Source organism: Geobacillus sp. CAMR5420 (assembly GCF_000691465.1).
Taxonomy (GTDB): domain Bacteria; phylum Bacillota; class Bacilli; order Bacillales; family Anoxybacillaceae; genus Geobacillus; species Geobacillus thermoleovorans.
Genome location: NZ_JHUS01000003.1, coordinates 1 through 54680, shown reverse-complemented (window position 1 = coordinate 54680; position 54680 = coordinate 1). Strand labels below are relative to the sequence as shown.

At 52.2% G+C, this 54680-nt stretch carries 70 protein-coding genes and 2 other annotated features (1 of these 72 running past the window's edge); of the genes, 1 reads left to right on the top strand and 69 read right to left on the bottom strand.

Features of this window, described 5'->3' with window-relative positions:
- Positions 1-2: a 2-nt sliver of a spore germination lipoprotein GerD gene (gerD, locus tag DI44_RS15305; protein ID WP_014194611.1), read on the top strand. Its footprint begins 625 nt before the window's first position; just 2 of its 627 coding nucleotides fall inside the window; its start codon lies off the left edge, out of view; its stop codon straddles the left edge of the window (only 2 of its three bases are visible, at positions 1-2).
- Between the two features lie 86 nt (positions 3-88).
- Here gerD and DI44_RS15310 read toward each other — a convergent pair whose 3' ends face one another.
- The 69 genes from DI44_RS15310 to ctsR all read right to left on the bottom strand — a co-directional run bounded on the left by DI44_RS15310 (position 89) and on the right by ctsR (position 54399).
- Positions 89-1105 (bottom strand): Mrp/NBP35 family ATP-binding protein, encoded by a 1017-nt coding sequence (locus DI44_RS15310; RefSeq protein WP_011229655.1) that lies wholly within the window; start codon positions 1103-1105, stop codon positions 89-91.
- A gap of 194 nt (positions 1106-1299) precedes the next feature.
- The gene (cwlD, locus tag DI44_RS15315; protein ID WP_011229654.1) at positions 1300-2016 is read right to left on the bottom strand and encodes an N-acetylmuramoyl-L-alanine amidase CwlD; all 717 of its coding nucleotides are present in this window, start codon (positions 2014-2016) and stop codon (positions 1300-1302) included.
- A 66-nt stretch (positions 2017-2082) separates the two neighbouring features.
- Positions 2083-2523 (bottom strand): YbaK family protein, encoded by a 441-nt coding sequence (locus tag DI44_RS15320; RefSeq protein WP_011229653.1) that lies wholly within the window; start codon positions 2521-2523, stop codon positions 2083-2085.
- A gap of 119 nt (positions 2524-2642) precedes the next feature.
- The gene (gene rpsI, locus DI44_RS15325) at positions 2643-3035 is read right to left on the bottom strand and encodes a 30S ribosomal protein S9 (protein WP_011229652.1); all 393 of its coding nucleotides are present in this window, start codon (positions 3033-3035) and stop codon (positions 2643-2645) included.
- A 20-nt stretch (positions 3036-3055) separates the two neighbouring features.
- Positions 3056-3493, bottom strand: a complete 438-nt coding sequence (rplM, locus tag DI44_RS15330; RefSeq protein ID WP_011229651.1) for a 50S ribosomal protein L13 — start codon at positions 3491-3493, stop codon at positions 3056-3058.
- A gap of 179 nt (positions 3494-3672) precedes the next feature.
- Complete coding sequence (gene truA / locus DI44_RS15335; RefSeq protein ID WP_011229650.1) at positions 3673-4449, bottom strand: tRNA pseudouridine(38-40) synthase TruA; 777 nt, start codon at positions 4447-4449, stop codon at positions 3673-3675.
- A 12-nt stretch (positions 4450-4461) separates the two neighbouring features.
- The gene (locus DI44_RS15340; RefSeq protein ID WP_011229649.1) at positions 4462-5259 is read right to left on the bottom strand and encodes an energy-coupling factor transporter transmembrane protein EcfT; all 798 of its coding nucleotides are present in this window, start codon (positions 5257-5259) and stop codon (positions 4462-4464) included.
- Positions 5252-6124, bottom strand: coding sequence for an energy-coupling factor ABC transporter ATP-binding protein (locus tag DI44_RS15345; protein WP_011229648.1), 873 nt, complete (start codon positions 6122-6124; stop codon positions 5252-5254). The genes DI44_RS15340 and DI44_RS15345 overlap by 8 nt, the downstream gene beginning before the upstream one ends.
- Positions 6100-6939, bottom strand: a complete 840-nt coding sequence (locus DI44_RS15350; RefSeq protein WP_011229647.1) for an energy-coupling factor ABC transporter ATP-binding protein — start codon at positions 6937-6939, stop codon at positions 6100-6102. The genes DI44_RS15345 and DI44_RS15350 overlap by 25 nt, the downstream gene beginning before the upstream one ends.
- A 117-nt stretch (positions 6940-7056) precedes the next feature.
- Positions 7057-7419, bottom strand: coding sequence for a 50S ribosomal protein L17 (gene rplQ / locus DI44_RS15355; protein WP_011229646.1), 363 nt, complete (start codon positions 7417-7419; stop codon positions 7057-7059).
- A 100-nt stretch (positions 7420-7519) separates the two neighbouring features.
- Positions 7520-8464 (bottom strand): DNA-directed RNA polymerase subunit alpha, encoded by a 945-nt coding sequence (locus DI44_RS15360; RefSeq protein WP_011229645.1) that lies wholly within the window; start codon positions 8462-8464, stop codon positions 7520-7522.
- 150 nt (positions 8465-8614) lie between these two features.
- On the bottom strand, positions 8615-9004 hold the full coding sequence (gene rpsK / locus DI44_RS15365) for a 30S ribosomal protein S11 (protein WP_011229644.1): 390 nt from the start codon (positions 9002-9004) through the stop codon (positions 8615-8617).
- Between the two features lie 25 nt (positions 9005-9029).
- Entirely contained in the window at positions 9030-9395 is a 366-nt protein-coding gene (rpsM, locus tag DI44_RS15370; RefSeq protein WP_008881920.1) for a 30S ribosomal protein S13, read from the bottom strand.
- Between the two features lie 20 nt (positions 9396-9415).
- Positions 9416-9529, bottom strand: a complete 114-nt coding sequence (gene rpmJ / locus DI44_RS15375; protein WP_011229643.1) for a 50S ribosomal protein L36 — start codon at positions 9527-9529, stop codon at positions 9416-9418.
- 36 nt (positions 9530-9565) lie between these two features.
- The gene (gene infA, locus DI44_RS15380; protein WP_011229642.1) at positions 9566-9784 is read right to left on the bottom strand and encodes a translation initiation factor IF-1; all 219 of its coding nucleotides are present in this window, start codon (positions 9782-9784) and stop codon (positions 9566-9568) included.
- Between the two features lie 95 nt (positions 9785-9879).
- Complete coding sequence (gene map, locus DI44_RS15385; protein WP_011229641.1) at positions 9880-10647, bottom strand: type I methionyl aminopeptidase; 768 nt, start codon at positions 10645-10647, stop codon at positions 9880-9882.
- A complete protein-coding gene (locus tag DI44_RS15390; RefSeq protein WP_014194603.1) occupies positions 10644-11297 on the bottom strand; it encodes an adenylate kinase in 654 nt (217 codons plus the stop codon). The genes map and DI44_RS15390 overlap by 4 nt, the downstream gene beginning before the upstream one ends.
- A 43-nt stretch (positions 11298-11340) precedes the next feature.
- Positions 11341-12633, bottom strand: a complete 1293-nt coding sequence (secY, locus tag DI44_RS15395) for a preprotein translocase subunit SecY (RefSeq protein WP_011229639.1) — start codon at positions 12631-12633, stop codon at positions 11341-11343.
- Positions 12633-13073 (bottom strand): 50S ribosomal protein L15, encoded by a 441-nt coding sequence (gene rplO / locus DI44_RS15400; RefSeq protein ID WP_013143982.1) that lies wholly within the window; start codon positions 13071-13073, stop codon positions 12633-12635. The genes secY and rplO overlap by 1 nt, the downstream gene beginning before the upstream one ends.
- 24 nt (positions 13074-13097) lie before the next feature.
- Positions 13098-13286: a 50S ribosomal protein L30 gene (gene rpmD, locus DI44_RS15405; protein WP_014194602.1), complete on the bottom strand. Its 189-nt coding sequence runs from the start codon at positions 13284-13286 to the stop codon at positions 13098-13100.
- 13 nt (positions 13287-13299) lie between these two features.
- Positions 13300-13800, bottom strand: coding sequence for a 30S ribosomal protein S5 (gene rpsE / locus DI44_RS15410; RefSeq protein ID WP_011229636.1), 501 nt, complete (start codon positions 13798-13800; stop codon positions 13300-13302).
- Positions 13801-13819: 19 nt separating this feature from the next.
- Entirely contained in the window at positions 13820-14182 is a 363-nt protein-coding gene (rplR, locus tag DI44_RS15415) for a 50S ribosomal protein L18 (RefSeq protein WP_011229635.1), read from the bottom strand.
- 33 nt (positions 14183-14215) lie between these two features.
- Positions 14216-14752: a 50S ribosomal protein L6 gene (gene rplF, locus DI44_RS15420; RefSeq protein ID WP_011229634.1), complete on the bottom strand. Its 537-nt coding sequence runs from the start codon at positions 14750-14752 to the stop codon at positions 14216-14218.
- Between the two features lie 32 nt (positions 14753-14784).
- Positions 14785-15183: a 30S ribosomal protein S8 gene (gene rpsH / locus DI44_RS15425; RefSeq protein ID WP_012820490.1), complete on the bottom strand. Its 399-nt coding sequence runs from the start codon at positions 15181-15183 to the stop codon at positions 14785-14787.
- Positions 15184-15216: 33 nt separating this feature from the next.
- Positions 15217-15402, bottom strand: coding sequence for a type Z 30S ribosomal protein S14 (locus tag DI44_RS15430; RefSeq protein WP_003247599.1), 186 nt, complete (start codon positions 15400-15402; stop codon positions 15217-15219).
- A 29-nt stretch (positions 15403-15431) separates the two neighbouring features.
- A complete protein-coding gene (rplE, locus tag DI44_RS15435; RefSeq protein WP_014194601.1) occupies positions 15432-15971 on the bottom strand; it encodes a 50S ribosomal protein L5 in 540 nt (179 codons plus the stop codon).
- A gap of 27 nt (positions 15972-15998) precedes the next feature.
- The gene (gene rplX, locus DI44_RS15440; RefSeq protein WP_011229631.1) at positions 15999-16310 is read right to left on the bottom strand and encodes a 50S ribosomal protein L24; all 312 of its coding nucleotides are present in this window, start codon (positions 16308-16310) and stop codon (positions 15999-16001) included.
- Between the two features lie 36 nt (positions 16311-16346).
- Positions 16347-16715, bottom strand: coding sequence for a 50S ribosomal protein L14 (rplN, locus tag DI44_RS15445; RefSeq protein WP_011229630.1), 369 nt, complete (start codon positions 16713-16715; stop codon positions 16347-16349).
- Positions 16716-16764: 49 nt separating this feature from the next.
- Positions 16765-17028, bottom strand: a complete 264-nt coding sequence (gene rpsQ / locus DI44_RS15450) for a 30S ribosomal protein S17 (RefSeq protein ID WP_011229629.1) — start codon at positions 17026-17028, stop codon at positions 16765-16767.
- Between the two features lie 24 nt (positions 17029-17052).
- Positions 17053-17253 carry a 50S ribosomal protein L29 gene (rpmC, locus tag DI44_RS15455; protein ID WP_011229628.1) on the bottom strand — a complete coding sequence of 67 codons (201 nt, stop codon included), beginning with the start codon at positions 17251-17253 and terminating at the stop codon, positions 17053-17055.
- Positions 17253-17678, bottom strand: a complete 426-nt coding sequence (gene rplP / locus DI44_RS15460) for a 50S ribosomal protein L16 (RefSeq protein WP_011229627.1) — start codon at positions 17676-17678, stop codon at positions 17253-17255. Before rplP ends, rpmC begins: the two co-directional genes overlap by 1 nt.
- Before the next feature lie 2 nt (positions 17679-17680).
- Complete coding sequence (rpsC, locus tag DI44_RS15465) at positions 17681-18337, bottom strand: 30S ribosomal protein S3 (RefSeq protein ID WP_011229626.1); 657 nt, start codon at positions 18335-18337, stop codon at positions 17681-17683.
- 3 nt (positions 18338-18340) lie between these two features.
- The gene (gene rplV, locus DI44_RS15470; protein ID WP_011229625.1) at positions 18341-18682 is read right to left on the bottom strand and encodes a 50S ribosomal protein L22; all 342 of its coding nucleotides are present in this window, start codon (positions 18680-18682) and stop codon (positions 18341-18343) included.
- 18 nt (positions 18683-18700) lie between these two features.
- A complete protein-coding gene (rpsS, locus tag DI44_RS15475) occupies positions 18701-18979 on the bottom strand; it encodes a 30S ribosomal protein S19 (protein ID WP_011229624.1) in 279 nt (92 codons plus the stop codon).
- A gap of 33 nt (positions 18980-19012) precedes the next feature.
- Positions 19013-19843: a 50S ribosomal protein L2 gene (gene rplB / locus DI44_RS15480; RefSeq protein ID WP_011229623.1), complete on the bottom strand. Its 831-nt coding sequence runs from the start codon at positions 19841-19843 to the stop codon at positions 19013-19015.
- Positions 19844-19870: 27 nt separating this feature from the next.
- Positions 19871-20158, bottom strand: a complete 288-nt coding sequence (gene rplW, locus DI44_RS15485) for a 50S ribosomal protein L23 (protein ID WP_011229622.1) — start codon at positions 20156-20158, stop codon at positions 19871-19873.
- Positions 20158-20781, bottom strand: coding sequence for a 50S ribosomal protein L4 (gene rplD / locus DI44_RS15490; RefSeq protein ID WP_011229621.1), 624 nt, complete (start codon positions 20779-20781; stop codon positions 20158-20160). Before rplD ends, rplW begins: the two co-directional genes overlap by 1 nt.
- Before the next feature lie 29 nt (positions 20782-20810).
- The gene (gene rplC / locus DI44_RS15495; protein ID WP_011229620.1) at positions 20811-21452 is read right to left on the bottom strand and encodes a 50S ribosomal protein L3; all 642 of its coding nucleotides are present in this window, start codon (positions 21450-21452) and stop codon (positions 20811-20813) included.
- A gap of 20 nt (positions 21453-21472) precedes the next feature.
- A complete protein-coding gene (gene rpsJ / locus DI44_RS15500; RefSeq protein ID WP_008881945.1) occupies positions 21473-21781 on the bottom strand; it encodes a 30S ribosomal protein S10 in 309 nt (102 codons plus the stop codon).
- Positions 21782-22077: 296 nt separating this feature from the next.
- Positions 22078-23265 carry an elongation factor Tu gene (gene tuf, locus DI44_RS15505; protein WP_011229619.1) on the bottom strand — a complete coding sequence of 396 codons (1188 nt, stop codon included), beginning with the start codon at positions 23263-23265 and terminating at the stop codon, positions 22078-22080.
- 128 nt (positions 23266-23393) lie between these two features.
- Positions 23394-25472 (bottom strand): elongation factor G, encoded by a 2079-nt coding sequence (fusA, locus tag DI44_RS15510; RefSeq protein WP_014194600.1) that lies wholly within the window; start codon positions 25470-25472, stop codon positions 23394-23396.
- Positions 25473-25652: 180 nt separating this feature from the next.
- On the bottom strand, positions 25653-26123 hold the full coding sequence (gene rpsG / locus DI44_RS15515; protein WP_011229617.1) for a 30S ribosomal protein S7: 471 nt from the start codon (positions 26121-26123) through the stop codon (positions 25653-25655).
- A 39-nt stretch (positions 26124-26162) separates the two neighbouring features.
- Positions 26163-26585, bottom strand: a complete 423-nt coding sequence (rpsL, locus tag DI44_RS15520) for a 30S ribosomal protein S12 (RefSeq protein ID WP_011229616.1) — start codon at positions 26583-26585, stop codon at positions 26163-26165.
- A 96-nt stretch (positions 26586-26681) separates the two neighbouring features.
- Entirely contained in the window at positions 26682-26930 is a 249-nt protein-coding gene (locus tag DI44_RS15525) for a 50S ribosomal protein L7ae-like protein (protein WP_011229615.1), read from the bottom strand.
- A 134-nt stretch (positions 26931-27064) separates the two neighbouring features.
- Positions 27065-30664 (bottom strand): DNA-directed RNA polymerase subunit beta', encoded by a 3600-nt coding sequence (gene rpoC, locus DI44_RS15530; RefSeq protein ID WP_011229614.1) that lies wholly within the window; start codon positions 30662-30664, stop codon positions 27065-27067.
- A 92-nt stretch (positions 30665-30756) separates the two neighbouring features.
- Positions 30757-34329: a DNA-directed RNA polymerase subunit beta gene (rpoB, locus tag DI44_RS15535; protein ID WP_011229613.1), complete on the bottom strand. Its 3573-nt coding sequence runs from the start codon at positions 34327-34329 to the stop codon at positions 30757-30759.
- Positions 34330-34742: 413 nt separating this feature from the next.
- Positions 34743-35345, bottom strand: coding sequence for a class I SAM-dependent methyltransferase (locus tag DI44_RS15540; protein WP_015373723.1), 603 nt, complete (start codon positions 35343-35345; stop codon positions 34743-34745).
- 112 nt (positions 35346-35457) lie between these two features.
- Positions 35458-35826 (bottom strand): 50S ribosomal protein L7/L12, encoded by a 369-nt coding sequence (rplL, locus tag DI44_RS15545; RefSeq protein WP_012820484.1) that lies wholly within the window; start codon positions 35824-35826, stop codon positions 35458-35460.
- A gap of 54 nt (positions 35827-35880) precedes the next feature.
- Positions 35881-36381 carry a 50S ribosomal protein L10 gene (gene rplJ / locus DI44_RS15550; RefSeq protein ID WP_011229610.1) on the bottom strand — a complete coding sequence of 167 codons (501 nt, stop codon included), beginning with the start codon at positions 36379-36381 and terminating at the stop codon, positions 35881-35883.
- Positions 36382-36428: 47 nt separating this feature from the next.
- Positions 36429-36592 (bottom strand) — a sequence feature (ribosomal protein L10 leader region).
- A 47-nt stretch (positions 36593-36639) separates the two neighbouring features.
- On the bottom strand, positions 36640-37341 hold the full coding sequence (rplA, locus tag DI44_RS15555; protein WP_012820483.1) for a 50S ribosomal protein L1: 702 nt from the start codon (positions 37339-37341) through the stop codon (positions 36640-36642).
- Between the two features lie 181 nt (positions 37342-37522).
- Entirely contained in the window at positions 37523-37948 is a 426-nt protein-coding gene (gene rplK, locus DI44_RS15560; protein ID WP_011229608.1) for a 50S ribosomal protein L11, read from the bottom strand.
- Between the two features lie 234 nt (positions 37949-38182).
- The gene (nusG, locus tag DI44_RS15565) at positions 38183-38716 is read right to left on the bottom strand and encodes a transcription termination/antitermination protein NusG (protein ID WP_012820482.1); all 534 of its coding nucleotides are present in this window, start codon (positions 38714-38716) and stop codon (positions 38183-38185) included.
- Positions 38717-38828: 112 nt separating this feature from the next.
- Positions 38829-39011, bottom strand: coding sequence for a preprotein translocase subunit SecE (secE, locus tag DI44_RS15570; RefSeq protein ID WP_012820481.1), 183 nt, complete (start codon positions 39009-39011; stop codon positions 38829-38831).
- Between the two features lie 40 nt (positions 39012-39051).
- Entirely contained in the window at positions 39052-39201 is a 150-nt protein-coding gene (rpmG, locus tag DI44_RS17655; protein ID WP_075261442.1) for a 50S ribosomal protein L33, read from the bottom strand.
- A 92-nt stretch (positions 39202-39293) separates the two neighbouring features.
- Positions 39294-39944 carry an RNA polymerase sporulation sigma factor SigH gene (gene sigH, locus DI44_RS15575; RefSeq protein WP_011229604.1) on the bottom strand — a complete coding sequence of 217 codons (651 nt, stop codon included), beginning with the start codon at positions 39942-39944 and terminating at the stop codon, positions 39294-39296.
- 69 nt (positions 39945-40013) lie between these two features.
- Positions 40014-40526, bottom strand: coding sequence for an NYN domain-containing protein (locus tag DI44_RS15580; RefSeq protein ID WP_012820478.1), 513 nt, complete (start codon positions 40524-40526; stop codon positions 40014-40016).
- Between the two features lie 3 nt (positions 40527-40529).
- Positions 40530-41267 carry a 23S rRNA (guanosine(2251)-2'-O)-methyltransferase RlmB gene (gene rlmB / locus DI44_RS15585; RefSeq protein WP_011229602.1) on the bottom strand — a complete coding sequence of 246 codons (738 nt, stop codon included), beginning with the start codon at positions 41265-41267 and terminating at the stop codon, positions 40530-40532.
- A complete protein-coding gene (locus tag DI44_RS15590) occupies positions 41267-41692 on the bottom strand; it encodes a Mini-ribonuclease 3 (protein ID WP_014194591.1) in 426 nt (141 codons plus the stop codon). Before DI44_RS15590 ends, rlmB begins: the two co-directional genes overlap by 1 nt.
- A gap of 6 nt (positions 41693-41698) precedes the next feature.
- A complete protein-coding gene (cysS, locus tag DI44_RS15595) occupies positions 41699-43099 on the bottom strand; it encodes a cysteine--tRNA ligase (protein WP_014194590.1) in 1401 nt (466 codons plus the stop codon).
- The gene (gene cysE, locus DI44_RS15600) at positions 43077-43751 is read right to left on the bottom strand and encodes a serine O-acetyltransferase (protein WP_012820475.1); all 675 of its coding nucleotides are present in this window, start codon (positions 43749-43751) and stop codon (positions 43077-43079) included. Before cysE ends, cysS begins: the two co-directional genes overlap by 23 nt.
- Before the next feature lie 59 nt (positions 43752-43810).
- Positions 43811-44046, bottom strand: a binding site (T-box leader).
- Positions 44047-44118: 72 nt separating this feature from the next.
- Positions 44119-45591 (bottom strand): glutamate--tRNA ligase, encoded by a 1473-nt coding sequence (gene gltX, locus DI44_RS15605; RefSeq protein ID WP_011229598.1) that lies wholly within the window; start codon positions 45589-45591, stop codon positions 44119-44121.
- A gap of 202 nt (positions 45592-45793) precedes the next feature.
- Positions 45794-46270, bottom strand: a complete 477-nt coding sequence (ispF, locus tag DI44_RS15610; protein ID WP_011229597.1) for a 2-C-methyl-D-erythritol 2,4-cyclodiphosphate synthase — start codon at positions 46268-46270, stop codon at positions 45794-45796.
- A gap of 14 nt (positions 46271-46284) precedes the next feature.
- Positions 46285-46971 carry a 2-C-methyl-D-erythritol 4-phosphate cytidylyltransferase gene (gene ispD, locus DI44_RS15615; protein WP_011229596.1) on the bottom strand — a complete coding sequence of 229 codons (687 nt, stop codon included), beginning with the start codon at positions 46969-46971 and terminating at the stop codon, positions 46285-46287.
- Positions 46972-46992: 21 nt separating this feature from the next.
- Positions 46993-48087, bottom strand: a complete 1095-nt coding sequence (locus DI44_RS15620; protein WP_011229595.1) for a PIN/TRAM domain-containing protein — start codon at positions 48085-48087, stop codon at positions 46993-46995.
- A 309-nt stretch (positions 48088-48396) separates the two neighbouring features.
- Complete coding sequence (gene radA, locus DI44_RS15625; RefSeq protein WP_011229594.1) at positions 48397-49770, bottom strand: DNA repair protein RadA; 1374 nt, start codon at positions 49768-49770, stop codon at positions 48397-48399.
- Positions 49771-49847: 77 nt separating this feature from the next.
- Positions 49848-52280: an ATP-dependent protease ATP-binding subunit ClpC gene (gene clpC / locus DI44_RS15630; protein ID WP_011229593.1), complete on the bottom strand. Its 2433-nt coding sequence runs from the start codon at positions 52278-52280 to the stop codon at positions 49848-49850.
- Positions 52277-53368, bottom strand: a complete 1092-nt coding sequence (locus DI44_RS15635; protein ID WP_011229592.1) for a protein arginine kinase — start codon at positions 53366-53368, stop codon at positions 52277-52279. The genes clpC and DI44_RS15635 overlap by 4 nt, the downstream gene beginning before the upstream one ends.
- A gap of 5 nt (positions 53369-53373) precedes the next feature.
- Positions 53374-53922 carry a UvrB/UvrC motif-containing protein gene (locus DI44_RS15640; protein ID WP_011229591.1) on the bottom strand — a complete coding sequence of 183 codons (549 nt, stop codon included), beginning with the start codon at positions 53920-53922 and terminating at the stop codon, positions 53374-53376.
- A 15-nt stretch (positions 53923-53937) separates the two neighbouring features.
- Complete coding sequence (ctsR, locus tag DI44_RS15645) at positions 53938-54399, bottom strand: transcriptional regulator CtsR (protein WP_011229590.1); 462 nt, start codon at positions 54397-54399, stop codon at positions 53938-53940.
- Positions 54400-54680 lie beyond the last annotated feature (281 nt).

The window sequence follows — 54680 nt, the reverse complement described above, 5'->3', positions numbered from 1 at the left end:
AATCAAGCAAAAAAAGCGTCCGTGCGCTGAAAACCGCCAACGCTCTAATCGGCGGTTTCTCGCCATCGGACGCTTTTTGTGAAACCGATTAATATTTTGCAACGATTTTGCGGGCGATATCCATATAAATTTTCCCGATCGGATGATCTTCTGCGTAAACGGACGGAGCGAAGTCGTCGTCGTTCCAATCCGGCTGCTGAAGCGGCAGCTGCCCTAACAGCTCGGTTTGCAGCTCTTTAGCCAGCTTTTCTCCGCCACCCTTGCCGAAGACATACTCCCGCTCCCCTGTTTTCCGGCTCTCGTAGTACGACATATTTTCGATCACGCCGATAATTTCATGTTCGGTGCGCAACGCCATTGCCCCAGCGCGGGCAGCGACAAACGCAGCGGTCGGATGCGGAGTCGTGACGATAATTTCTTTGCACGACGGCAAGAGCGTATGGACGTCCAAGGCGACGTCGCCCGTACCAGGCGGCAAGTCAAGCAGCAAGTAATCCAAGTCTCCCCATTCGACCTCTTTGAAAAAGTTGTTCAACATTTTCCCAAGCATCGGGCCGCGCCAAATGACCGGGGCGTTGTCCTCGACGAAAAAGGCCATCGAAATGACTTTTACGCCAAACCGTTCGACCGGGATGATTTTGTCGCCCCTCACCGTCGGGCGCTCGGTGATTCCCATCATGTCCGGAACGCTGAACCCATAAATGTCCGCGTCAATCAACCCGACTTTTTTGCCGAGCCGGGCGAGCGCGACCGCCAAATTGACGGAAACGGTCGACTTGCCGACTCCACCTTTGCCGCTGGCAATGGCGATATACGTCGTTTTTTGCTTGTTTTCGCTATATTTCTCCACCACGTCGCGCGGCAGTTCGGCGAACCGCAGCCCGACCGTCGCAGCGCCCGCGTCTTTCAGCTGCTCGACGATCGCCGTTTGCACGCGAAGCTGCTCGGGCGTTCCGGTTTTGGCGAGCGCGATTTTCACGCTGACATGGTTTTTCTCTTCCTTAATTTTGATTTCTTGGATGGCATTCGTCTCTTTAAACGTTTTGTTTAAAAAGGGATCTTTCATCTTTTCAAGAATGGCGCGCACTTCAGTTTCCGTCAACATCGTATTCACCAACCCTTTTGCAAATCAATGGTCATTTCTACGTGTTATCATACCATAAATCGGCAGACGGCCGCCATGTTTGACTTGCTCCCGCACGTCCCCGCGGTTGAAAAGGGGGGAATTTCTAATTCCTTTTGGCGAAACAAGGCCGGTCGGCTGTCTGTCTCCTCTGTTCCGACCTTAAAAAATCCCCGCTACTCGCGAGGCGTATGTTCATTGGAAAAATAGCGGAGCACTCCTTTATAAATCGAGGCGGCCAGCTTCGTTTGGTAGCCATCAGACACAAGCAACTCTCGCTCATCGGGATTCGACAAAAACCCAACCTCGACAAGCGCGCCGGGGATTTTTGCATGCTTGAGCAAATAGACGGTATCAATCATTTTTGCCAGTCGATGGGTGTTCTCCAAATTGCGCCGCAATTCCGCTTGGATAAATCTCGCCAGCCGCTCGTTTTCGATGAACGACCCGTAATAAAACGTCTGCGCTCCTCGCCAACGCGGCGACGGGATGGCGTTGAGATGGATGCTGATGAAAAGATCGGCATTCGATCGATTGACGAAAGCCGTTCGTTCGAGCAAATCCTCCGTTTTCCGTCGGCTGTAGCCGCGTGTGGACGGGCTGGCCAAGTCCCGATCCGTCTCGCGCGTCATCAGGACGAGCGCCCCTTGCTGCTGCAGATAATCGCGCAGCTTTTTCGCCACGTTGAGCGCGATGTCCTTTTCCACCGCCTCGCCACCGACGGCGCCGCCGTCCGGCCCACCATGGCCGGGGTCCAATACGATGATTCTCCCCGATAATGGGAGATTCCATGGTTTTGTTGATGTCAAATCGGAAAATAAAGACGGAAATAGCAAAGTGCTCATAAGGGCGACGGCAGCAAAAGCGACCAGCCACTTCCATTTTTCTCTCATTGTTTCTCCTCCCGCACGTTTCCCTTCTCTATCTTATATGGGACAAGGCGCGGGAATAGAACTCATTCAGCGAAGTTTTAGACGACGCCGTTTTTTGCCCCGCTCAAATCCTTCCGTCCACCAGTTGCCGATATATTGTTCACACGCGTCATACAGCGACTGGCTGAGGAAATCGTTGTCGATATTGCCCCAAAAGCAAAGAAAATCAAACAGCGTATCGATCAAATATTTTTCTTCTTGAGCACATCGACAACGTACGCTGGCCGCCGGCTCCCCATAATAGCCGAATCGGCTGTAGCGAGCGCCGAGCAAATACGCTTCAATGGCCAGATCAATACAGCCTTCCTCAACAACGGATGGGAACATCCGATACGCCGTATAAAACGGAACAAAGTGCTCAAGCGCTTTGGTCCGTAATTTCTCAAGCGACAGTTCGCGCAACATGTTCCGTTCATAGCGAAGCTGCTTTTCCTGCCTTTTTTCCGCCAATGAAGTGATGACTGTCATCGTCTTTCACGCTCCTTTACGATGTAGTGTCTAACGATCGCTCACAATCATACGCGCGGGCGAAAGGCAGAAATAAGCAAAAAACCCAGCCAAATCGGCTGGGTTGGAACATCACGCGATTAACGTTTCGAGAATTGCGGAGCGCGGCGGGCGCCTTTGAGCCCGTATTTTTTGCGTTCTTTAACGCGAGCATCGCGCGTCAGCAAACCGGCCCGTTTCAGCACCGTGCGGAATTCCGGATCGACTTCAAGCAACGCACGGGCGATGCCATGGCGAATCGCACCGGCTTGGCCGGCAAATCCACCGCCTTGGACATTCACCAAAACGTCGTAGCTGCCAAGCGTTTCCGTCAATACGAGCGGCTGTTTTACCATTTCGATGAGCGCTTCCGTCGGGATGTACTCGCGAATGTCACGCTTATTGACAATGATGCGGCCATCGCCCGGGACAAGGCGGACACGGGCGACCGAGCTTTTGCGACGACCTGTGCCGTAATATTGTACTTGTGCCAAAATCATACCCTCCCTTATGATTATCCGCGAAGTTCATACACTTCTGGTTTTTGTGCTTGATGCGGATGTTCGCTTCCACGGTAAACGTGCAACTTTTTGAACATTTGCCGGCCAAGGCTGCCTTTTGGAAGCATGCCGCGCACCGCACGTTCGATCATTTGTTCCGGGTAGTTCGTACGCATTTCCAGCGCTGTTCTTACTTTTAAGCCACCCGGATATAAGCTGTGGCGATAGTACAGTTTTTTCGTCAACTTTTTCCCAGTCAGTTCGACTTTGTCCGCATTGATGACGATGACGTGATCTCCGCAATCAACGTGCGGAGTGAACGTCGGTTTATGTTTGCCGCGCAACAGCGCCGCTACTTCGCTGGCTAAGCGGCCTAACGTTTTGCCAGCTGCGTCGACAACGTACCATTTACGCTCTACTTCATTCGGTTTCGCCATATAAGTCGTACGCAATGCAGTTCCCTCCTAAAATAAAAAAATGAACAAACAAAATGGTCGTTTATTTCAACACGATTATGGTCCGGGGCTAATCGTGGAAAATACATGCCATATGATATAATAGCTTGCCGGCGCGCCAATGTCAAGAAGATGTTACACAAGGACTCGTTGTCTTAAAAAGCCGGAGAAAACCATCAGCCATCCACCAATGAGTGAACCAAACATTCATCCTCATAGTATACGCGCCATAAATACAGCCCTTCGGCCGGCGCGGTTGGACCAGCGAGGCGCCGATCTTTCGCCGCAAGCAGTGTCGAAATGTCGGCGGGAGAACGCTTCCCTTGGCCGATCTCCAACACCGTGCCAACGATAATGCGCACCATGTTGTACAAAAAGCCGCTGCCGACAAACCGAAACTCGAGCATCGGGCCGTCGGCCTTCACTTCAGCCCGATACATGGTGCGCACCCGGTCTTCGATCGACGTTTTTGCGGAACAAAAGCTTGTAAAATCGTGCGTTCCATGAAGCAAACGAAGCGCCTCGTTCATCGCGCTGATATGAAGCGAATATGGATGCCATGCGCAATAATGGCGGCGAAACACGTCGCGCTCGGCAGCCGTCCATACTTTATAGCGGTATTCTTTCGCTTTCGCCGAAAAACGGGCGTGGAAGTCTGCATCGGCCTCCTGTACAAAGCGAACGACGATATCATCCGGCAGCTGGGCGTTCAACGCCTTTTTCCACTGCTCCGAGGAAAGGGAAAGCGGCGTATCAAAGTGGATCACTTGCCCATAGGCATGAACGCCGGCATCCGTCCTTCCGGAAGCCGCCACACGCACTTTTGTCCCTTTATGCATCCGCCGAAGCACTTCCTCAAACTCGCCTTGCACCGTCCGCTTTCCCGGCTGGATTTGGTAGCCGGAAAAGTGGGTGCCATCATAGGCAATGATGCATTTGATCCGTTGTGTCATGGCCTTCCTCCGCTATGAGCGTAATAAACAAAGCAATACGGCCAGCAGCGCCACAGCCGCTAAAAACGCGATGTCCACCGGCTTCCAAGCGAGCTGGCGGAATTTCGTCCGCCCTTCCCCGCCGCGGTAGCCGCGCGCCTCCATGGCTGTCGCCAGCTCATCGGCTCGTTTGAACGAGCTGATAAACAGGGGCACAAGCAGTGAGACAATGGCTTTCATCCGTTCGGAAAAACGGCCGCCAGAAAAATCAACACCACGAGCCGCCTGTGCTTTCATAATTTTTTCCGTCTCTTCCATCAATGTTGGAATGAATCGAAGCGAAATGGCCATCATCAAGGCGAGCTCATGGACAGGAACGCGCATCTTTTTGAGCGGCCCGAGCAAACTTTCGACGCCGTCGGTCACTTCAATCGGCGTCGTCGTCAACGTCAACATCGTCGTCATCAATACAAGGAGCAAAAACCTTAGGGAAATAAAGACCCCTTGCTTGATGCCGCCTTCATATACAGAGAGCGCACCGATTTGGTAGATGACGTCTCCTTCTTTCGTCATGAATAGATGCAACAGCAATGTAAACAAAACGACCCATAAAATCGGTTTCAAGCCGCGGGCAATGAACGAAAACGGGATGCGAGACAGAGCTGCAAAGGCAAACGCAAACAGCGACAGCAGTGCATACGTCGCCGCATTGTTCGCCAAAAAGACGATCAGGACGTAAGCAAACACGATCAATAGTTTGGCGCGCGGGTCTAAGCGATGAATGACGGAATGACCAGGCACATATTGCCCGATAATCAAATGATTAGTCATGGACGCTCACCTTGGAGAACAATTGCTGGATGGCTTCCGCTGTCTGTTCCAACGTCAAGCATGGCGACGGAATGACAACGCCGAACCGCTTTTCGAGCTGCTGTTTCAATTTGACCGTTTCCGGCACACTCAAACCGATGGCAGCCAGTTTGTCAGCGTCGCGAAACATCTCTTCCGGCGTTCCGTGGCCCCATACCGTTCCTTCATGCATGACGATGATTTCATCAGCGTACCGAGCTGCATCTTCCATGCTGTGGGTGACGAGAACGGTTGTCAACTGCTTCTCACGATGGAGGCGATAAAACATCTCCATCATCTCTTTGCGCCCGCGCGGATCAAGGCCCGCGGTCGGTTCATCGAGCACGAGCACTTCTGGTTCAAGCGCGAGCACGCCGGCGATGGCGACGCGCCGCATTTGCCCTCCGCTCAAATCAAACGGCGATTTCGCCAATACGTCTTCACTCAATCCGACGAGCTTAATGAGCTCCCGCGCCTTCCGCTTCGCCTCGTCTTCCGGCACGCCAAAATTGAGCGGGCCAAAACAAATATCTTTCTCCACCGTTTCTTCAAACAACTGGTGCTCCGGGAACTGGAAGACGACCCCGACCTTTTTGCGCAGCGGTTTCAGCTGCTTTGGCCGCTTATGGCTCGTGATCGTCTCTTCGCCGATCTTCACCGCGCCGCTTGTCGGCTGCAGCAACCCGTTTAAATGCTGAAGGAGGGTCGATTTTCCTGAGCCCGTATGCCCAACCACGGCAACGTACGCCCCGCTTCGGATTGCGACATTGACATCATAGAGCGCCCGACGGGCAAGCGGTGAACGGGCGTTGTACACATGCTCTACTTTTTCGAATACAATGTCCATAGCTCCTCGACCAACTCCTCTGTCGTGAAATATCCAGCCCGAAGCGGAATGCCTTGTTCCCGCAAGCGACTGCCCATTTTCACGGCAAACGGCAAATCAAGACCGATGCGCTCGAGCTTGCTTCCGAGCCGAAAGATTTGCTCCGGCGTCCCTTCTGCCATCACTTCGCCTTTGTTCATCACAATGAGACGGTCCGCCTTCGCTGCCTCTTCCAAATCATGGGTAATTGACAAGACGGTAATGCGCTGCTGGCGGTTCAGGCGGCGCACCGTCTCAAGCACTTCTTCCCTTCCACGCGGGTCAAGCATCGATGTCGCTTCGTCCAAAATGATCATATCGGGGCGGAGCGCCAAAATGCCAGCGATGGCGACGCGCTGTTTTTGCCCCCCAGACAACCGGTGCGGCTCATAATGGAGAAACGGCTCCATATGGACTTGGCGAATGGCCTCGCGAATGCGCTCGACCATTTCCAAGCGCGGAATGCCGTTGTTTTCAAGGGCAAAAGCGATGTCGTCTTCCACGGTCGCACCGACAAACTGGTTGTCCGGGTTCTGGAACACAAGGCCGACGCGGCGGCGCACCTCCCAAACGGTTGCGTCGTTCAAAAGGCGTCCAAACAAGCGAATGGCGCCCCGCTCCGGCCGAAGCAAGCCGATCAGCATCCGAGCGATGGTCGATTTGCCGGATCCGTTATGGCCGACGATCGCTAACCACTCCCCGCGCTCGGCCGTGAAGCTGACGTTTTGCACCGCATAGTCGGATTGATTTGGATAGCGAAAGGACACTCCCTCGATCGACAAGATTGGTTCGGCCATGATCGTTTCCCCTTGCTTCGCCGCGTTGCAAACGCAGCCTGCTAAATGATGGTAAACAAAAAAAGGGCATAGATCCAGTTCAAACGAAACTGTCTCGCCCTTGTTGAAATGAAACCGTTACACGAGTTCAATAATGACCATCGGCGCCCCGTCACCGCGGCGAGGACCAAGTTTCATAATGCGCGTATAGCCGCCTTGGCGATCTTGGTAGCGCGGCGCAATGTCGCTGAACAGCTTTTGCAACGCATCCTGGCCGGTTTCGCTGTTGGCGACCTCCTTGCGGATGAATGCCGCTGCTTGGCGGCGGGCATGCAAATCGCCGCGTTTGCCGAGCGTAATCATTTTTTCCATGACCGAGCGCAGTTCTTTCGCCCGCGCTTCCGTCGTTTCAATGCGTTCGTTGATGATTAAGTCTGTTGCCAAGTCGCGAAGCAGTGCTTTTCGTTGCGAAGTCGTGCGTCCTAATTTTCTGTACGACATCAAATGTCCCTCCCTTTTAAAGTGATGTGTTCCTCATGGTGGCCATCATCAAAGCAATATGGTGAAAGTGTGTTTCCGGCTTGCCGGCGGAGGCCGGCACTTAGTCGTCTTTGCGCAGGCTGAGGCCAAGCTCAGCCAGTTTCGCTTTTACTTCCTCAAGCGACTTGCGGCCGAGGTTGCGCACTTTCATCATATCTTCTTCCGTTTTTTGCGTCAGTTCTTGAACAGTGTTGATGCCGGCCCGCTTCAAGCAATTGTAGGAACGAACCGAAAGATCGAGTTCCTCGATCGTCATTTCGAGCACTTTTTCTTTTTGATCGTCCTCTTTCTCGACCATGATCTCCGCATTTTGCGCCTCATCCGTCAAGCCGACAAAAATGTTCAAGTGCTCCGTTAAAATTTTCGCTCCAAGGGAAATGGCCTCTTTCGGCCCAATGCTTCCATCCGTCCACACATCAATGGTCAGCTTGTCATAGTCCGTCACTTGGCCGACCCTTGTATTCTCGACTTGATAGGAAACTCGGGAGACCGGCGTATAAATGGAATCGATCGGAATGACGCCGATGGGCTGGTCTTCGCGCTTATTCGCCTCAGCAGGAACATATCCGCGCCCCCGCTTGGCAGTCATGCGCATGCGCAGGCGGCCGCCTTCCGCCAGCGTCGCGATATGAAGGTCCGGGTTTAAAATTTCTACATCGCTGTCGTGAGTGATATCGGCAGCCGTGACAACTCCTTCACCCTGCACATCAATCTCCAACGTTTTCTCTTCGTCTGAATAAATTTTCAACGCTAGTTTTTTGATATTCAAAATGATGGCTGTCACATCTTCAACGACGCCGTCAATCGTTGAAAACTCATGCAAGACGCCGTCGATTTGCACCGATGTTACAGCTGCACCAGGGAGTGAAGACAATAGGATACGACGCAAGGAGTTCCCTAAGGTTGTACCATATCCACGCTCAAGCGGTTCGACGACGAATTTGCCATATTTGGCATCTTCGCTCAGTTCGACCGTTTCAATTTTCGGCTTTTCAATTTCAATCATCGATTATTATACCCTCCTTCAAAACGTCGAGACCCCGATCAAACGGTACACGCCTAACAACATTCCCCCATGAATCTCTCTTTATGCTTGCCTGCCATGGTCTTTATCATATCCCATTATTGACAATGGTGCAAATTCTATACAGGGGCGTTACACACGGCGACGTTTTGGCGGACGGCATCCATTGTGCGGGATTGGAGTGACGTCTTTGATCGCCGTAATTTCCAACCCGGCTGCTTGCAATGCACGGATCGCTGCCTCGCGGCCAGCCCCCGGACCTTTGACGTTCACTTCGACCGTTTTCATGCCATGCTCCATCGACGCTTTCGCTGCTGCTTCAGCCGCCATTTGCGCCGCAAACGGCGTTGATTTGCGCGAACCTTTGAACCCCAGCGAACCAGCGCTCGCCCAAGCAATGGCGTTGCCATGAACATCCGTAATCGTCACGATCGTGTTGTTGAACGTTGAACGGATATGGGCGATGCCTGTATCAATATTTTTTCTTACCCGGCGTTTACGAGTGTTTGTTCTGCGTGCCATTCGTCAAATGACCTCCTTTGCGTGATTATTTTTTCTTGTTCGCTACCGTGCGGCGCGGACCTTTGCGCGTGCGGGCATTGTTTTTCGTGTTTTGGCCGCGAACCGGCAATCCGCGGCGATGGCGAAGACCACGATAGCAGCCGATCTCCATCAACCGTTTAATATTTAACGATACTTCACGCCGCAAATCGCCTTCCACTTTTAAGCGGCCGACGATTTCACGAATGCGGCCAAGCTCTTCTTCCGTTAAGTCGCGAACGCGTGTGTCTTCCGATACGCCGGCTTCTTTTAAGATTTTTTGTGCTGTCGGTTTGCCGATCCCATAAATGTATGTTAACGAAATGACTACCCGTTTATCACGCGGAATATCGACACCTGCAATGCGTGCCATATGATACACCTCCTTGAAAATTACCCTTGGCGTTGTTTATGCTTCGGATTTTCACAAATGATCATAACTTTGCCGCGTCTGCGAATAACTTTGCACTTTTCGCAAATCGGTTTGACAGATGGTCTTACTTTCATGTTGTTTACCTCCCTAATTGAACGGAGTGCATTCCTTTATTTATATCGATACGTGATCCGTCCACGCGTCAAATCATACGGCGACAGCTCCACCGTCACCCGGTCGCCAGGCAAAATGCGAATGAAATGCATGCGGATCTTGCCGGATACATGAGCCAACACCGTGTGCCCATTTTCTAATTCTACACGAAACATCGCATTTGGCAATGTTTCGATGACGGTGCCTTCCACTTCAATTACATCATCTTTCGCCATCGAGCGGCTCTCCCTCCTTCGAATGAGTAACATTGTGTTACGCAAAACCGAACGTGATATCCATGATGATCGAGAAGACGTTTACCCCTTCCCACTTATGAAGTGGGAGACTCATTTCCACAATGTGTTAAAATTTCGCAGCCATCTTCTGTAATGACAATCGTATGTTCGAAATGGGCGCACCGTTTTCCATCGGCCGTGACGACGGTCCAATCGTCGGCCAACGTTTTCACGTAACGGCTGCCGGCATTGACCATCGGTTCGATGCACAGCGCCATCCCTGGCCGCAAAATCGGGCCTTTGTTCGGCGGCCCATAATGTGGGATTTGTGGGTCTTCATGTAAGTGTTGACCAATTCCATGCCCGACATACTCGCGAACAACGGAAAAGTGATGCGCTTCGACATACGTTTGAATCGCATGGGAGATGTTCGTTAAACGAGCGCCCGGTTTTGCCTCGGCGAGCCCGACGTACAGCGATTGCTCTGTCACGTCAAGCAACCGTTTCGTCTCGGCGTCGATCTCCCCGACCGGATACGTCCAGGCCGAGTCGGCGTGATAGCCTTCATACTGCGCGCCGACATCGATCGTAATAATATCGCCTTCCCGCAATGCGCGGCTGCTGGGAATCCCGTGCACAAGCTCTTCATTCACCGAGGCGCAAATGCTCCCTGGAAACCCTTGATACCCTTTAAACGACGGAATGGCGCCATGGGAACGAATCACTTCCTCCGCGATGGCGTCCAGTTCCTTTGTTGTGATCCCGGGACGAATGTGCTTTTGCAATTCTTTCAATGTAAGGGAAACGATTTTTCCCGCCTCGCGCATCAAAGCAATTTCCTGCGCGGTTTTGCAACGAATCATCGAGCAAGTCCCCCGAGCACTTCACAAATATCAGCAAACACCTTTTCCATTTCCTGTTCGCCGTTAATGTGGCGCAAATAGCCTTTTTGCTCGTAAAAATCGAGGAGCGGCTTCATTTGTTTCATATTCACCTCAAGCCGATTGGCCACCGTTGCTTCATTATCATCGGGGCGCTGGTACAGATCGCCACCGCATTTATCGCATACGCCCGGTTTCGCCGGCGGATGAAAAACGAGATGGTACGTTGCTCCGCAGTTGCGGCAAATACGTCTGCCGGTCAGGCGCTCCATTAAGACCTCTTGGCGAACGTCGATATGGATGACATAATCAAGCTTGCGCCCGATTTCCGAAAGCAACCTCTCAAGCGCTTCTGCTTGGGCGACCGTGCGCGGGAATCCATCGAGCAAAAAACCATTTTGGCAATCCTCTTTGCTCAGCCGTTCGCGGACGATGCCGATCGTCACCTCATCCGGCACAAGATCACCGCGGTCCATATACTGCTTTGCCTGCAACCCTAACGGCGTCCCTTCTTTGATCGCCGCTCGAAACATATCTCCCGTTGAAATATGCGGAATTCCGTAAGCCTCGACAATTTTCCCGGCCTGCGTGCCTTTGCCGGCACCCGGCAGCCCCATCAGCACTAAATTCATCCTAACTCCCCCTATCGGCAAGGGACGTCCGTTCTTGCCTTCTTTATTTGATGAATCCACGGTAATGGCGTTTCACCAGCTGGCTCTCAAGCTGCTTCATCGTCTCAAGCGCCACGCCGACGACAATAAGCAAGCTCGTACCGCCGATTCGTGCGGAAGACGGCAAGTTGGCAAAGTTCACAAAGAACACCGGCAGCACAGCGACAACCGCCAAAAAGATTGATCCGACCAGCGTCAGCCGGTATAAAATTCTCGTCACGTACTCTTGTGTGTTTTTCCCAGGGCGAATACCTGGGATGTAGCCGCCTTGTTTTTTCAAGTTGTCCGCCATCTGCTCCGGATTGACTTGAACAAACGCATAAAAGTACGTAAACGCGATGATGAGCACGACGTAAATGATCATCCCAACCGGGTGCGTATAATCAAACGTTCGGCGAATCCACAATGTTACATCATTCGTGCCAAAAAACGATGCAATCGTCGGTGGTGCAATCAAAAACGATACAGCGAAAATGACCGGAATGACTCCCGCTGGGTTCACTTTGAGCGGCAAATGAGTCGAGTGGCCGCCCACCGGGCTTCGGCCCTCAAGCCGCTTTGCGTATTGAATCGGAATTTTCCGGAACGCCTGCTGGATGTAAATGACACCAACGATGACGGCAACGACCGCCAACGCCACAAGCAGGAGCCGGACGATGCGCAAAAACACATCTTCCCCGACATTTTCAAACTGTTGGGCGTAAATTTGGTTCAAGACCGTCGGAATGCCTGAGACAATCCCGGCGAAAATAATGATCGAAATGCCATTGCCCACGCCTTTCGCGGTGATCTGTTCGCCGAGCCACATTAAAAATGCGGTGCCGGCGGTCAAGACGACCGCGATCAACAAATACGTGCCGATGCCCGGATTTCGAATGAGCATCCCGCCAGCCAAGTTGTTAAAGCCGTACGACATGCCGATGGCTTGGATAAACCCGAGCACGACCGTGAAATAGCGGGTAAACTGAGCTAATTTACGCCGGCCTACCTCGCCTTGCTTCGACCACTCCGTAAATTTGGGAACAACGTCCATTTGCAGCAGCTGGACGATAATCGATGCCGTAATATAGGGCATAACCCCCATGGCAAAAATCGAAAAGTTTTGCAGCGCCCCGCCGCCGAAAATGTTCAGGACGCCGAATGCATTCAATTCATCTTGCAGTTTTAACACATCCGCGTTCACGCCCGGAACAGGGATGAACGTTCCAATGCGGAACACGATCAACATAAGAAGAGTGAAAATAATTTTGTTTCGAATATCACTGACGCGCATAAAATTGGAGATTGTCCGAAACATTAAATCACCTCAGTTTTACCGCCAGCCGCCTCAATGGCCTCTTTCGCCGATGCCGAGAACTTATGCGCTTTGACCGTCAGCTTTTTCTCGATTTGGCCTTTGCCCAAAATTTTCACACCCGATTTCAACTTGCTGATGACGCCCGTCTCAAGAAGCAATTCCGGCGTCACTTCCGTTCCGTCTTCAAAACGATTCAGTTTTTCCAGATTCACAACCGCATACTCTTTCCGATTGATGTTCGTAAATCCTCGTTTCGGCAAACGGCGGAACAGCGGAGTTTGACCGCCTTCAAACCCAAGACGAACTCCTCCACCTGAGCGGGCATTTTGACCTTTTTGACCGCGGCCGGACGTTTTGCCGTTGCCCGAACCGATCCCGCGGCCGACGCGCACAGCTTTCTTTCGGGATCCCGGCGCTGGTTTTAGTTCATGAAGTTTCATGGCAAAGCACCTCCTTATGATTCATTATTCTTCAATTTCTTTGACTTTGACAAGGTGGGCCACTTTGTTGATCATCCCGCGGATTGCAGGATTGTCATTGTGGACGACCGTTTGGTGCATTTTTCGCAGGCCGAGCGTTCTGACGGTAACGCGTTGGTCTTCCGGACGGCCAATCACGCTGCGCGTGAGGGTAATCGCCAGTTTTTTTGCCATGATCGTTCCCTCCTTATCCTAACAGTTCCTCGACTGTTTTGCCGCGCAATCTCGCTACGTCTTCGGCGCGTTTTAATTGTTTCAGCCCATCAAACGTTGCGCGCACCATGTTGATTGGCGTGTTTGAACCGATCGATTTCGACAAGATGTCGCTGATGCCCGCCAGCTCTAATACAGCACGCGCCGGACCCCCAGCGATGACCCCGGTACCTTCGGAAGCGGGTTTCAAAATGATTTCCCCGGCACCGAAATGGCCGATGACTTCATGCGGAATCGTTGTGCCGACGATCGGCACTTCAATTAAGTTTTTCTTCGCATCTTCAATCGCTTTGCGGATCGCTTCTGGAACCTCTTGTGCTTTTCCGGTGCCAAATCCGACATGGCCGTTTTTATCGCCGACGACGACGAGAGCTGAAAAGCGCAGGCGACGTCCGCCTTTTACGACTTTTGCTACACGGTTGACCGCGACTACACGCTCTTCCAATTCAAGTTTGTTTGGATCGATACGACGCATCGTTGTCCCTCCTTTGTAATTAGAATTCCAAGCCGGCTTCGCGGGCGGCGTCTGCCAATGCTTTTACCCGTCCGTGATATAAATACCCGCCACGGTCGAACACGACTTTTTTAATGCCTTTTTCCAATGCACGTTTGGCGACAAGTTCGCCGACTTTTTTCGCTGCCTCAATGTTGTTCGTCGAATCTAAGCCAAACTCTTTGTCCAACGTCGAGGCGCTGACGATCGTTGACGATTTTGTATCATCGATAATTTGCGCGTAAATATGTTTATTGGAACGGAACACGCTCAACCGCGGACGTTCAGCCGTGCCGAAGATTTTTTTGCGGATGCGCGCGTGTCTTTTCTTCCGAACCGCGTTTCGGTCCACTTTCGTGATCATCGAATGTCACTCCTTTCGCTTCGCTATGCCGCGTTATTTACCAGTTTTGCCTTCTTTCAGGCGCACAAGCTCACCTTCGTAGCGGATGCCTTTGCCTTTATACGGCTCTGGCGGACGAACCGCGCGAATGTTGGCGGCCAGTTCGCCGACGCGCTGTTTGTCTGCCCCTTTGACGATGATTTTCGTTTGGGATGGCACTTCAATTTCAAGCCCTTCTTCCGGCTCAATTTCTACCGGATGAGAATAACCGACGCTCAATACAAGCTTTTTCCCTTGTTTCGACGCCCGGTACCCGACACCAACGAGTTCGAGCGCTTTTTCATAACCTTTCGAAACGCCTTCGACCATGTTGGCAAGCAAGCTGCGCGTCGTGCCATGGAGCGCGCGATGATGTTTTTCATCGCTTGGACGCGTAACCGTGATGACATTGCCCTCAACCGTGATCGTCATATCTGGATGGAACGTGCGGGTCAGCTCCCCTTTCGGCCCTTTGACCGTAACCGTGTTGCCGTTGACCGTAACGGTGACACCGGCAGGAATTTCAATTGGTTTTTTGCCGACACGTGACATGTCAAAAACACCTCCATTCTTGAGCAGATAGATTACCAAACGTAGGCGATTACTTCGCCGCCCGTGCCTTTTTGCCGTGCTTCTTTGTCTGTTAAGATGCCCTGCGATGTCGAAAGAATCGCGATCCCTAAGCCGTTCAGGACGCGCGGCACTTCATGGGCTTTGACGTAAACGCGCAACCCCGGTTTGCTGATGCGTTTCAGCCCGGTAATGACACGTTCGTTGTTCGGACCGTATTTCAAGAAGATGCGGAGAATGCCTTGTTTGTTGTCTTCGATATATTCATAATCACGAATAAACCCTTCGCGCTTTAAAATTTCCGCGATTTCCCGCTTGATTTTCGAAGCCGGGACTTCGAGCTTTTCGTGACGCACCATATTCGCATTGCGGATGCGAGTCAGCATATCAGCAATTGGATCTGTCATCACCATTATGTTTTACCTCCTTCCCAATCAATGGGTTGATTACCAGCTGGCTTTTTTGATGCCTGGAAGTTGACCTTTGTATGCGAGCTCACGGAAACAAATACGGCACAATTTGAATTTTCGATAGACCGAGTGCGGGCGGCCGCAGCGCTCGCAACGGGTGTACGCTCTCACTTTAAACTTCGGTGTCCGTTTTTGTTTCGCGATCATCGATTTTTTAGCCACGATTTCGCCTCCCTTGCGTTATGGGATCATTATTTTTGGAATGGCATGCCGAGCAACGTCAGCAGTTCACGAGCTTCTTCATCCGTGTTGGCCGTTGTGACGATCACGATGTCCATGCCGCGCACTTTGTTCACTTTATCGTAGTCAATCTCAGGGAAAATGAGCTGTTCTTTAATGCCGAGCGTATAGTTGCCGCGGCCGTCAAACGACTTTTTCGATACGCCGCGGAAGTCGCGCACGCGCGGAAGCGAGACCGAAATCAACTTATCGAGAAACTCATACATCCGTTCGCCGCGCAGCGTCACTTTCGCACCAATCGGCATCCCTTGGCGAAGACGGAAGCCGGCGATCGATTTTTTCGCACGCGTTACCACCGGACGCTGACCGGCGATCAGCGTCAGCTCTTCAACGGCGCTGTCTAATGCTTTCGGGTTTTGCACCGCATCGCCGACACCCATGTTGATGACGATTTTTTCGATTTTTGGCACTTGCATGATCGATTTATAGTTGAACTTGCTCATGAGAGCAGGTACGACTTCGTTTACATACTTCTCTTTCAGGCGGTTCATAAAAGTACCTCCCTTCCTGCGTCACGGTTATTTATCCAAAATCTCGCCGGATTTTTTCGCATAGCGCACTTTTTTGCCATCGACAATTTTATAGCCGATGCGCGTCGGTTCACCCGTTTTCGGGTCGAGCGGCATGACTTTCGAAACGTGGATCGGCGCTTCCTTCTCAATGATGCCGCCTTGCGGGTTCGCTTGCGACGGTTTCGCATGCTTTTTCACAATATTGACGCCCTCGACGATGACGCGGTTTTTCTTCGGAAACGCCGCTAGAATGACGCCTTGCTTGCCTTTGTCTTTGCCGGAGATTACTTGCACTTTATCGCCTTTTTTTACATGCATCGCATTCGCACCTCCTTGAAACGCTGTTCCGTTCCATTAAATAACTTCCGGAGCTAAAGAAATGATTTTCATGAAGTCTTTATCGCGCAATTCACGGGCAACCGGTCCGAAAATCCGCGTGCCGCGCGGGCTTTTGTCATCACGGATGATGACGCAGGCGTTTTCGTCAAAGCGGATGTACGAGCCGTCCGGACGGCGCACCCCGCGTTTCGTACGAACAACAACTGCTTTCACGACTTGACCTTTTTTAACAACGCCACCTGGTGTCGCATCTTTGACCGTCGCCACAACGACGTCGCCGATGTTCGCATAGCGGCGACCCGAGCCTCCGAGCACTTTAATGACAAGCACTTCGCGTGCACCAGAGTTATCAGCTACTTTCAAGCGAGATTCTTGTTGAATCATCGACGAAACCTCCTTTCGGAATTATCTCTCCGAACTAAGTGAAGAACGATTACAGAACAACCGCTTTTTCAATGACTTCCACTAAGCGGAAGCGTTTTGTGGCCGACAGCGGGCGAGTTTCCATAATTTTCACGATATCGCCGACTTTCGCGATGTTATGTTCATCATGCGCCTTATATTTTTTCGAATATTTCACGCGTTTGCCGTACAGCGGATGTTTTTTGTACGTTTCGACCAACACGGTGATCGTTTTGTCCATTTTGTCCGATACAACCCGCCCGACGTACACTTTGCGTTGATTGCGTTGGCTCATTCCACAAACCTCCTCTCAAACACATTATTTATTGGCAGCGAGCTCACGTTCGCGAATAATCGTTTTCATGCGGGCGATGTCTTTGCGCACTTGGCGGATGCGCGCCGTGTTTTCCAATTGACCTGTGGCCAGTTGGAAGCGAAGGTTGAACAATTCTTCCTTCAACGCTTTAATTTTTTGTTCGATCTCGGCAGTGGTCAACTCACGGATTTCTTTCGCTTTCATTACGCTTCACCACCAGTTTCTTCACGTTTTACAAATTTGCATTTGATCGGAAGTTTGTGAGAAGCGAGACGCAATGCTTCACGTGCCACTTCCTCAGAAACACCGCCCACTTCAAACATCACTTTGCCTGGTTTGACAACGGCGACCCAGCCTTCCGGCGCCCCTTTACCAGAACCCATCCGCACTTCAAGCGGTTTTGCCGTATACGGTTTGGATGGGAAAATGCGGATCCATACCTTCCCGCCCCGTCTCATGTAACGGGTCATCGCCCGACGGGCTGCTTCGATTTGCCGGTTCGTAATCCAAGCTGATTCTAATGCTTGCAACCCAAATTCACCGAAATGAACTTCCGTGCCGCCTTTCGCCCGGCCTTTCATCCGTCCGCGATGTTCACGGCGATATTTGACGCGTTTTGGCATTAACATGATTATTTTCCTCCTTCCTCAGCTTTTTTCTTGGTCGGAAGGACTTCTCCACGATAAATCCATACTTTCACGCCGATTTTTCCGTACGTCGTATCGGCTTCTGCTGTTCCATAGTCAATGTCAGCGCGCAGCGTATGGAGTGGAACCGTCCCTTCGCTGTAATGCTCCGAACGAGCGATGTCAGCCCCGCCCAAACGGCCGGATACCATCGTTTTGATCCCTTTCGCCCCAGCGCGCATCGCACGTTGGATCGCTTGTTTTTGCGCCCGGCGGAACGATACGCGGTTTTCAAGCTGACGAGCGATATTTTCAGCAACAAGACGTGCATCCAAGTCCGGTTTTTTGATTTCTACAATGTTGATATGGACGCGTTTACCGGTCAATTGCGCGAGCGCTTTACGGAGCGCTTCCACTTCCGAACCGCCTTTCCCGATGACCATGCCCGGTTTGGCGGTATGGATCGTTACGTTGACCCGGTTGGCTGCCCGTTCAATCTCCACGCGGGAGACGGCCGCGTCTTGCAGGCGTTTGCTAATGTATTCACGGATTTTCAAGTCTTCGTGCAACAGATCTGCATAGTCTTTTTCCGCATACCATCTCGATTCCCAGTCACGAATGATGCCGATGCGCAGACCGATCGGGTTGACCTTTTGACCCACGGATTATCCCTCCTTCTTTTCTGAAACGACGATCGTAATATGGCTTGTGCGTTTGTTAATGGCGCTTGCCCGTCCCATGGCGCGCGGACGGAACCGTTTCAGCGTCGGGCCTTCGTCGACATACGCTTGAGTAATGACCAAGTTGTTGACGTCCATGTCATAGTTGTGTTCAGCGTTGGCGACTGCTGATTTCAACACTTTCTCAATGATCGGGGAAGCTGCTTTTGGTGTATGGCGCAAAATAGCGAACGCTTCGCCCACTTCTTTCCCGCGAATCAAGTCAATGACTAAGCGCGCTTTACGAGGAGCGATGCGAACGGTTCTTGCAACAGCTTTGGCTTGCATATCTAGAACCTCCTCTCATTACCGTTTCGTTTTCTTGTCATCGCCAGCATGGCCGCGGAACGTGCGCGTCGGCGCAAATTCGCCGAGTTTGTGCCCGACCATGTCTTCCGTGATGTAGACCGGAACATGTTTGCGGCCATCGTACACCGCGATCGTATGCCCAACAAACTGCGGGAAGATCGTCGAACGGCGAGACCACGTTTTGATCACTTGTTTTTGCCCTGTTGCATTCAGTTTTTCGATTTTTTTCATCAAATGCTCATCGCAAAACGGACCTTTTTTCAAGCTGCGACCCATAAGTGAACCTCCCTTCTGAATTGCGCTCGTTCATTATTTCTTGCGGCGACGGATGATGAATTTATCCGATTTGTTTTTCTTTTTGCGTGTTTTGTATCCAAGCGTCGGTTTGCCCCATGGCGTCATCGGCGATTTGCGTCCGATTGGCGCTTTCCCTTCACCACCGCCGTGCGGATGGTCAACCGGGTTCATAACCGAACCGCGAACTGTCGGGCGAATTCCCAACCAGCGGGCGCGTCCTGCTTTCCCGATGTTGACAAGTTCGTGTTGCTCGTTGCCGACTTCACCAACCGTTGCACGGCATTTGCCTAAAATCATGCGCACTTCGCCGGAAGCCAAACGAACGATGACGTATTTTCCTTCTTTCCCGAGCACTTGCGCCGACGTACCAGCTGCACGCACCAATTGTCCGCCGCGGCCCGGTTTCAGCTCAATATTGTGGACGAGCGTACCGACTGGGATGTTCTCAAGCGGAAGCGCATTGCCGATTTTAATGTCCGCATCCGGACCGGACATGATTTCCATGCCGACTTTCAAGTTTTTCGGCGCGATAATGTAGCGTTTTTCACCGTCTGCATAGTTGATGAGCGCGATATTGGCAGAACGGTTCGGATCGTATTCAATCGTAGCAACGCGTCCTGGAATTCCGTCTTTGTCGCGTTTAAAGTCGATAATCCGATATTGGCGTTTATGGCCGCCGCCTTGATGGCGCACCGTAATTTTCCCTTGATTGTTGCGGCCCGCCTTTTTCTTTAACGGAGCAAGCAGCGATTTTTCCGGCTGATCTGTCGTAATTTCCGAGAAATCAAGCACCGTCATGCCGCGACGGCCGTTCGATGTCGGTTTGTACTTCTTGATCGCCATCGGAATGTCCCTCCTTCATCGTTTATGTTACACTTCAAACAGTTCGATCTCTTTGCTGTCCGGCGTCAGCGTGACGATCGCTTTGCGGCGGCGGTTCGTATAGCCGCTGTAGCGGCCGACGCGTTTAAATTTCCCTTTATAGTTCATGATGTTCACTTTGGCTACTTTAACGCCAAAAATTTTCTCGACGGCGTCTTTCACTTCCGTCTTGTTCGCTTTGACGTCGACCTCAAACGTATATTTTTTTTGCCCGATCAAATTCATTGTATTTTCCGTGATGATGGGGCGCTTAATAATGTCGCGGGGGTCTTTCATTATGCAAGCACCTCCTCTACTTTCTCCACGGCCGCCTTCGTAATGACGAGTTTGTCATGGTTGAGCACATCGAGCACATTGATGCCGTTGGCTGCCACCACTTTGACGCCTGGAATGTTGCGCGCCGACAGATATACATTCTCATTCAGCTCGTCGGTCACAATGAGTGCTTTCCGATCCACTGAGAGATTGTTTAAAATTTTGACCATTTCCTTCGTCTTCGGTGCTTCAAGCGACAATTGATCCAATACAACGATGTCGTTTTCGAGCACTTTCGAAGACAATGCCGATTTGATGGCTAAACGGCGAACTTTTTTCGGAAGTTTGTAGCTGTAGCTGCGCGGAACTGGACCAAAGACCGTACCGCCGCCGCGCCATTGCGGAGCGCGAATCGAACCTTGACGGGCGCGTCCTGTCCCTTTTTGGCGCCATGGCTTGCGGCCGCCGCCGCTCACTTCAGCGCGGTTTTTCGTTTTATGCGTTCCTTGACGCATCGAGGCGCGTTGCATAATCACTGCTTCAAACAACACATGCTTATTCGGTTCAATCCCAAAAACGGCGTCGTTCAACTCGATTTCGCCGACCGTCTGACCGTTTTGGTTGTATAATGCTACTTTTGGCATTACGTAGTTCCTCCTTTCTTGGCCGGATGTTATTTCGCCTTCTTCGCCGCTTTCACGGCGCTTTTGACGATGACTAAGCCTTTTCTCGGACCCGGCACATTGCCTTTAATGAGCAGCAAGTTGCGCTCCGGATCCACTTTCACGATTTTCAAGTTTTGGATCGTCACGCGCTCACCGCCCATGCGGCCCGGCAAGTTTTTCGTTTTGAAAACGCGGTTTGGCGCGATGGACCCCATCGAACCCGGACGGCGATGATAACGGGAACCGTGAGCCATTGGTCCACGTGATTGACCGTGGCGTTTGATCGCCCCTTGGAAACCTTTCCCTTTCGAAATGCCCGTGACATCGACAATTTCGCCTTCGCTGAAAATGTCAACTTTCACTTCTTGGCCAACTTCATATTCATCGATGTTGGCGCCGCGGATTTCACGAATGAAGCGCTTAGGTGCCGTGTTAGCTTTGGCAGCATGGCCAATTTGCGGTTTATTGGCGCGTTTTTCGCTAATATCTTCAAAACCTAATTGGATCGCTTCGTAACCGTCGTTTTCGATCGTTTTCTTTTGCAGGACGACATTCGGCGTCGCATGGATGACGGTTACCGGAATCAAATCGCCATTTTCCGCAAATATTTGCGTCATACCGATCTTTCTTCCTAAGATTCCTTTCGTCATGTGTCACACCTCCCAGTCGATCAAAGTTTAATTTCAATATCAACGCCCGACGGCAAATCGAGACGCATTAACGAATCAACCGTTTGCGGAGTCGGGTTGATGATGTCGATCAAACGTTTATGCGTCCGCATTTCGAATTGTTCACGGGAGTCTTTGTACTTATGAACGGCGCGCAAGATCGTATACACCGTTCTTTCCGTCGGCAGCGGGATCGGCCCCGACACTTTTGCCCCGGAACGTTTTGCGGTTTCCACAATTTTCTCCGCCGATTGGTCTAAAATTCGATGATCGTAAGCTTTTAAACGAATGCGAATTTTTTCTTTTGCCATTTGGTTTCCCTCCTTCTTCGCCTATTTTGAAAATAGACTTCTCCACGGAAATTTCCTGCACACCGCCGTGGCAAAGCGGCCGGGTGTGTCAGCAACCTTCCGCTTCATCGCAGTCAAAGACCAACATTTGATATTATACTGGTATGTAAGCAAGATTGCAAGTGATTTCTTTGCTTTTCCCACACTTCTTCTATTATACATAGCCGCCATCCCGTTTTCAACACAGCCGCCAATCTGACGGTCAAGATGGCATCAAAAAAAGGATGTCCATTGCTGGACACCCTTTTTTGCCGTGATTACTCGATGATTTCCGATACAGAGCCAGCGCCGACCGTACGGCCGCCTTCGCGGATTGAGAATTTCGTACCTTCTTCGATCGCGATCGGGGCGATCAGTTCCACCGTCATTTCAACGTTGTCGCCAGGCATAACCATTTCGACGCCTTCCGGAAGCGTGATAATGCCCGTTACGTCCGTCGTACGGAAGTAGAATTGCGGACGGTAGTTCGAGAAGAACGGAGTATGGCGTCCGCCTTCTTCTTTCGTCAGGACGTATACTTGCGCTTTGAATTTCGTGTGCGGCGTGATCGAACCAGGTTTCGCCAATACTTGGCCGCGCTCGACTTCATCACGAGATACGCCGCGGAGAAGCGCACCGATGTTGTCGCCAGCTTCCGCTTGATCGAGAAGTTTGCGGAACATTTCTACACCCGTAACGGTCGTCGTTTTCGGCTCATCCGACAAACCGATGATTTCAACCGGGTCGCCAACTTTCAACGTACCGCGTTCAACACGGCCTGTTGCAACCGTACCGCGGCCCGTGATCGAGAAGACGTCCTCGATTGGCATCATGAACGGTTTGTCCACTTCACGTTGCGGCGTCGGGATGTATTCGTCAACCGCATTCATCAGTTCAATGATTTTTTCTTCCCATTGCGGGTCGCCTTCAAGCGCTTTTAATGCCGAACCTTTGATGACCGGCACTTCATCGCCTGGGAAGTCGTATTCAGAGAGAAGATCGCGAACTTCCATTTCAACAAGTTCAAGCAATTCTTCGTCGTCCACCATGTCGCATTTGTTCAAGAATACAACGATGTACGGAACACCGACTTGGCGGGAGAGAAGAATGTGTTCGCGCGTTTGCGGCATCGGACCGTCAGCCGCCGAGACAACAAGGATCGCGCCGTCCATTTGCGCCGCGCCCGTGATCATGTTTTTGACGTAGTCAGCGTGGCCCGGGCAGTCAACGTGCGCATAGTGGCGAGCATCTGTTTCATACTCGACGTGCGCCGTCGAAATCGTAATCCCGCGTTCACGCTCTTCCGGAGCAGCGTCGATTTGGTCGTACGCTTTTGCTTCGGCTTTCCCTTGTTTCGCCAAAACCGTCGTGATCGCAGCTGTCAACGTCGTTTTCCCGTGGTCAACGTGGCCGATCGTGCCAATGTTGACGTGCGGTTTCGTGCGCTCAAATTTCGCTTTAGCCATGAGAGATATCCTCCTTAAAAGTAAGATATGAATTTATATGGTTGGGTAAGTATAGGATGCTTGGGAACAAAACGTTCCCAAGTCTTACTTACATAAGTATTTATAGCGAAACTAGCAAGAGAAATCAATTATTCGCCTTTATTTTTTTTGATAATTTCATCGGCGATGTTTTTCGGAACTTCTTCATAGTGGTCAAACACCATCGAGAACGTTCCGCGTCCTTGCGTGTTCGAACGGAGCGATGTCGCATAACCGAACATTTCAGCCAACGGCACCATCGCCCGGACGACTTGGGCGTTGCCGCGCGCTTCCATCCCCTCGATGCGGCCGCGACGGGACGTGATGTCGCCCATGATGTCACCGAGGTACTCTTCAGGGATGACGACTTCGACTTTCATGATCGGTTCCAAAAGAACCGGATCGCACTTCGTCGCGGCGTTTTTCAATGCCAAGGAAGCAGCGATTTTGAATGCCATTTCGCTCGAGTCGACATCGTGGTACGATCCGTCAAACAGTTTCGCTTTAATGTCGACAACCGGATAGCCGGCTAAGACGCCGTTTTGCATCGCTTCTTCCAATCCAGCTTGGACGGCCGGCACATACTCTTTCGGAACAACCCCACCGACGATGGCGTTCTCGAATTCGAAGCCTTTGCCGCGCTCGTTCGGCGAGAATTCGATCCAAACGTGGCCGTATTGACCGCGGCCGCCGGATTGACGGATGAATTTGCCTTCGACTTGCGCCGATTTGCGGAACGTTTCGCGGTAGGCAACTTGCGGCGCCCCGACGTTCGCTTCGACTTTGAACTCGCGGCGCATCCGGTCGACGATGATGTCAAGATGCAACTCGCCCATTCCGGAGATGATCGTTTGTCCCGTTTCCGGGTCGGTGTGAGCGCGGAAAGTCGGGTCTTCTTCTTGCAATTTTTGCAGCGCTTGGCTCATTTTGTCTTGATCGGCTTTCGACTTCGGCTCGATTGCCACCGAAATGACCGGTTCTGGGAATTGCATCGACTCTAAAATGACAGGATGCTTCTCATCACATAGAGTATCACCGGTCGTCGTATCTTTTAAACCTACCGCTGCGGCAATATCACCGGCATAGACTTTCGAAATTTCTTGACGGTGGTTCGCGTGCATTTGCAACAAGCGGCCGATCCGTTCGCGCTTCCCTTTCGTCGTGTTCATCACATATGAACCGGAATCAAGCGTTCCAGAGTAGACGCGAATAAACGTCAATTTCCCGACATACGGGTCAGTCATGATTTTAAATGCCAAAGCGGCAAACGGAGCGTCATCGCTTGCTTCACGTGTCACTTCTTCTTCGGTATCCGGAACGACGCCGCGAATCGCCGGGATGTCAACCGGAGACGGCAAGTAGTCGACAACGCCGTCAAGAAGCAGCTGAACACCTTTGTTTTTGAATGCCGAACCGCAGAAGACCGGGAAGAATTCAACGCTGATCGTCGCTTTGCGGATCGCGGCCTTCAGCTCTTCCGTCGTGATTTCTTCCCCTTCCAAATATTTCATCATTAATTCTTCGTCCAGCTCAGCGACCGCCTCAATCAGCTTGTTATGGTACTCTTCTGCCATATCGCGGTATTCTTCCGGAATGTCAATGCGCTCAATGTTTTTGCCAAGCTCATCATGGTAATGGTACGCGCACATTTCAACCAAGTCGATAATGCCGGAGAATTGATCTTCAGCGCCGATCGGCAGTTGCACCGGATGGGCGTTCGCTTGCAGGCGGTCATGGAGCGTTTTCACCGAATACAAGAAATCGGCGCCGATTTTATCCATTTTGTTGACGAACACGATCCGTGGGACGCCATATGTCGTCGCTTGGCGCCAAACGGTTTCCGTTTGCGGTTCAACACCCGATTGCGCGTCTAAGACTGTGATGGCCCCGTCCAATACGCGCAACGAACGCTCAACCTCGACCGTAAAGTCGACGTGCCCCGGCGTGTCGATGATGTTGATGCGATGGCCTTTCCATTGCGCCGTTGTCGCCGCCGACGTGATCGTAATTCCGCGCTCTTGTTCTTGTTCCATCCAGTCCATCGTTGCCGCACCTTCATGCACTTCCCCGATTTTATGAACGCGGCCGGTATAGAACAAGATCCGTTCAGTCGTCGTCGTTTTCCCGGCGTCAATGTGCGCCATAATCCCTATGTTGCGAGTCTTTTCCAAGGAGAACTCTCTTGCCATAGTGGTTATTTTCTCCTTCCTTCAAATATGAAATATAAGTAGATGGCGCCGCCATCGATGGCGCAATCCCCTTGTCTTTGAAGTTGTCCCACGCGCGACCGGAAAGGCCGCAATATATAGGAAGATAGGTGAATAGGCAACCGCAGTGCCTCCTCACCTATTTCCTTTAGGCGACGCTCCTTACCAGCGGTAATGGGCAAACGCGCGGTTCGCTTCAGCCATTTTATGTGTATCTTCGCGTTTTTTCACCGCTGCACCCGTGTTGTTGGCAGCGTCCATAATTTCATTTGCCAAGCGCTCTTCCATCGTTTTTTCGTTGCGAAGACGTGCATATTGCACGAGCCAGCGCAAACCGAGAGAAACGCGGCGGTCCGGACGAACCTCGACCGGAACTTGGTAGTTCGCCCCACCAACGCGGCGAGCGCGCACTTCCAACACCGGCATAACGTTTTTCAACGCTTGCTCAAACACTTCCATTGGATCTTTACCCGTGCGCTCACGGATAATATCAAACGCGGTGTAAAGAATTTTTTGCGCTTTTGATTTTTTGCCGTCGATCATAATTTTATTGATCAAACGGGTAACAAGCTTCGAATTGTAAATTGGATCTGGCAGTACGTCACGTTTAGCAACAGGGCCTCTACGTGGCATAGTGTTTCCTCCCTTCAGGAAAACATTCTCTTCATTTCATTATTTTTTCGCTGCTTTTGGTTTTTTCGCGCCGTATTTCGAACGACCTTGCATCCGGTTCGCTACGCCTGCAGCATCCAGCGCCCCACGGATGATATGGTAGCGTACCCCCGGCAAGTCTTTGACACGTCCGCCGCGGATGAGCACAACGCTGTGTTCTTGCAAGTTATGGCCGATCCCCGGAATGTACGCCGTAACTTCAATCCCATTTGTCAAGCGGACACGGGCGTATTTCCGCAACGCCGAGTTCGGTTTTTTCGGCGTCATCGTGCCGACACGCGTGCAAACGCCGCGTTTTTGCGGAGACGACACATTCGTTTGCTCTTTTTTGAAGCTGTTATACCCTTTGTTCAACGCAGGGGATTTCGATTTAACGACTTTTTTCTCGCGTCCTTTGCGGACCAATTGGTTGATTGTAGGCATGAAAAGATCCTCCTTTCGCATGCATCGTTTAAGCCCACATATCCAGGTGGTTCATCGTTTATGCAAATAAAGGTTTTAGGGGAGAAAGGCAAAACGTTACCGAAGGATCGCCACCGCGGCCGCACCGACTTGGATTTTGCACGCCTTGCCAAGCTTTTTCATCGAATCGACTTTTGTGACCGGCACGTTTGCCTCATTGGCGGCGGCGGTCACTTTTTCGATGATCGGCAAGTCGGCATCCTCCGCCACGATCACTTCCGCTGCTTTCCCTTCCTTTAAAGCCCTTATCGTTTGTTTGGTTCCAATGACAATTTTTCCAGCCTGTAATACTTTTTCATAAGACATGTAACATATCCTCCAAAGTACCAGGTTGTTGGAACACCTTTATTAGACTACCATTTTCTTTGTCGATTGTCAACTGGATTTTTCATTAGATGATGGCCGGCCAAGGAGCGCCTTAGCCGGCCGCTTGGCTCGCGTTATTTGGACGACACCGTGTCGCTAGCCGTTTCCTTTTTGACGGCCGGCTTCACTTTCCGGTAGCGGGCCATACCGGTTCCAGCCGGGACGAGTTTGCCGATAATGACGTTTTCCTTCAAGCCAAGCAGTTCATCACGTTTTCCTTTGATGGCCGCATCCGTCAAGACGCGCGTCGTTTCTTGGAACGAAGCAGCCGACAAGAACGAATCCGTCTCAAGCGACGCTTTCGTGATGCCGAGCAACACCTGGCGGGCCGTCGCCGGCCGTTTCCCTTCGCGAAGAGCTTTGGCGTTGACATCCGTAAACTGGTGGACATCCAACAGCGTGCCCGGCAGCACATCGGTGTCGCCGGCATCGATGACGCGCACTTTGCGCAGCATTTGCCGCACCATGACCTCGATATGCTTATCGCTGATTTCCACCCCTTGCATCCGGTACACTTTTTGCACTTCACGAAGCAAGTACTCTTGAACGGATGTAATATCGCGCACGCGCAACAACTGTTTCGGGTCGACCGAGCCTTCTGTCAGCTCTTGGCCGCGTTCGACGCGCTGACCTTCTTCGACTTTCAGCCGCGCGTTGTACGGCGCTACATATGTCCGCGTTTCAACCTCACCTTGCACGACAACTTCATATTGGTTGTCACGCGTTTTGTTAATCGAGATGACCGTGCCGTCAATTTCCGAAATGACCGCTTGCCCTTTCGGGTTGCGCGCTTCAAACAGCTCTTGCACCCGCGGCAAACCTTGAGTGATATCGTCGCCGGCGACGCCGCCTGTATGGAACGTCCGCATTGTCAGCTGCGTGCCCGGCTCGCCGATCGACTGAGCGGCGATAATGCCGACGGCTTCGCCAACTTCGACGTCCATGCCGGTCGCCATGTTGCGGCCGTAACATTTTTTGCAGACGCCATGGCGCGTGTTGCAGGCGAATACGGAGCGAATCCATACTTCCGTAATGCCGGCTTTCATGATCTCATTGGCGATATCTTCGGTGATCATCTCGTCTTTGCGGACGATCACTTCGCCCGTTTCCGGATGGCGCACCGTTTTGTGCGCATAGCGGCCGACAAGCCGCTCTTCAAGCTTGACGACAACTTCCGTGCCATCCGTCAGCGCCCGCGCCAAAATGCCGCGGTCGGTGCCGCAATCTTCTTCGCGGACGATGACGTCTTGGGCCACGTCGACAAGGCGGCGCGTGAGATAGCCTGAGTCGGCCGTTTTGAGCGCCGTATCCGCCAATCCTTTTCGCGCGCCGTGCGTCGAGATAAAGTATTCCAACACCGTCAAGCCTTCGCGGAACGACGACTTGATCGGCAGCTCAATGATCCGGCCGGCCGGGTTGGCCATCAAACCGCGCATCCCCGCAAGCTGCGTAAAGTTCGACGCGTTCCCGCGCGCTCCGGAATCGCTCATCATAAAGATCGGGTTGCGTTTATCAAGCGACTTCATCAACCGGTCTTGAATTTTGTCTTTCGCCGCGCTCCAGATGGAGATGACGCGCTCGTACCGCTCTTCGTCGGTAATCAACCCGCGGCGGAACTGCTTCAAAACCGTATCGACTTTCGCTTGCGCTTCATCCAAAATTTCTTGTTTTTCCGGCAGGACGACGATATCGGCCACGCCGATCGTGATGCCGGCCTTCGTCGAATATTGGAAGCCAAGGTCTTTCATGCGGTCGAGCATCTTCGATGTTTCGGTGATTTTGAACCGTTTGAACACTTCAGCGATAATTTGCCCGAGCACTTTTTTCTTAAACGGCGGCACGAGTTCGCGCTTGCGAATTTCTTCGCGCACGTTGACCCCTTTGTCAAGGAAGTACTTGTCCGGCGTCCGCCCTTCAATGTTTTCCGTCGTCGGCTCGTTGATGTACGGGAACGAATTCGGCAAAATTTCGTTGAAAATGAGCTTGCCGACGGTCGTTAAGAGCAACTTGTTGTTTTGCTCTTCGGTAAACGTTTCGTTTTTCAGCGAACCGGCATGAATGGCAATGCGCGAATGGAGATGGACGTAGCCGTTATGGTAAGCAAGCAGCGCCTCGTCCGTGTCTTTGAACACCATGCCTTCGCCGATGGCTCCCTCGCGCTCCATCGTCAAGTAGTAGTTGCCCAACACCATGTCTTGTGATGGTGTCACGACCGGCTTCCCATCTTTCGGGTTCAAAATGTTTTGCGCCGCCAACATCAACAAGCGCGCTTCGGCTTGCGCCTCAGCTGACAGCGGCACGTGCACCGCCATTTGGTCGCCGTCAAAGTCAGCGTTGTACGCCGTGCAAACAAGCGGATGAAGACGGATCGCCCGCCCTTCCACAAGCGTTGGTTCAAACGCCTGAATGCCGAGACGGTGCAGCGTCGGGGCGCGGTTTAACAGCACCGGATGTTCTTTAATGACATCTTCCAGCACATCCCATACTTCCGGATGGACGCGCTCGATTTTCCGTTTCGCGCTTTTAATGTTGTGCGCCAAGCCCCGCTCGACAAGCTCCTTCATAACAAACGGCTTGAACAACTCTAGCGCCATTTCTTTCGGCAAGCCGCATTGATACATTTTCAAGTTCGGGCCGACGACGATGACGGAACGGCCGGAATAGTCCACGCGCTTGCCGAGCAAGTTTTGCCGAAAGCGGCCTTGCTTCCCTTTCAGCATATGAGAAAGCGATTTTAACGGACGGTTCCCCGGACCGGTCACCGGACGGCCGCGGCGGCCGTTATCGATCAAAGCATCAACCGCCTCTTGCAGCATCCGCTTCTCATTTTGGACGATAATGTTCGGCGCACCGAGATCAAGCAGCCGTTTCAGCCGGTTGTTGCGGTTGATGACGCGGCGGTACAAATCGTTCAAATCCGATGTTGCAAACCGCCCGCCGTCAAGCTGAACCATCGGGCGCAACTCCGGCGGAATGACCGGCAGTACATCAAGCACCATCCATGCCGGATCGTTCCCTGAACTGCGGAACGCTTCAAGCACTTCAAGCCGCTTAATGATGCGGGCGCGCCGTTGCCCTTGCGCCGTTTTCAGCTCTTCTTTCAGCGCGGCCACCTCTTTATCCAAATCAATGTCTTGGAGCAGCTTTTTGATCGCCTCCGCCCCCATCGACGCTTGGAACGATTGACCGTACTTCTCGCGATAGGCGCGGTATTCCTTTTCCGACAACAGCTGCTTTTTCTCAAGCGGCGTATCACCCGGGTCGGTGACGACATAGGATGCAAAATAAATGACCTCTTCGAGCGCCCGCGGCGACATGTCAAGAACCAATCCCATCCGGCTCGGGATGCCTTTGAAATACCAGATGTGCGAAACCGGGGCGGCGAGCTCAATATGGCCCATCCGTTCGCGGCGGACTTTCGAGCGCGTCACTTCGACGCCGCAGCGGTCGCAGACGACGCCTTTGTAGCGAACGCGTTTATATTTGCCGCAATGGCATTCCCAGTCTTTCGTCGGACCGAAAATGCGCTCGCAAAACAAGCCGTCTTTTTCCGGCTTTAACGTCCGATAGTTGATTGTCTCCGGCTTTTTGACTTCGCCATACGACCAAGAACGAATTTTCTCCGGGGAAGCGAGCCCAATTTTCATGTACTCAAACTTATTGACATCTAGCAAGGGGTATACCTCCCTTTTTGATCCGTCGGTTTTCCGTTCGCTCAAGCGGCCAATGGCGGGGAACAGCTCCCCGCCTGGCCGTTATGGCCGGTTTATTCTTTCGTCACCGCATCTTTCTCTTCGCCGGCTTCTTCCCGTTCGGCCGGTTTGACGTCCACCATGATGGCATCCGGTGCATGGTCATCATCATCATCAAAGTTTTCCATGTTCACTTCTTGTTCATCGCTCGTCAAAATCGTGACGTCCATGCCCAAGCTTTGCAGCTCTTTGATCAACACTTTAAACGACTCCGGCACACCCGGCTCCGGAATGTTTTCTCCTTTGACGATCGCCTCGTACGTTTTGACACGGCCGACGACATCGTCGGACTTGACGGTCAAAATTTCTTGCAGCGTGTATGCCGCCCCATACGCCTCAAGCGCCCATACTTCCATCTCACCAAAGCGCTGGCCGCCGAACTGCGCCTTGCCGCCGAGCGGCTGTTGAGTGACGAGTGAGTACGGGCCGGTGGAACGGGCATGAAGCTTGTCGTCGACCATGTGGGCGAGCTTGATCATGTACATGATCCCAACCGACACGCGGTTATCAAACGGTTCACCCGTCCGTCCGTCATACAGCACCGTTTTTGCATCGCGCGCTAGACCTGCCTCTTCGAGGATGTTCCAAACGTCTTCCTCCGTCGCCCCGTCAAAGACCGGGGAGGCGATGTGCAGGCCGAGTTTTTTCGCCGCCATGCCAAGGTGCAGCTCAAATACTTGCCCGATGTTCATCCGCGACGGAACGCCGAGTGGGTTTAACATGATGTCAATCGGCGTGCCATCCGGCAAGAAGGGCATATCTTCCTCCGGCAAAATGCGGGAAATAACCCCTTTGTTTCCGTGGCGGCCTGCCATTTTGTCGCCCTCGGAAATTTTCCGCTTTTGCACAATATAGACGCGCACTAGTTGATTGACACCCGGCGGAAGCTCGTCGCCGTCTTCGCGGTTGAACACTTTCACGTCAAGGACGATGCCGCCGCCGCCGTGCGGGACGCGCAACGACGTATCACGCACCTCGCGCGCTTTTTCGCCGAAGATCGCGTGCAAAAGCCGCTCTTCCGCCGTCAACTCGGTCATTCCTTTTGGCGTCACTTTGCCGACGAGCAAGTCGCCGTCTTTGACTTCTGCGCCGATGCGGACGATGCCGCGTTCATCCAAGTTTTTCAGCGCATCCTCGCCGACGTTTGGAATGTCGCGCGTAATTTCTTCCGGACCGAGTTTCGTATCGCGCGATTCGGCTTCATACTCTTCAATATGAATTGATGTATACACGTCTTCTTTGACGAGCCGTTCGCTCATGATGATCGCGTCTTCGTAGTTGTAACCGTCCCATGTCATAAAAGCGACAAGCACATTGCGGCCAAGCGCCAATTCGCCCTTATCCATCGACGGGCCATCGGCCAAAATTTCGCCCTTCTCAACGATATCGCCTTTTTTCACGATCGGCCGCTGGTTGTAGCACGTGCCTTGGTTCGAACGAACGAATTTCAGCAACCGATATTTATCTAGATCACCCTTGACTTCTTTGCCGTCCACTTCAATCAGCCGACGCACCCAAATTTCCTTTGCTTCGACGCGCTCGACGATGCCGCGGTGCTTGCAAATGACCGCTGCGCCCGAGTCTTTCGCCGAAACATACTCCATCCCCGTGCCAACGATCGGCGCTTCGGGTTCCAACAGCGGCACGGCTTGCCGCTGCATGTTCGCTCCCATCAGCGCGCGGTTCGAGTCGTCATTTTCCAAAAATGGGATGCACGCCGTCGCTGCCGAGACGACTTGCTTCGGCGAAACGTCCATGTAGTCGACGCGATCGCGCTTGACGACGATGTTCTCGCCGCGGAAACGGGCGACAACGTTTTCTTCAAGGAACGTGCCGTCCTCCGCAAGCGGTACGTTCGCCTGCGCTACAACGTAATTGTCCTCTTCATCGGCTGTCAAATAATCGATTTGGTCCGTCACCCGCCCTGTTTCCGGATCGACGCGCCGGTATGGCGTTTCAATAAAGCCGAACTTGTTCACTTTCGCGTAAGTGGACAGCGAGTTGATGAGTCCGATGTTCGGACCTTCCGGCGTTTCAATCGGACACATCCGCCCGTAGTGCGAATAGTGAACGTCGCGCACCTCAAACCCAGCGCGCTCACGTGTCAATCCGCCAGGGCCAAGCGCGGACAGACGCCGCTTGTGCGTCAGTTCGGCCAATGGGTTCGTTTGATCCATGAACTGTGACAGCTGCGAGCTGCCGAAAAACTCTTTGATCGCCGCGATCACTGGGCGGATGTTGATCAGCTGCTGCGGCGTAATCGTGTTCGTATCTTGGATCGACATGCGCTCGCGCACGACGCGCTCCATGCGCGACAGGCCGATGCGGAATTGGTTTTGCAATAGTTCGCCGACCGAACGGAGGCGGCGGTTGCCTAAATGGTCGATGTCATCCGTATCGCCGACGCCGTGGAGCAAGTTGAAGAAATAGCTGATCGACGCAATGATGTCAGCCGGTGTAATATGTTTGACATCCTCGGCGATGAAGCCGTTGCCGATGACGTTGATCACTTTTTCGCCATCCGGGTCATTCGGGGCATAAATTTTGATCGTTTGCACCGAAATGTCCCCGTCCACCACCCCTTCGGCCGGGCGGTATGTCTGTAAGCCGACCCCTTTTTCCAAATACGGGAGCAGGCGATTCAGCGTTCGGCGGTCGATCATCGCTCCAGCTTCGGCGATGACTTCCTTGGTTTCGGGATCAATGATCGTTTCCGCGAGCCGCTGATTGAACAGGCGGTTTTTAATATGAAGTTTTTTATTGATTTTATAACGGCCTACGCTCGCCAAGTCATAGCGCTTCGGATCAAAAAAGCGCGACGCCAGCAAATTTTTCGCATTCTCAAGCGTCGGCGGCTCTCCCGGACGAAGACGCTCGTAAATTTCAATCAACGCTTTTTCCGTGCTGTCGGTATTATCTTTTTCAAGCGTATTGCGCAAGTATTCGTTGTCGCCGAGCAGATCGATGATTTCTTGGTCGGAGCTGAACCCAAGCGCACGGAGAAGCACCGTAACGGGCAGTTTACGGGTGCGGTCGATGCGAACGTAAACGACGTCTTTCGCATCGGTTTCATATTCAAGCCATGCGCCGCGGTTCGGAATCACTGTCGCCGAGTAGCCGCGTTTGCCGTTTTTATCAACTTTGTCGCTGTAATAGACGCTTGGCGAACGGACGAGCTGGGAAACAATGACGCGTTCCGCCCCATTGATAATAAACGTTCCGGTTTCCGTCATGAGCGGAAAATCGCCCATAAACACGTCTTGTTCTTTCACTTCGCCCGTTTCTTTATTAATCAAGCGAACTTTGACGCGAAGCGGCGCCGCATATGTAACGTCGCGTTCTTTCGCCTCTTCGACCGTATATTTCGGTTCTCCTAAACTATAGTCGATAAATTCAAGCGAGAGATTGCCGGAAAAGTCTTCAATCGGGGAAATTTCCCTAAACATTTCCCGCAGCCCTTCATCGAGAAACCATTGGTAGGAGGACGTTTGAATTTCGATCAAGTTCGGCAATTCCAGCACTTCGCTGATGCGTGCATAGCTTCTGCGTTGGCGGTGTCGCCCGTATTGAACTAGTCGGCCTGTCAAGAGTGATTCACCCCTCAAATGTAGACATTAGTGAAAACCGGAACCGGAACAGCTCCATCATCCGCTCTGCTCAGCAATCAATGCCTTCAAGGCGGACTGGCCGCTCCGTCATTCCGGGGCAAAGCACTAGGCATGCATGCGGCCGGCCCCCGCCATCCGGGCGGAAACGGCTTCGTTGCGTGCACCGCCGTTTCATTTAGGGGATTTAACACGCTCCCGGCGCGAGGAAACCAGGCGTTGAGTTGAATGGAGAAAAAAAGAAAATGGTTTCTATTCCAATAGAAAACCATATGGTTCGTTGTTTATTGATTTTATCATTGTTTCCATTACGTCCAAAATTATACGTCATCCCCTCTGCACGGGAAATGTGCATATTTAGCATTTTATAATGCTACCACAATAAAAAAACGGTGTCAACATTTTTTCGCCTTTATGATATAATATCCTTTTTTCTTCGCGACGACTTCTACAGCAGGAAAGCATTCGTTCAGCTTTTGCAAGGCCGATGGGGCGCCTTGCTTTTTTTGAATGACGACCCATAGCTCGCCATGATCGAGCAGATAATCGCGGCTTTGTTCAAAAATCGCGTAAACGACCCGTTTGCCAGCCCGGATCGGCGGATTGGTGACGACCGCTGCAAATCGCTGTTCTCCGACTTCCGAAAAAAGATCGCTTTTGTAAATCACCGCATTGTCAATCCCGTTTGCCTGCTTGTTTTCCTGCGCCAGTTCGAGCGCCCGCTCGTTGACATCAATCATGTGAACGCGCCGGTTTGGAAACGATTTGGCCAAGGCAAGCCCGATCGGCCCATATCCGCAGCCGACATCCAACAAATCCCCAGCCACTCCCGGCTCCTCGAACGTTTCAATTAACAGGCGTGTGCCAAAGTCGACTTCGCGCTTTGAAAACACTCCGCTGTCGGTCGTAAAGCGGAATTCATGCCCCCGCAACACGTACGTCCACGTTTGCGGGTTTCGCTCCGACGTCGGATTGACTGAGTAATAATGCTCGCTCATCATCATCCCCTCCTCCTTGTCGACAGGCTGCACTGCCTTCCGTATATATAGTGTAACAAAAAAGAGGCCGTCCCTTGCTTCGGGCAAGCCTCTTTTTTCAATGGCGCAGCCATTACTTGATTTCGACTTTCGCGCCAGCTTCTTCGAGTTTTGCTTTGATTTCTTCTGCTTCTTCTTTCGCAATGCCTTCTTTGATCGGCTTCGGGGTGTTGTCGACCAAGTCTTTCGCTTCTTTCAGGCCGAGGCCAGTGATTTCGCGAACGACTTTGATGACTTTGATTTTTTGCGCGCCGGCGTCGGCAAGAATGACGTCGAATTCCGTTTTTTCTGCCGCTGCTTCAGCGCCAGCTGCTGCGCCGCCCGCGACAACAACCGGAGCCGCAGCTGTTACGCCGAATTCTTCCTCGATCGCTTTCACCAATTCGTTTAATTCCAATACGGTCATATTTTTCACTGCTTCAATGATTTGTTCTTTCGTCATCACAACTTCCTCCTTTGTTTTCTGAATGATTGTTAAGCACATATCGATGCGCCATTACGCGCCTTGTTCCTCTTGCTTGTCAGCCACCGCTTTAATCGCAAGCGCAAAGTTGCGGATCGGGGCTTGAAGAACGCTAAGCAACATCGAAAGCAACCCTTCGCGGGACGGGAGTTTCGCCAACGCATCGATTTCTTCTTTGCTGGCGATGTTCCCTTCGATGACGCCGCCTTTGATTTCCAATGCTTCATGCGTTTTCGCAAACTCGCTTAAAATTTTTGCCGGCGCCACGACATCTTCATTGCTGAAGGCGATGGCATTTGGACCGGTGAACACTTCATCCAGTCCTTCCAAGCCGACTTCCGCGAGCGCCCGGCGGGTCAAGGTGTTTTTGTACACTTTAAACTCGACGCCTGCCTCGCGCAGCTGTTTGCGCAACTCGGTCATTTCCGCCACGTTCAAGCCGCGGTAATCAACGATGACGGTTGCCTTGCTGGCCCGGAATTTGTCTGCGATTTCCGCGACCACTTGTTTTTTCAGTTCAATCGCGCTCGACACGTCCTGCACCTCCTGTAAGGAAAATGAGAGAATACCACTTATACCGTCTGCTCAATAAAAAACCTCCATGCCGCGTAGACATGGAGGTGTCGTTCAACGCACCGCCGCTCGTCCCCGACGCAGGGCGCGCTGTTCTATCGTCCACATACCTCGGTAGGAAATTAAGCCTCAAACAGGCACCTACTGTCTACGGTACAAATGATATTCATTTGTTCAGCCAAATGGCATTTTAACAGACGGACAAACAAAAGTCAACGGTTATTGTGCAACAGCAACCGTGGACGGGTCAACCTTGATGCCAGGGCCCATTGTCGATGTAATCGTGACGTTTTTCACGTACGTCCCTTTTGCCGCCGCCGGTTTGGCTTTCAAAATTGCTTCATAGACGGCCGCGAAGTTTTCAGCCAATTTCTCGTTGTCAAACGACACTTTGCCGATCGGAACGTGGATGTTGCCCGCTTTGTCGACGCGGTATTCCACTTTACCAGCCTTGATTTCCTGCACCGCTTTTGCTACGTCAAACGTGACTGTTCCGGTTTTCGGGTTTGGCATCAACCCTTTCGGCCCTAAAATGCGGCCGAGTTTCCCGACTTCACCCATCATGTCCGGCGTAGCAACAACGACATCAAAGTCAAACCAACCTTGCTGGATTTTGTTGATATATTCTGTATCGCCGACATAGTCAGCGCCAGCCGCTTCTGCTTCTTTCGCTTTTTCCCCTTTCGCGAACACCAACACGCGCGCCACTTTCCCTGTGCCGTGCGGCAGGACGACGGCGCCGCGAATTTGTTGGTCCGCTTTTTTCGGGTCGACGCCCAAACGGAACGCCACTTCCACCGTGGCATCGAATTTCGCGATGTTCGTTTTTTTCACGAGCTCGATTGCTTCAGCAATCGGGTATGCTTTGGAGCGGTCGACGAGCTTCAATGCTTCTAAGTATTTCTTTCCTCTTTTCGGCATGTGAAAAATCCTCCTCGATTGTGGTTTTAGCGGAAAAACCTCCCACATTGAACGTTCTTCGCTTCTTTCGAAAACGAAGAAGCGGACGGATGCCCATTCATCGGGCCCGTCTTGCTGTTTTTGTTCATGGAGAGAGAGGTTGCCCAATGACGCAACCTCCCCTACAAACGACGCACCGGCTTTAGTCTTCAATCACAATGCCCATGCTGCGGGCCGTGCCTTCGATCATGCGCATGGCCGCCTCAATGCTCGCCGCATTCAAATCCGGCATTTTCAGCTCAGCGATCTCACGTACTTTGTCGCGTTTAATTGTCGCCACTTTGTTGCGGTTCGGTTCGCCGGAGCCCGATTCAATGCCCGCCGCTTTTTTCAGCAATACAGCGGCTGGCGGCGTTTTCGTGATGAATGTAAATGAACGGTCTTCAAAAACCGTAATTTCAACCGGAATGATCAACCCTGCTTGGTCCGCCGTGCGGGCATTAAACTCTTTGCAAAACGCCATAATATTGACACCGGCTTGACCCAACGCAGGACCTACTGGCGGCGCCGGATTCGCTTTCCCTGCAGGAATTTGCAGTTTGACGACCTTGATTACTTTTTTCGCCACGAGACACACCTCCTTAAGTCCGTGATGTGGTATTAGGGATTGCCCCTCCCACTCATCCGGCTCCGGTCTACTGAGCCGTTTTCCTATCTCCCGTTCAGTTGAGAGGATCAGCGTAAAAACAAAACGGCTCCCTTATACAAGTGTATAAGTTCACCGCCATATGTCTCCGTTTAAGAGACATACTGACTTTAAAATAGTATCACTTTTCCCTATCAATTGCAAGTTCTTTATCCATTAGATTTTTTCTATTTGCGAAAACTCAAGCTCCACCCGTGTTTCACGCCCAAACATATCGACAAGCAGCTTCACTTTATGTTTATCCGGGTCAATCGCTTCAATTTTCCCTGTAAAGTTCGCAAACGGACCTTCTTTGATCCGCACCGTTTCATTTACCTCATAGTCTACGTCAACCTCGGCAAGCGGCATGCCCATCCGCTTCAAGATCATTTTTACTTCTTCCTCCATAAGCGGCGTCGGTTTCGAACCAGCTCCGCTTGAGCCGACAAATCCAGTGACGCCCGGCGTGTTGCGCACGACATACCATGAGTCATCCGTCATGACCATCTCAACGAGCACATAGCCAGGGAACACTTTCTTTTTCGTCGTTTTCCGTTTTCCGTTTTTGACGTCCGTCTCCGTCTCTTCCGGAACGACGACGCGAAAAATTTTATCTTGCATTCCCATCGATTCGACGCGTTTTTCCAAATTGGCTTTCACTTTGTTTTCATATCCCGAATATGTATGGACAACATACCAGTTTTTCTCCATCAACAAGCCTCCCCAAGGCGGTTTTCGTTTTGTTTTTTGCGCAAAACAAAAACCCGTTGCCGGGTTCCATACGCGCACGATTATCTTTCATTATAACATATCCTTCGTCCGCTTATTCAAACACGAGGCGAATCAACTCAGAAATGCCGAGGTCCACAACGGCAAAAAAGACGGTGAAAAACGCCACCGTGGCCAACACGACCGCCGTGTAGTTCACTAACTCCTTCCGGTTTGGCCAACTCACTTTTTTCAGCTCGCGTACGACTTCTTTTAAAAAGTTGATTACTCGCTGCATCACTCGTACCTCCATCATCGTTCAAAACTATCTCCACCGTCTATTTCGTTTCACGATGGATTGTATGTTTGTTGCATGTTGAGCAAAACTTGTTGGCCATAAGGCGCTCACCAAGGCGACGTATCTGTTTTGCTGCCGTATAGTTTCGGCTTCCGCACTGCACGCAAGCCAGCGTCACTTTTTGGCGCATCAGCATTCCACCGTTCCTGCGAGATGTCCATAAAAATTTATCATATTGGCTGTTTCGCTGTCAATGACATCTTTTGATGCGGCGTTGCGATGCTATAAACTGATCTCGCGGTATTCCAAATATTTCTCGAGCTTCCGCTTGACGCGTTGCAACGCGTTGTCGATCGACTTGACATGGCGGTTCAGCTCTTCGGAAATTTCCTGGTATGAGCGTCCATCCAAATACAAAGCGAGCACTTTCCGCTCGAGGTCGCTGAGCAGTTCCGCCATCTTTAGTTCAATATCATCGACTTCCTCGCGGTTGACAATCAATTGTTCCGGGTCCGTCACCTGCGTGCCGGACAACACATCCATCAGCGTCCGGTCAGATTCATCGTCATAAATCGGCTTATCCAAGGAAACGTAAGAGTTGAGCGGAATATGCTTTTGGCGGGTCGCCGTTTTAATCGCGGTAATCATTTGCCTTGTGATGCAAAGTTCTGCAAACGCTTTAAATGAGGAAAGCTTGTCCCCCTTAAAATCACGGACGGCCTTATACAGACCGATCATTCCTTCCTGCACGATATCTTCCCGATCAGCTCCGACTAAAAAATAGGAGCGAGCTTTGGCGCGCACAAAGTTTTGATATTTATGGATTAAAAAATCAAGTGCTTCCCCATCCCCTTCGTGAACGAGCGCAACAAGCTGCTCATCGTCCAGCTGATGATAACCTTTCCCTTTCATTGCTTTCAAGCATTCCCCCACGCTGATCCCCCCGACCGCATCAATCGCTAACATGTATTATACAGGACAAATTTTTACAGCGTCAACCGCTCATTTTTCTCCTCTTCGCCATTTTTCAAAAATTTCAGCAATTCTATCATTTAGCGGAACTTTGGAGATCGGAGTGCGCTGCCGCATCGCTTTTACTTTTTGGGAAATGTCCCGCTCAACCGTCTCGACTTCATCCAATAGCTCGCGCGCCGACTTGCGCAGGGCGCCTTGGCCGAACACCGTCCATTGTTCGGTGTAGTCGGAGGTAGCGACATACACTTTTGTGCGCGCATTCATCAATGTTTTCGCCAACCGTTCAATTCGCTCATCGGCCGTCTCATGTTCCTTTGTAAAAATGACATCGACGTCGTAATGTTTATACTTTTTCTCGTTTCCTTGCACGAGGTGGGCATCGAATACGATCACGACATGGTCCCCGGTGAATCCTTTGTAGTCAGCCATTTTTTCAATCAATAAATCCCTTGCCGCTGCCAGATCGCCCTCTTCTTTCAGCCGGCGCAGCTCCGGCCAAGCACCGATGATGTTATAGCCGTCGACAATCAAAATGTTCATTCGCTATTCTCCCAACGGATACCGCTTCCGGTACACCTCGTACATGAGCAGGCTGGCGGCGACAGAGGCATTGAGTGAGGTGACATGGCCGCGCATCGGCAACCGGAACAAGAAATCGCACTTTTCAAGCACTAGGCGGCTGATCCCTTTTCCTTCGCTCCCGATGACGAGCGCCAACGGCATCGTGCCATCGAGCGAGCGGTAGTCGTCTTGAGCCGATGCATCCGTTCCGGCTACCCACACTCCGCGCTCTTTCAGCTCGTCAATCGTCCGCGCCAAGTTTGTCACACGCGCGACCGGAACGTGCTCAATCGCCCCGGTCGACGCCTTCGCCACCGTTTGGGTCAGCCCGACCGAACGCCGCTTCGGAATAATGAGGCCGTGCGCCCCGACCGCATCAGCGGTGCGCATGATGGCCCCTAAATTATGCGGATCCTCAAGCTCGTCCAAGATGAGAAAAAACGGCGCCTCGCCCCGCTCGGCGGCGCGAGCGAACAAGTCATCGATTTCATAGTAGCGGTAAGCCGCCGCCTGAGCGATCACCCCTTGATGAGCTCCTTCAGCCATCTGATCAAGCTTGCGCTTCGGGACATATTGGACGAGCACGCCCCGCCGCTTTGCCCATTCAAGCACAGGTTCGACGGTATGGCGCTGCGCCCCTTCCGCGATCCAAATTTTATTGATGTCGCGCCCGGCTTTGAGCGCTTCAATGACCGGATTTTTGCCGATAATGTAGTCCATCATTCCAACGCCCTTTCTTCCCTTTCAATAATGGCAAACGAACGGCCGATCAGCTCATCAACCCGCTTTTCATTATTAACCAAAAAATGATAACCGATGAGCGCCTCAAAGGCCGTGCTATGCCGGTATGTTTGTACATCCGTATTTTTCGGGATTGTGCCTGATTTGGCATTGCGGCCGCGGCGGACGATGTCCTTTTCCTCCTCGGTCAGGACGCCCTCGTCAAGCAACGCCAAAATCACTTGCGCTTGCGCCCGCGCCGACACATAGCGGACCGCCCGCCGATGCAGCTCATGCGGCCGCACGCTGCCGCCAGCAAGCAAATGGCGTCGCACATACACCTCGTACACGGCGTCGCCAATATAGGCAAGCGCCAGTCCATTTAACTGCTTCACATCGTTGACCGTTTCAAACTCCGCCATCATCGCGTGCTATCCCCGTTTCCATCTCGTTCCTTGCGGCGTGTCTTCCAAAATAATGTTTTTCGCTCTCAACTCGTCGCGAATGCGGTCGGCCAGCGCAAAATCGCGGTTTTTCCGCGCTTCATTGCGCTTTTGGATCAACGCCTCGATTTCCTCATCAAGCAGCTCATCCTGCTTCAAGGTGAGTCCAAGTACGTCCGCCAGCTGTTCGAACTCGCGCAAAAACGCGTGAATGACCTTCTCGGATGTCGTTTTTTCCTGCAAGTACAAGTTGGCCTGCTTCGCCAGTTCAAACAATACGGCAATGCCGTTCGCCGTGTTGAAATCGTCGTCCATTTCACGGATGAACGAGGCGCGGATGTCGGCAATGCGCGAAACCCATTCCTCGTCATTGTCCGTTAAGTTCGTGCTTGCCTGCAGGCGATGCTGCAAATTGCCATACGCCGTCTTCAGGCGCTCGAGTCCGCGCCGCGCACTCTCAAGCAGTTCCTCGCTGTAGTTGATCGGATGGCGGTAATGCACCGACAGCATGAAAAAACGCAGCACTTGCGGGTCGATCTCCCGGATGATATCGTGAACGAGCACGAAATTGCCAAGCGACTTCGACATTTTTTCGTTGTTAATATTTAAATACCCATTGTGCAGCCAATATTTCGCGAACGGTTTGCCGGTCAGCGCCTCCGACTGGGCGATTTCGTTTTCATGGTGCGGGAATGTCAAGTCCTGGCCGCCGGCGTGGATATCGATCGTATCGCCCAAATATTTGCGCGCCATCGCCGAGCATTCGATATGCCAACCAGGCCGCCCTTTCCCCCATGGACTGTCCCAACAAATTTCTCCTTCCTTCGCTGCTTTCCAAAGGGCGAAATCAAGTGGATCGTCTTTTTTCTCCCCAATTTCGATGCGCGCCCCAGCTTGCAGCTCATCGATCGATTGATGAGACAGCTTGCCGTATTCACGGAACTTGCGCGTCCGGTAATACACGTCGCCGTCGACTTCGTAGGCATATCCTTTGTCAATGAGCGCCTGAATGAATTCGATAATCGTATCAATGTTTTCGGTCACCCGCGGATGGATGTCCGCTTTTTTGCAGCCAAGCGCCTGAATGTCTTCAAAATACGCCTCAATAAACCGCTCAGCGATCGCCGGCACGCTCTCGCCGAGCTCGCGGGCCGCTTTGATCAGCTTGTCATCGACGTCGGTAAAGTTCGATACATACGTCACATCATAGCCGCGGAACTCCAAATAGCGGCGGATCGTGTCAAAAACGATGGCGGCCCGAGCATTGCCGATGTGAATATAATTATAGACGGTCGGGCCGCACACATACATTTTCACTTTATTCGGTTCCAGCGGCTCAAACGGTTCTTTTTTTCGCGTCAGCGTATTATAAAGCCGGATGCTGCTCATACTCGTTCTTCCTTTCTTGTTGTTTCAATGCCTCAAGCTCGCTTTTCAGCCGGGCGATTTCCTCTTCAAGCTCCCGAAACCGGTCGGCGATCGGGTCAGGAAGGTCGGTATGGTTTAAATCTTTCTTCACTTTCACCCCGTCGCGCACAACGACGCGGCCCGGAATGCCAACGACGGTCGAATTGGGCGGTACGTCTTTTAACACGACCGACCCAGCGCCGATTTTCGAGTTTTCCCCGATCGTAATCGAACCGAGCACTTTTGCGCCGGCAGCGATCAAACAGTTGTCTTTGATCGTCGGGTGCCGCTTCCCTTTTTCTTTCCCTGTCCCGCCTAATGTGACCCCTTGATAGACGGTGACATTGTCGCCGATTTCGCACGTTTCGCCGATCACCACGCCCATGCCGTGGTCGATGAAAAAGCGGCGGCCGATTTTCGCGCCCGGATGGATTTCAATGCCAGTGAAAAAGCGGCTGATTTGCGAAATCAAGCGGGCAAGAAAGTAAAATTTCCGCTTGTAAAGCGCATGGGCGATCCGATGCGCCCAGATGGCATGCAGGCCGGAATATGTTAAAATGACTTCCAAATAGCTTCTCGCCGCCGGGTCTTGCTCAAAAATGACCTCAATATCCTCTTTTAACGTTTTAAACATAATGTCCTCCCTCCACCCTCTAAGTTGTCTTGAATAAAAAAGCGTCCCTGTGCCGAAGACACAGAGACGCTTTTGGCGCGGTTCCACTCTGTTTAGCGAAACGGGGCGCCGTTTCGCTCACTCGATTCCGATAACGGAGATGCTCCGCTCCCCTCTACTGCAGAACGTCTCTGTTCCGGTTCGAAAGGAGACTCCGAGGCGCACTTCAGACAGCACCGAACATAAGCCGCTTCCAGCCAAGGCGGCTCTCTCTGGGATGCCGATGCTTCCTACTTCTCCTCGTCAACGCTTTTTCTTTATGCACTTGTTCCATCGAAACTTTATATTATTATACCACATCCATCATGCAAACGTGCATAGAGGCCGATTAAAATTTTTCTTGCAACGCCCGCTCCAGCCGCTCGATCACTTTTTCTTTGCCGAGCAACTGAATGGCAAACGGCAGCTCCGGTCCGTGCGTTTGTCCCGTCACCGCCGCGCGGATCGGCATAAACAACTTTTTCCCTTTTTGCCCGGTCGCCTTTTGCACCGCTTTAATGGCCGCTTTAATCTCGTCTGCCGTAAACGGCTCAAGCTCACGCACGCTCTCAAGGAAGGTGGAAAGCACAGCCGGCACTTGCTCTTCAGCAAGCACTTGACGCGCCTCGTCCTCGTAGTCGATTTCTTCTTTAAAGAACAGCTCAGACAGCGGGACGATCTCCGCCCCGTAGCTCATTTGCTCTTGATACAAAGCAATTAAATCGCGCGCCCATTGCCGCTGTTCGTCCGTCATATCCGCCGGCAGGCGCCCGGCTTTCACTAAATGCGGCAAGGCCAGCTCGACAAGCCGGTCAAGATCAAGCTTTTTGATATATTGGTTGTTCATCCATGTCAGCTTTTTCGTATCAAACATGGACGGCGATTTTGACAGCCGGGAGACATCGAACATGCGGATCAGTTCGTCTTTCGTAAAAATTTCTTCCTCTCCTTCCGGCGACCAGCCAAGCAAAGCGAAAAAGTTGAACATCGCTTCCGGCAAATAGCCAAGTTCTTTGTATTGCGAGACGAACTGAATGATGGATTCATCGCGCTTCGACAGCTTTTTCCGCTGCTCGTTGACGATCAACGTCAAGTGCGCGAACTGCGGCGGCTCCCAGCCGAAATACTCGTATACCATGAGCTGCTTCGGCGTATTGGACAAATGTTCCTCACCGCGAAACACATGGCTGATTTCCATTAAATGGTCGTCGATGACAACAGCGAAATTGTATGTCGGAATGCCATTCGCCTTGACAATCACCCAATCGCCGCCGACATCTTTCGATTCAAACACCACTTTGCCGCGCACTAAATCGTAAAATTCGTACGTTTTCCCTTCCGGCACCTTCAGGCGGATCGTATACGGCTTCCCTTGCGCCTCGAGCTCCGCGACCTGCTCCGGCGTCAAATGGCGGCATTTGCCGCTGTACTGCGGAGCGGCGATGCCGGCCGCCCGCTGCGCCTCCCGCTCGCGCTCGAGCTCTTCCGGCGTGCAAAAACATTTGTACGCATGCCCTTGCTCAAGCAATTCATTCACATATTTTCGGTAAATATCGAGCCGCTCCGTTTGCCGGTACGGCCCGTAGCCGCCATCTTGATCAATCGATTCATCATAATCAATGCCGAGCCATTTTAAGTTTTCGAGCTGCGACTTTTCGCCGCCTTCGACGTTCCGTTCAATATCCGTATCCTCGATGCGGACGATCATTTTTCCACCGTGATGGCGGGCAAACAAATAGTTAAACAGCGCTGTCCGCGCCCCGCCGATATGCAAATGGCCGGTTGGGCTCGGCGCATAGCGCACGCGCACCTCTTTTGCCATCATCCAAACCCTCCACTTCCATCAAAGCTTGTGCTATTATTGTACCGTTTATCGCGGCAAAGTTCAAAACAGACAGCTCTCGCCTAAGCCGCACCACGCCGCCGACGCCCCCCCTTTACACCTCCTAGCCAGGACGGCGAACAAAGCGCTTATGTATTAAAGAACGAGGCCTTCCCAAATGATGCTGCCAAAGGCCGCTCCATTAGCTTTTTTGCAGCAAGACGACCGCCTGGGCGGCAATGCCTTCCCCCCGCCCAGTGAATCCAAGCTTCTCCGTCGTCGTTGCCTTCACATTGACTTGCGAGCGCTCGGCTTCCAGCAACCGAGCGATCACCGCCCTCATTTCTTCAATATATGGCGCCAGCTTCGGCTTTTGTGCGATGATCGTGCAGTCGGCGTTCACGAGCCTATACCCTTCCTGCCGAGCGAGCGCCCATACGTGCGCCAACAGCTCAGCCGAGTCGGCATCTTTAAAGCGCGGATCTGTGTCTGGAAAATGCCGGCCGATATCGCCGGCGCCGATCGCCCCAAGGCATGCGTCCGCCACCGCATGAAGCAGCACGTCGGCATCTGAGTGGCCGAGCAGCCCCTTTTCATACGGAATAGTAACGCCGCCAATGATCAGCGGACGCCCTTCAACAAGCTGATGGACGTCAAACCCTTGTCCAATGCGAAACATCTCTCCACCCCCATCTATTCGGCCATCCGGCTTGCCAAAATCGCTTCAGCAAACAAAAGGTCCTCCGGCGTCGTCAGCTTAATATTGCGATAATCCCCCTCAATGATCTTCACCGGCTTGCCGATTCGCTCCACAAGGCTGGCGTCATCCGTGCCGAGATAGCCAGCCTGTTTCGCCGCTTCGTGCGCTTCCATGATCAAAGACAGACGAAAAGCTTGTGGCGTCTGCACCGCCCACAAGCTGGAACGATCAATCGTCTGTTCGACAAACAAACCGTTCGCTTTTTTGATCGTATCTTTCACCCGCACTGCCGGGATCGCCGCCCCGTACTGAACAGCGGCGTTCACTAGCTCGTGCAAATGATGGACGCGGACAAACGGGCGGGCGCCGTCATGGATGAGAACAATCTCCTCCCCCGCGAGCGCCTGCAATCCGTTATAGACGCTATGCTGCCGCTCCTCGCCGCCGTCGGTAAGCGCGGCGACTTTTTGAATGCGAAAGCGGGCGAGCAGCTGCTCAAATCGGCTTCGCTCGGCTGGGTTGACGACGAGCACGATGCGGGTGCACCGCTCATCGCGCTCAAACACGTTCAGCGTCCGAACGATGAGCGGCTCACCGCCAAGCTCAAGGAATTGCTTGTTCATGCCGGCGTTCATCCGCTTTCCTCGCCCGGCCGCCAAGACAATCGCTTCGTAATTCATTGGCCGTTTCCCCTATTCGTTTTACAACGCTTTTTGCAGCAGTTTCAATTTGGCAAAAATCATTCTCCCTGCAGATGTTTGTAACACGCTGGTGACTAAAACGTCAACCCGTTTGCCGATATATTCTTTGCCATCTTCAACGACGATCATCGTCCCGTCGTCCAAATAGGCCACGCCTTGGTTATGCTCCTTCCCATCTTTAATGACGTGTACGTTCAGCTCCTCGCCTGGCAACACGACCGGTTTGACGGCATTCGCTAAATCGTTGATATTCAAAACACGCACGTTTTGCAGCTCACATACTTTGTTTAAATTGAAATCGTTCGTCACGACAACGCCTTGAAGCTGCTTCGCCAGCTTGACGAGTTTGCTGTCGACTTCCTGGACGTCGCTGAAATCCGCTTCATGGATTTCCACTTTCATCGCCATTTCTTTTTGGATGCGGTTCAAAATATCCAAGCCGCGGCGGCCGCGGTTCCGCTTCAGCACATCGGACGAATCGGCGATATGCTGCAATTCTTCGAGCACAAACCGCGGAATGACAAGCGGCCCTTCCAAAAACCCGGTTTGGCAAATGTCTGCGATCCGCCCGTCGATGATGACGCTCGTATCCAAAATTTTCACAGCACCGCCCTTTGACGGTTCGTTTTCCGCTTCTCCACCTTTTTTCTTCGCCATGCGATTGGACAAGGAAAATAAGTTCATCAACTCATTCCGTTTCTTTAAACCGACGCGAAACCCTAAGTAGCCAAGCAACACCGTCAAAAAAATCGGCAACACCGTATTCAACACTTGAATGTGAAACGACTGCAACGGCATGACAACGAAAAACGCGATAATAAGACCGAAAATCAGCCCGAGACTGCCAAACAGCACGTCGGCGGCCGGCGCCTTCACGAGCGTTTCCTCCACCCAGCGAATCATGTCGACCACATAATCGACAAGCCAAAACGTCAACAAAAAGAAAACGACTGCCCCCAGCACCGCCAGCGTATAAGAATTATTGAGAAGCGGCATGCCGCTCACATTCATCACCTTAAGCAAGTCAGGAAAAAACATGGCGCCTAACGTTCCGCCCACGGCGAGGAAAAATAATTGCACAATGCGTTTGACCATCAGCCCATCTTCACCTCCCTATTTAACATTATAAACAGTTTCCAATGTTTGAAACCAATTGGAAGGCAATTTTTAATCGTTTTTGAACATTCGACATCTGCTTGTAACAATAGCAGAAAACGCCGGCCAAACGCCGTAGTTGTTTCGGATCTCCCTACTATATTTTTACGTACATCAGAGCGAAAAGGTTCAATCCTTTTAGGCTGTTTATGCCTCTGCTTGAGCACTTAAGAATGAAGAGGCGATGAATTTTTGATCGCTCATATCCCCTTGGACACGAAGAAGCGGGCCGCGCAGGCGAAAGAGCGATTAACACATTGTATGCTCAAGCGCCTCGGCCACATGCGAAACACCGATCACTTGCACACCTTTTGGCGGCTGCCAGCCGGCTAAATTGTTTTTTGGCACAATGATGCGGGAAAAGCCTAATTTTACCGCCTCCTGCACGCGCTGTTCGATGCGCGAGACGCGGCGCACCTCTCCAGTTAAGCCGACTTCGCCGATAATGACATCCGCCGGATTCGTCGGCCGATCGCGAAAGCTCGAGGCGATGCTGACAGCGACCGCCAAGTCAATTGCCGGCTCATCAAGCTTCACGCCGCCCGCCACTTTCAAATAAGCATCTTGGTTTTGCAACAGCAGCCCAACCCGCTTTTCGAGCACGGCCATCAAAAGCGACACACGGTTATGGTCAAGGCCGGTCGCCATCCGTCTCGGGTTGCCGAAGCTCGTCGGCGAGACGAGCGCCTGGATTTCCACGAGCACCGGCCGCGTCCCTTCCATCGCCGCCACGACCGTCGAGCCAGCCGCTCCGCGCGACCGTTCTTCTAAAAACACTTCTGATGGGTTTTCCACTTCCTTCAGCCCAATGTCGCGCATCTCAAAAATGCCGATTTCGTTCGTTGAGCCAAAACGGTTTTTCACCGCTCGCAAAATGCGATACGTATGGTGTCGCTCCCCTTCAAAATAGAGAACGGTGTCCACCATATGTTCGAGCAGGCGCGGCCCGGCGATCGCCCCTTCCTTCGTCACATGACCGACGATAAAAATGGCAATGCCTTTTGTTTTCGCCAGCTTCATCAGCTCGGCCGTGCATTCGCGCACTTGGGCGACGCTGCCCGGTGCAGAGGAAATATCGGTGCGATACACCGTCTGAATCGAATCAATGATGACACAAGCAGGTTGAACCGTTTCAACCGCTGCCACAATGTATTCCAAATCTGCTTCCGCCAACACGTACAGCTGATCGCACTCCGCACGAAGGCGTCCAGCGCGCAGCTTTACTTGTTTGACCGATTCCTCACCGGAGACATACAGCACTTGATGCCCAGCGGCGGCCAGCTGCGCCGATGTTTGCAAAAGCAACGTTGATTTGCCAATGCCAGGGTCGCCGCCGATCAAAACGAGCGAACCTTTGACGATTCCACCGCCCAGCACGCGATCGAGCTCCGCGCTGTTCGTTTTCATGCGCGGCTCTTGCACCGCCTCCACGGCTGTAATCGGGACCGGTTTGGCCGAACCCGCCCGCTCCGAATGAAGAAATGCGCCGCGCACAGTCGGTTTCTCCTGCTCAATTTCCTCAACAAACGAATTCCATGTTTGGCATCCCGGACAGCGTCCAAGCCATTTGGCCGACTCATATCCACACTCTTGGCAAACGAACTTCGTTTTCTTCTTCGCCATCGATCTTAACCCTTTCTGTAACGTTTTCCAACGAAAAAAAGGCATGGGCAGGAAGCTGCCGCATGCCTTTTCTTCCCTCACACGACCGCTTGTTTCGACAATACGACAAACTCCCCGTCTTTGACATCCACGACGACTTTTTGCCCTTTGGCGATCGTGCCTTTTAACAATTCTTCGGACAAACGGTCTTCAACATGCTTTTGCAAGGCGCGGCGCAGCGGGCGGGCACCGTATTCTGGATCGAACCCTTCGGCGGCGATTTTCTCAATGGCGGCCTCCGTCAGCTCAAGATCAATGTCTTGCTCTTTCAGCCGCTTCACGAGCGTATCGGCCATCAATCGGACGATTTGTTTCAGATGGTCTTTTTCGAGCGAATGGAAGACGATGATTTCGTCGATCCGGTTTAAAAACTCTGGACGGAATGCTTTTTTCAGCTCATCCATCACTTTGCTTTTCATATCTTTGTATTGCTGGTTCCCGTCTTGAATGTTGAAGCCAACGTACTTATTCCGTTTCAGCGCATCGGCGCCGACGTTGGACGTCATGATGATGATCGTGTTGCGGAAGTCGACCGTCCGCCCTTTCGAGTCAGTCAGCCGCCCATCTTCCAACACTTGCAGCAAAATATTGAACACGTCCGGATGCGCTTTTTCCATCTCATCTAACAGGACAACCGAATACGGCTTGCGGCGCACTTTTTCCGTCAGCTGGCCGCCTTCTTCATAACCGACATACCCCGGCGGCGACCCGATGAGCCGCGATGTCGAGTGTTTTTCCATATACTCGGACATATCGATGCGAATGAGGGCGTCTTCATCGCCAAACATCGCTTCTGCCAAGGCTCGAGCCAACTCCGTTTTCCCAACCCCGGTCGGACCAAGGAAAATGAACGAACCGATCGGGCGTTTCGGGTCTTTCAGGCCAGCACGGGCGCGGCGCACCGCTTTGGCGACCGCTTTGACCGCCTCGTCTTGGCCGACGACACGCGAATGCAAAATTTCTTCCAGCTTGAGCAGCCGCTCCGTTTCCGTCTCAGCGAGCTTCGATACCGGAATGCCGGTCCAACTCGAGACGACCGCGGCGATGTCTTCGACCGTCACTTCCAAATTTTCTTGGCCTTGTTTTTCTTTCCACGCACGTTTCGTTTCCTCCAGTTCTTCGCGCAGCCGCTGTTCCATATCGCGCAGCGACGCCGCTTTCTCAAACTCTTGGCTTTGCACGGCCGCGTCTTTTTCTTTCCGCACTTCCTCGAGCTTTTGTTCAAGTTCTTTCAATTTCGGCGGTGCGGTGAACGAACGAAGGCGCACTTTCGAGCAAGCCTCGTCGATCAAATCGATCGCCTTATCCGGCAAGAAACGGTCGGTAATGTAGCGGTCGGACAACTTGACGGCTTGCACGATCGCCTCGTCGGAAATCGAAACGCGGTGGTGCGCTTCATACCGATCGCGCAACCCTTTTAAAATTTGGATCGATTCTTCCACTGTCGGTTCATCAACGTAAATCGGCTGAAAGCGGCGTTCAAGCGCGGCGTCTTTTTCAATATATTTCCGGTATTCATCGAGCGTTGTCGCGCCGATGCATTGAAGCTCCCCGCGCGCCAACGCCGGTTTCAAAATGTTCGACGCGTCGATCGCTCCTTCCGCCCCACCGGCGCCAATTAATGTATGCAGCTCATCGATAAACAAGATGATGTTGCCCGCTTGACGAATTTCATCCATCACTTTTTTCAGTCGGTCTTCAAATTCTCCACGGTATTTCGTTCCGGCGACGACTGTCCCCATATCGAGCGTCATGACCCGCTTGTCGCGCAGCGTTTCCGGCACTTCGTTATTGACGATTTGTTGGGCTAACCCTTCAGCAATGGCCGTTTTCCCAACGCCCGGCTCGCCGATCAACACCGGATTATTTTTCGTCCGCCGGCTTAATACTTCAATGACGCGCTGAATTTCTTTACTGCGGCCGATGACCGGGTCCAGCCGCCCTTCGCGGGCAATCGCTGTCAAATCGCGGGCGAGGCTGTCAAGCGTCGGAGTGCTCACGTGCGAAGCACCGCCGCCATGGCCTGACATCGACTCATTGCTGCCAAGCAGCTGCAACACTTGCTGGCGCGCTTTGTTCAAGCTTACTCCCAAGTTGTTCAGCACGCGGGCGGCCACCCCTTCGCCTTCGCGGATCAACCCAAGCAAAATATGTTCTGTGCCGACGTATGAATGGCCGAGCTTCCGCGCTTCATCCATCGACAGCTCAATCACTTTTTTCGCCCGCGGCGTATAGTGGATCGTATGCGACACTTCACTGCCACGGCCGATGAGCGATTCGACTTCTTTTTGAATTTTATCTGGGCCGAGCCCAAGCGCCATGAGCGCCTTAGCCGCGATCCCCTCGCCCTCGCGGATGAGGCCGAGCAAAATATGTTCTGTGCCGATATTGTTATGGCCGAGGCGAATGGCTTCTTCCTGCGCCAGCGCCAGCACTTTTTGCGCCCGTTCCGTAAATCTGCCAAACATCATCGTTCATCACCCTCCATCTTTCTTCGTTCCTCCATCTTTAAACGCTCCCGGATCAGCGCCGCGCGGCGGACGTCCCGTTCTTCAGGGCGAAGCGCCCCGCCGGCATATTGCTGCAAAAATCCCGGCTGCGTCAAAATCATCAGCTCATTTAAAATGTTGCGCGAGATGTTCTTGATATATCCTAGATCAATCCCTAAGCGAACATCGGACAGACATTGCGCCGCTTCTTTCGATTCGATGACGCGGCAGTTGGCCAGTATGCCGTATGAACGGAACACCTTGTCTTCTAATTGTATGCCCAAAGTTTTCACTAATGCCTGACGAGCCGCTCTTTCTTGGGCGATCAGCTGCTGAACGATCGTATGCAAATCAGCAACAATGTCTTCCTCCGATTTCCCAAGCGTGATCTGGTTGGAAATTTGGAATATATTTCCCAACGCTTCACTCCCTTCACCGTATGTTCCACGGACAACAAGCCCAAGCTGGTTGATGGCAGGAATAATACGGTTAATTTGCTGCGTCAACACAAGCGCCGGAAGATGCATCATCACCGAAGCCCGCAATCCCGTCCCGACATTGGTCGGGCAGCTCGTTAAATAACCAAGCCGCTCGTCAAAGGCATAGTTGACATACCCTTCAATCCAATCGTCCAATTCGCTCGCCGCCTCGAGAGCCTCAGCAAGCTGCAACCCCGGGAATAGGCATTGGATGCGGATATGATCCTCCTCGTTGATCATGATGCTGATTTCTTCATTTTCCGAAAGCAGACAAGCGCCAAACGGCGAATCCTCAGCCAGATGCGGACTAATTAAGTGTTTTTCTACCAATACCCGTTTTTCAATCGGCTGAAGCTCCGACATTTTCAACAACTCGAAGCGGCCTGCCCCTCCGTAAGAACGATGGGCGAACGTCCGTTCAAACAACGCGACGATTTGCATCGCTTCTTCACTGCTAAACAGCGTTGGAAAACGAAAGTCAACGATGTTGCGCGCCAGTCGGATGCGACTGCTTAAGACGATGTCCGAATCCGGCCCCTCTTGGCTCATCCACGCGCTGACCGCCGTATTGAAAAACTTCTCGAACGACATACCGCTTACATATCCCCCTCTCCGCGTCGACGCAGTTCATCCTCCAACGAGCGGATTTGGTCGCGCACCTCGGCCGCCCGCTCGAATTCCTCACGAGCAACGAGCTCCTGAAGCTTTTGTTTCAACATAGCAAGTTGCTTGCGCAAATGGAGAACGCCGCCTTTTCGCTTCGGAATTTTTCCTGAATGAGCGGTATTGCCGCTATGGAGCCGTTTCAAAATCGGCGGCAAGTAGCGTGCAAACGTCCGGTAGCAGTTAGCGCAGCCGAACCGCCCGATTTGTGTGAATTGATGGTATGTCATTTGGCACGTCTCACATTGAAGTACATCCGGGTTCGGAAACGCGTTCGCCGTCATCTCTTTCATCGGCGCTTGAAAGTTAAGAAGCCCCGCCAACAAGTTGTTGAGTGAAAAATCATCATTGCCGTAGAACGTAAACATATGGCCATGCTCTCTGGCGCATTGCTCGCAAAGATGGAACTCCGTTTTCTCTCCGTTTACAATTTTTGTAAAGTGCATCGTGGCCGGCCGCTGCTTGCATTCTTGGCAAATCAATGCCTCCCCCTCCCCCTATTTGTATTTCAGCGACGTCAGCATCGCTTTTAACATGCGGGCCCGCAGTTCGTCCCGCTCGGGCAAATCGATATATAAAACAGAACGATCCATAGCGCTTAACATAATTTTCGCTTCCCGCTCCGAAATTACCTTTTCTTCAACGAGACGTTTTACCACATCTTCAGCATTCGATTGGCTGATGCGGTGGCCGACAAGCTCGAGCAGCTGGTCAATAAGCTGTGCTTCACTCTTTGTCTTCACTTTCATAATGCGGATATACCCACCGCCACCGCGCTTGCTTTCGACGATGTACCCTCTTTCAAGGGTAAACCTCGTATTGATGACATAGTTGATCTGCGACGGAACACATTGGAATTTATTAGCGATTTCGCTTCGTTTAATTTCAACGATATCTTGGTCGCTCATATTGAGCACTTGCTTTAAATATTGCTCAATGATGTCGGAAATGTTCGGCACTCTACCTACCACCTTCCTTACAACCAAGCTGCCTGGCGATGGGCCGTCCGCTGACCAGGACACCCCACTGCCTATTTGTTGACTTTGACTATATTTGACCTTACTCTTACTATACAATGTATTACGGAAAATTTCAAGAGTGACCAAAGAAGGAAAACTAACTATAGAATATCCGTTTTTTTGGACAATAAAACGTCAAGCAGCCGAATAAATGAAAAAGCACGCCTTTTCTTCCAAGGAAAGAAAAGACGTGCTTTCCATTTTGCCTAGCAGCGACCTAC

Excerpts from the sequence above, each read along its gene's own strand:
- rpsM (WP_008881920.1), bottom strand. The coding sequence starts at position 9,395 with ATGGCACGCATTGCAGGTGTCGATATTCCGCGTGATAAACGGGTAGTC.
- gltX (WP_011229598.1), bottom strand. The coding sequence starts at position 45,591 with ATGGCAAAAGAGGTGCGCGTGCGCTATGCGCCGAGCCCAACCGGCCAT.
- fusA (WP_014194600.1), bottom strand. The coding sequence starts at position 25,472 with ATGGCAAGAGAGTTCTCCTTGGAAAAGACTCGCAACATAGGGATTATG.
- rplA (WP_012820483.1), bottom strand. The coding sequence starts at position 37,341 with ATGCCGAAAAGAGGAAAGAAATACTTAGAAGCATTGAAGCTCGTCGAC.
- DI44_RS15635 (WP_011229592.1), bottom strand. The coding sequence starts at position 53,368 with ATGTCGTTCGAGAAGTTTTTCAATACGGCGGTCAGCGCGTGGATGAGC.
- rpmD (WP_014194602.1), bottom strand. The coding sequence starts at position 13,286 with ATGGCAAAAAAACTGGCGATTACCCTCACGCGCAGCGTGATTGGCCGT.
- ispD (WP_011229596.1), bottom strand. The coding sequence starts at position 46,971 with ATGAATTACGAAGCGATTGTCTTGGCGGCCGGGCGAGGAAAGCGGATG.
- rplF (WP_011229634.1), bottom strand. The coding sequence starts at position 14,752 with ATGTCACGTGTCGGCAAAAAACCAATTGAAATTCCTGCCGGTGTCACC.
- rpsJ (WP_008881945.1), bottom strand. The coding sequence starts at position 21,781 with ATGGCAAAAGAAAAAATTCGCATTCGTTTAAAAGCTTACGATCATCGA.
- rplD (WP_011229621.1), bottom strand. The coding sequence starts at position 20,781 with ATGCCAAAAGTAGCATTATACAACCAAAACGGTCAGACGGTCGGCGAA.
- rplE (WP_014194601.1), bottom strand. The coding sequence starts at position 15,971 with ATGAACCGCCTGAAAGAGAAGTATGTAAACGAAGTCGTACCTGCTCTC.
- rplV (WP_011229625.1), bottom strand. The coding sequence starts at position 18,682 with ATGCAAGCCAAAGCTGTTGCAAGAACCGTTCGCATCGCTCCTCGTAAA.
- rplR (WP_011229635.1), bottom strand. The coding sequence starts at position 14,182 with ATGATCACGAAAGTGGACCGAAACGCGGTTCGGAAGAAAAGACACGCG.
- secE (WP_012820481.1), bottom strand. The coding sequence starts at position 39,011 with ATGCAGCGAGTAATCAACTTTTTAAAAGAAGTCGTACGCGAGCTGAAA.
- DI44_RS15590 (WP_014194591.1), bottom strand. The coding sequence starts at position 41,692 with ATGATGGCGGAGTTTGAAACGGTCAACGATGTGAAGCAGTTAAATGGA.
- DI44_RS15350 (WP_011229647.1), bottom strand. The coding sequence starts at position 6,939 with ATGGCCGAACCAATCTTGTCGATCGAGGGAGTGTCCTTTCGCTATCCA.
- rpsH (WP_012820490.1), bottom strand. The coding sequence starts at position 15,183 with ATGGTGATGACAGATCCAATTGCTGATATGCTGACTCGCATCCGCAAT.
- cwlD (WP_011229654.1), bottom strand. The coding sequence starts at position 2,016 with ATGAGAGAAAAATGGAAGTGGCTGGTCGCTTTTGCTGCCGTCGCCCTT.
- map (WP_011229641.1), bottom strand. The coding sequence starts at position 10,647 with ATGATTCGTTGCAAAACCGCGCAGGAAATTGCTTTGATGCGCGAGGCG.
- clpC (WP_011229593.1), bottom strand. The coding sequence starts at position 52,280 with ATGATGTTTGGCAGATTTACGGAACGGGCGCAAAAAGTGCTGGCGCTG.
- nusG (WP_012820482.1), bottom strand. The coding sequence starts at position 38,716 with ATGGAGAAAAACTGGTATGTTGTCCATACATATTCGGGATATGAAAAC.
- infA (WP_011229642.1), bottom strand. The coding sequence starts at position 9,784 with ATGGCGAAAGATGATGTAATTGAAGTGGAAGGCACCGTCATCGAAACA.
- rplO (WP_013143982.1), bottom strand. The coding sequence starts at position 13,073 with ATGAAACTTCATGAACTAAAACCAGCGCCGGGATCCCGAAAGAAAGCT.
- rlmB (WP_011229602.1), bottom strand. The coding sequence starts at position 41,267 with ATGGACTACATTATCGGCAAAAATCCGGTCATTGAAGCGCTCAAAGCC.
- rpmG (WP_075261442.1), bottom strand. The coding sequence starts at position 39,201 with ATGCGCCAAAAAGTGACGCTGGCTTGCGTGCAGTGCGGAAGCCGAAAC.
- DI44_RS15620 (WP_011229595.1), bottom strand. The coding sequence starts at position 48,087 with ATGGTCAAACGCATTGTGCAATTATTTTTCCTCGCCGTGGGCGGAACG.
- rpsQ (WP_011229629.1), bottom strand. The coding sequence starts at position 17,028 with ATGAGCCAACGCAATCAACGCAAAGTGTACGTCGGGCGGGTTGTATCG.
- DI44_RS15310 (WP_011229655.1), bottom strand. The coding sequence starts at position 1,105 with ATGTTGACGGAAACTGAAGTGCGCGCCATTCTTGAAAAGATGAAAGAT.
- DI44_RS15580 (WP_012820478.1), bottom strand. The coding sequence starts at position 40,526 with ATGAACATTTTGATTGTCGACGGCTATAACATCATCGGTGCTTGGCCG.
- rplW (WP_011229622.1), bottom strand. The coding sequence starts at position 20,158 with ATGAAAGACCCCCGCGACATTATTAAGCGCCCCATCATCACGGAAAAT.
- rpmJ (WP_011229643.1), bottom strand. The coding sequence starts at position 9,529 with ATGAAAGTAAGACCATCTGTCAAACCGATTTGCGAAAAGTGCAAAGTT.
- truA (WP_011229650.1), bottom strand. The coding sequence starts at position 4,449 with ATGACACAACGGATCAAATGCATCATTGCCTATGATGGCACCCACTTT.
- rplP (WP_011229627.1), bottom strand. The coding sequence starts at position 17,678 with ATGTTAATGCCAAAACGCGTCAAATATCGCCGTGAACATCGCGGACGG.
- DI44_RS15340 (WP_011229649.1), bottom strand. The coding sequence starts at position 5,259 with ATGACTAATCATTTGATTATCGGGCAATATGTGCCTGGTCATTCCGTC.
- rpsS (WP_011229624.1), bottom strand. The coding sequence starts at position 18,979 with ATGGGTCGCAGCTTGAAAAAAGGTCCGTTTTGCGATGAGCATTTGATG.
- rplN (WP_011229630.1), bottom strand. The coding sequence starts at position 16,715 with ATGATTCAACAAGAATCTCGCTTGAAAGTAGCTGATAACTCTGGTGCA.
- DI44_RS15345 (WP_011229648.1), bottom strand. The coding sequence starts at position 6,124 with ATGGACATTGTATTCGAAAAAGTAGAGCATGTGTACAACGCCCGTTCA.
- secY (WP_011229639.1), bottom strand. The coding sequence starts at position 12,633 with ATGTTTCGGACAATCTCCAATTTTATGCGCGTCAGTGATATTCGAAAC.
- ispF (WP_011229597.1), bottom strand. The coding sequence starts at position 46,270 with ATGTTTCGCATTGGACAAGGGTTTGACGTCCATCAGCTTGTTGAAGGG.
- DI44_RS15390 (WP_014194603.1), bottom strand. The coding sequence starts at position 11,297 with ATGAATTTAGTGCTGATGGGGCTGCCGGGTGCCGGCAAAGGCACGCAG.
- DI44_RS15525 (WP_011229615.1), bottom strand. The coding sequence starts at position 26,930 with ATGTCTTATGAAAAAGTATTACAGGCTGGAAAAATTGTCATTGGAACC.
- rplB (WP_011229623.1), bottom strand. The coding sequence starts at position 19,843 with ATGGCGATCAAGAAGTACAAACCGACATCGAACGGCCGTCGCGGCATG.
- rplQ (WP_011229646.1), bottom strand. The coding sequence starts at position 7,419 with ATGTCGTACAGAAAATTAGGACGCACGACTTCGCAACGAAAAGCACTG.
- rpmC (WP_011229628.1), bottom strand. The coding sequence starts at position 17,253 with ATGAAAGCGAAAGAAATCCGTGAGTTGACCACTGCCGAGATCGAACAA.
- cysS (WP_014194590.1), bottom strand. The coding sequence starts at position 43,099 with ATGAGCAGCATCCGGCTTTATAATACGCTGACGCGAAAAAAAGAACCG.
- rplL (WP_012820484.1), bottom strand. The coding sequence starts at position 35,826 with ATGACGAAAGAACAAATCATTGAAGCAGTGAAAAATATGACCGTATTG.
- rplC (WP_011229620.1), bottom strand. The coding sequence starts at position 21,452 with ATGACGAAAGGAATCTTAGGAAGAAAGATCGGTATGACGCAAATATTT.
- rplX (WP_011229631.1), bottom strand. The coding sequence starts at position 16,310 with ATGCATGTAAAAAAAGGCGATAAAGTGCAAGTAATCTCCGGCAAAGAC.
- rpsG (WP_011229617.1), bottom strand. The coding sequence starts at position 26,123 with ATGCCACGTAGAGGCCCTGTTGCTAAACGTGACGTACTGCCAGATCCA.
- rpsK (WP_011229644.1), bottom strand. The coding sequence starts at position 9,004 with ATGGCACGCAGAACAAACACTCGTAAACGCCGGGTAAGAAAAAATATT.
- rpsL (WP_011229616.1), bottom strand. The coding sequence starts at position 26,585 with ATGCCTACAATCAACCAATTGGTCCGCAAAGGACGCGAGAAAAAAGTC.
- DI44_RS15540 (WP_015373723.1), bottom strand. The coding sequence starts at position 35,345 with ATGAGCGAGCATTATTACTCAGTCAATCCGACGTCGGAGCGAAACCCG.
- DI44_RS15360 (WP_011229645.1), bottom strand. The coding sequence starts at position 8,464 with ATGATTGAAATTGAAAAGCCGAAAATTGAAACGGTCGAACTGAGCGAA.
- radA (WP_011229594.1), bottom strand. The coding sequence starts at position 49,770 with ATGGCGAAGAAGAAAACGAAGTTCGTTTGCCAAGAGTGTGGATATGAG.
- tuf (WP_011229619.1), bottom strand. The coding sequence starts at position 23,265 with ATGGCTAAAGCGAAATTTGAGCGCACGAAACCGCACGTCAACATTGGC.
- cysE (WP_012820475.1), bottom strand. The coding sequence starts at position 43,751 with ATGTTTAAAACGTTAAAAGAGGATATTGAGGTCATTTTTGAGCAAGAC.
- rpsE (WP_011229636.1), bottom strand. The coding sequence starts at position 13,800 with ATGCGTCGTATCGATCCAAACAAACTTGAATTGGAAGAGCGTGTAGTC.
- DI44_RS15320 (WP_011229653.1), bottom strand. The coding sequence starts at position 2,523 with ATGACAGTCATCACTTCATTGGCGGAAAAAAGGCAGGAAAAGCAGCTT.